This window comes from Pseudomonas sp. (assembly GCF_051660785.1).
Lineage (GTDB): Bacteria > Pseudomonadota > Gammaproteobacteria > Pseudomonadales > Pseudomonadaceae > Aquipseudomonas.
This window is the reverse complement of sequence record NZ_JBOFQE010000089.1, coordinates 224,195-280,289: the sequence shown is the minus strand read 5'-3', so window position 1 is coordinate 280,289 and position 56,095 is coordinate 224,195. Positions and strand designations below refer to the sequence as shown.

Annotated in this window: 52 protein-coding genes (1 of these 52 only partly in view); 34 read left to right on the top strand and 18 right to left on the bottom strand. The window is 57.5% G+C overall.

From position 1 onward, the window contains the following. The first annotated feature begins 61 nt into the window (after nucleotides 1-61). From fadB to ACRC4F_RS25990, 6 genes are all read left to right on the top strand, one after another. A complete protein-coding gene (fadB, locus tag ACRC4F_RS26015) occupies nucleotides 62-2,209 on the top strand; it encodes a fatty acid oxidation complex subunit alpha FadB (protein ID WP_123403386.1) in 2,148 nt (715 codons plus the stop codon). Between the two features lie 32 nt (nucleotides 2,210-2,241). Further along, nucleotides 2,242-3,417 (top strand): acetyl-CoA C-acyltransferase FadA, encoded by a 1,176-nt coding sequence (gene fadA / locus ACRC4F_RS26010; protein ID WP_008028488.1) that lies wholly within the window; start codon nucleotides 2,242-2,244, stop codon nucleotides 3,415-3,417. Between the two features lie 99 nt (nucleotides 3,418-3,516). Further along, nucleotides 3,517-3,753 (top strand): DUF1653 domain-containing protein, encoded by a 237-nt coding sequence (locus ACRC4F_RS26005; RefSeq protein WP_046047845.1) that lies wholly within the window; start codon nucleotides 3,517-3,519, stop codon nucleotides 3,751-3,753. 114 nt (nucleotides 3,754-3,867) lie between these two features. Then, nucleotides 3,868-6,495: a type I DNA topoisomerase gene (gene topA, locus ACRC4F_RS26000; protein ID WP_438661921.1), complete on the top strand. Its 2,628-nt coding sequence runs from the start codon at nucleotides 3,868-3,870 to the stop codon at nucleotides 6,493-6,495. A gap of 141 nt (nucleotides 6,496-6,636) precedes the next feature. Further along, complete coding sequence (locus ACRC4F_RS25995; protein WP_438661920.1) at nucleotides 6,637-7,161, top strand: DUF6586 family protein; 525 nt, start codon at nucleotides 6,637-6,639, stop codon at nucleotides 7,159-7,161. A 106-nt stretch (nucleotides 7,162-7,267) separates the two neighbouring features. Then, on the top strand, nucleotides 7,268-7,501 hold the full coding sequence (locus ACRC4F_RS25990) for a hypothetical protein (RefSeq protein WP_010456352.1): 234 nt from the start codon (nucleotides 7,268-7,270) through the stop codon (nucleotides 7,499-7,501). A 93-nt stretch (nucleotides 7,502-7,594) separates the two neighbouring features. Here ACRC4F_RS25990 and sulA read toward each other — a convergent pair whose 3' ends face one another. Beyond that, nucleotides 7,595-8,068, bottom strand: coding sequence for an SOS-induced cell division inhibitor SulA (gene sulA, locus ACRC4F_RS25985; RefSeq protein ID WP_438661919.1), 474 nt, complete (start codon nucleotides 8,066-8,068; stop codon nucleotides 7,595-7,597). Between the two features lie 10 nt (nucleotides 8,069-8,078). Further along, nucleotides 8,079-8,687 carry a transcriptional repressor LexA gene (gene lexA / locus ACRC4F_RS25980; protein WP_438661918.1) on the bottom strand — a complete coding sequence of 203 codons (609 nt, stop codon included), beginning with the start codon at nucleotides 8,685-8,687 and terminating at the stop codon, nucleotides 8,079-8,081. Nucleotides 8,688-8,916: 229 nt separating this feature from the next. On the opposite strand from lexA, the gene ACRC4F_RS25975 reads away from it, so the two are divergent. The 3 genes from ACRC4F_RS25975 to ACRC4F_RS25965 all read left to right on the top strand — a co-directional run bounded on the left by ACRC4F_RS25975 (nucleotide 8,917) and on the right by ACRC4F_RS25965 (nucleotide 11,543). After that, nucleotides 8,917-9,624 (top strand): TetR family transcriptional regulator, encoded by a 708-nt coding sequence (locus tag ACRC4F_RS25975; protein ID WP_438661917.1) that lies wholly within the window; start codon nucleotides 8,917-8,919, stop codon nucleotides 9,622-9,624. A gap of 170 nt (nucleotides 9,625-9,794) precedes the next feature. Further along, complete coding sequence (gene nagZ / locus ACRC4F_RS25970; RefSeq protein WP_438661939.1) at nucleotides 9,795-10,793, top strand: beta-N-acetylhexosaminidase; 999 nt, start codon at nucleotides 9,795-9,797, stop codon at nucleotides 10,791-10,793. Nucleotides 10,794-10,805: 12 nt separating this feature from the next. Continuing rightward, nucleotides 10,806-11,543, top strand: coding sequence for an S-methyl-5'-thioinosine phosphorylase (locus ACRC4F_RS25965; RefSeq protein WP_438661916.1), 738 nt, complete (start codon nucleotides 10,806-10,808; stop codon nucleotides 11,541-11,543). Between the two features lie 115 nt (nucleotides 11,544-11,658). Here the strand turns inward: ACRC4F_RS25965 and ACRC4F_RS25960 are convergent, their stop codons facing one another. Genes ACRC4F_RS25960 through mfd form a run of 3 tightly spaced genes read right to left on the bottom strand, consistent with a single transcriptional unit; the run spans nucleotide 11,659 to nucleotide 18,389 of the window. Next, nucleotides 11,659-14,352: an SNF2-related protein gene (locus ACRC4F_RS25960; RefSeq protein ID WP_438661915.1), complete on the bottom strand. Its 2,694-nt coding sequence runs from the start codon at nucleotides 14,350-14,352 to the stop codon at nucleotides 11,659-11,661. A 10-nt stretch (nucleotides 14,353-14,362) separates the two neighbouring features. Continuing rightward, a complete protein-coding gene (locus ACRC4F_RS25955) occupies nucleotides 14,363-14,929 on the bottom strand; it encodes a CsiV family protein (RefSeq protein ID WP_438661914.1) in 567 nt (188 codons plus the stop codon). 10 nt (nucleotides 14,930-14,939) lie between these two features. Next, nucleotides 14,940-18,389, bottom strand: coding sequence for a transcription-repair coupling factor (mfd, locus tag ACRC4F_RS25950; protein WP_438661913.1), 3,450 nt, complete (start codon nucleotides 18,387-18,389; stop codon nucleotides 14,940-14,942). A 363-nt stretch (nucleotides 18,390-18,752) separates the two neighbouring features. Here mfd and ACRC4F_RS25945 point away from each other — a divergent pair, with 363 nt between their 5' ends. After that, entirely contained in the window at nucleotides 18,753-20,216 is a 1,464-nt protein-coding gene (locus ACRC4F_RS25945; RefSeq protein WP_438661912.1) for a glyceraldehyde-3-phosphate dehydrogenase, read from the top strand. A 170-nt stretch (nucleotides 20,217-20,386) separates the two neighbouring features. Here the strand turns inward: ACRC4F_RS25945 and ACRC4F_RS25940 are convergent, their stop codons facing one another. Continuing rightward, nucleotides 20,387-21,685 carry an MFS transporter gene (locus tag ACRC4F_RS25940; RefSeq protein WP_438661911.1) on the bottom strand — a complete coding sequence of 433 codons (1,299 nt, stop codon included), beginning with the start codon at nucleotides 21,683-21,685 and terminating at the stop codon, nucleotides 20,387-20,389. A gap of 134 nt (nucleotides 21,686-21,819) precedes the next feature. Here ACRC4F_RS25940 and ACRC4F_RS25935 point away from each other — a divergent pair, with 134 nt between their 5' ends. Together ACRC4F_RS25935 and sthA are read left to right on the top strand one after the other, a co-directional pair. Then, nucleotides 21,820-22,869, top strand: a complete 1,050-nt coding sequence (locus tag ACRC4F_RS25935) for an FAD:protein FMN transferase (RefSeq protein ID WP_438661910.1) — start codon at nucleotides 21,820-21,822, stop codon at nucleotides 22,867-22,869. A 207-nt stretch (nucleotides 22,870-23,076) separates the two neighbouring features. Next, nucleotides 23,077-24,471, top strand: a complete 1,395-nt coding sequence (gene sthA, locus ACRC4F_RS25930; protein WP_007907752.1) for a Si-specific NAD(P)(+) transhydrogenase — start codon at nucleotides 23,077-23,079, stop codon at nucleotides 24,469-24,471. A gap of 42 nt (nucleotides 24,472-24,513) precedes the next feature. Here the strand turns inward: sthA and ACRC4F_RS25925 are convergent, their stop codons facing one another. Both ACRC4F_RS25925 and ACRC4F_RS25920 read right to left on the bottom strand, forming a co-directional pair. Then, the gene (locus tag ACRC4F_RS25925) at nucleotides 24,514-25,236 is read right to left on the bottom strand and encodes a glycerophosphodiester phosphodiesterase (protein WP_438661909.1); all 723 of its coding nucleotides are present in this window, start codon (nucleotides 25,234-25,236) and stop codon (nucleotides 24,514-24,516) included. A 14-nt stretch (nucleotides 25,237-25,250) separates the two neighbouring features. Beyond that, entirely contained in the window at nucleotides 25,251-25,829 is a 579-nt protein-coding gene (locus tag ACRC4F_RS25920; protein WP_438661908.1) for a PilZ domain-containing protein, read from the bottom strand. Between the two features lie 94 nt (nucleotides 25,830-25,923). Here ACRC4F_RS25920 and ACRC4F_RS25915 point away from each other — a divergent pair, with 94 nt between their 5' ends. The 3 genes from ACRC4F_RS25915 (at nucleotide 25,924) to ACRC4F_RS25905 (ending at nucleotide 29,175) form a co-directional block, all read left to right on the top strand. Beyond that, nucleotides 25,924-27,174, top strand: coding sequence for a lipoprotein-releasing ABC transporter permease subunit (locus ACRC4F_RS25915; RefSeq protein ID WP_109629005.1), 1,251 nt, complete (start codon nucleotides 25,924-25,926; stop codon nucleotides 27,172-27,174). Nucleotides 27,175-27,181: 7 nt separating this feature from the next. Continuing rightward, complete coding sequence (gene lolD / locus ACRC4F_RS25910) at nucleotides 27,182-27,865, top strand: lipoprotein-releasing ABC transporter ATP-binding protein LolD (RefSeq protein WP_178082290.1); 684 nt, start codon at nucleotides 27,182-27,184, stop codon at nucleotides 27,863-27,865. 65 nt (nucleotides 27,866-27,930) lie between these two features. Further along, on the top strand, nucleotides 27,931-29,175 hold the full coding sequence (locus ACRC4F_RS25905) for a lipoprotein-releasing ABC transporter permease subunit (RefSeq protein WP_438661907.1): 1,245 nt from the start codon (nucleotides 27,931-27,933) through the stop codon (nucleotides 29,173-29,175). 134 nt (nucleotides 29,176-29,309) lie between these two features. On the opposite strand, the gene ACRC4F_RS25900 is transcribed toward ACRC4F_RS25905, so the two are convergent. From ACRC4F_RS25900 to ACRC4F_RS25890, 3 genes are all read right to left on the bottom strand, one after another. Continuing rightward, nucleotides 29,310-29,771 carry a hypothetical protein gene (locus tag ACRC4F_RS25900; protein WP_438661906.1) on the bottom strand — a complete coding sequence of 154 codons (462 nt, stop codon included), beginning with the start codon at nucleotides 29,769-29,771 and terminating at the stop codon, nucleotides 29,310-29,312. Between the two features lie 136 nt (nucleotides 29,772-29,907). After that, a complete protein-coding gene (locus ACRC4F_RS25895) occupies nucleotides 29,908-31,251 on the bottom strand; it encodes a heavy metal sensor histidine kinase (protein ID WP_438661905.1) in 1,344 nt (447 codons plus the stop codon). Then, nucleotides 31,251-31,931 (bottom strand): heavy metal response regulator transcription factor, encoded by a 681-nt coding sequence (locus tag ACRC4F_RS25890; RefSeq protein WP_438661904.1) that lies wholly within the window; start codon nucleotides 31,929-31,931, stop codon nucleotides 31,251-31,253. Before ACRC4F_RS25890 ends, ACRC4F_RS25895 begins: the two co-directional genes overlap by 1 nt. A gap of 155 nt (nucleotides 31,932-32,086) precedes the next feature. Here ACRC4F_RS25890 and copI point away from each other — a divergent pair, with 155 nt between their 5' ends. Together copI and queF are read left to right on the top strand one after the other, a co-directional pair. Then, nucleotides 32,087-32,611, top strand: coding sequence for a copper-resistant cuproprotein CopI (gene copI, locus ACRC4F_RS25885; protein ID WP_438661903.1), 525 nt, complete (start codon nucleotides 32,087-32,089; stop codon nucleotides 32,609-32,611). A gap of 61 nt (nucleotides 32,612-32,672) precedes the next feature. Further along, nucleotides 32,673-33,503, top strand: coding sequence for an NADPH-dependent 7-cyano-7-deazaguanine reductase QueF (gene queF, locus ACRC4F_RS25880; protein ID WP_438661902.1), 831 nt, complete (start codon nucleotides 32,673-32,675; stop codon nucleotides 33,501-33,503). Nucleotides 33,504-33,679: 176 nt separating this feature from the next. Here the strand turns inward: queF and ACRC4F_RS25875 are convergent, their stop codons facing one another. Both ACRC4F_RS25875 and ACRC4F_RS25870 read right to left on the bottom strand, forming a co-directional pair. After that, nucleotides 33,680-33,943, bottom strand: a complete 264-nt coding sequence (locus ACRC4F_RS25875) for a DUF4404 family protein (RefSeq protein ID WP_438661901.1) — start codon at nucleotides 33,941-33,943, stop codon at nucleotides 33,680-33,682. Between the two features lie 109 nt (nucleotides 33,944-34,052). Next, nucleotides 34,053-34,673, bottom strand: coding sequence for an HAD family phosphatase (locus tag ACRC4F_RS25870; RefSeq protein WP_438661900.1), 621 nt, complete (start codon nucleotides 34,671-34,673; stop codon nucleotides 34,053-34,055). 199 nt (nucleotides 34,674-34,872) lie between these two features. Here ACRC4F_RS25870 and ACRC4F_RS25865 point away from each other — a divergent pair, with 199 nt between their 5' ends. Continuing rightward, nucleotides 34,873-35,562: an MlaA family lipoprotein gene (locus ACRC4F_RS25865; RefSeq protein ID WP_438661899.1), complete on the top strand. Its 690-nt coding sequence runs from the start codon at nucleotides 34,873-34,875 to the stop codon at nucleotides 35,560-35,562. A 61-nt stretch (nucleotides 35,563-35,623) separates the two neighbouring features. Here the strand turns inward: ACRC4F_RS25865 and ACRC4F_RS25860 are convergent, their stop codons facing one another. Then, nucleotides 35,624-35,923 (bottom strand): PilZ domain-containing protein, encoded by a 300-nt coding sequence (locus tag ACRC4F_RS25860; RefSeq protein ID WP_438661898.1) that lies wholly within the window; start codon nucleotides 35,921-35,923, stop codon nucleotides 35,624-35,626. A gap of 276 nt (nucleotides 35,924-36,199) precedes the next feature. Here ACRC4F_RS25860 and rssB point away from each other — a divergent pair, with 276 nt between their 5' ends. Together rssB and rssC are read left to right on the top strand one after the other, a co-directional pair. Next, complete coding sequence (gene rssB / locus ACRC4F_RS25855; RefSeq protein ID WP_223431966.1) at nucleotides 36,200-37,381, top strand: two-component system response regulator RssB; 1,182 nt, start codon at nucleotides 36,200-36,202, stop codon at nucleotides 37,379-37,381. Beyond that, nucleotides 37,381-37,863 carry an anti-sigma factor antagonist RssC gene (rssC, locus tag ACRC4F_RS25850; protein WP_007935262.1) on the top strand — a complete coding sequence of 161 codons (483 nt, stop codon included), beginning with the start codon at nucleotides 37,381-37,383 and terminating at the stop codon, nucleotides 37,861-37,863. Before rssB ends, rssC begins: the two co-directional genes overlap by 1 nt. Before the next feature lie 115 nt (nucleotides 37,864-37,978). Here rssC and tal read toward each other — a convergent pair whose 3' ends face one another. Next, nucleotides 37,979-38,905, bottom strand: coding sequence for a transaldolase (gene tal / locus ACRC4F_RS25845; RefSeq protein WP_438661897.1), 927 nt, complete (start codon nucleotides 38,903-38,905; stop codon nucleotides 37,979-37,981). 339 nt (nucleotides 38,906-39,244) lie between these two features. Between tal and ACRC4F_RS25840 the strand changes: the two genes are divergently transcribed. Continuing rightward, entirely contained in the window at nucleotides 39,245-39,628 is a 384-nt protein-coding gene (locus ACRC4F_RS25840) for a hypothetical protein (RefSeq protein ID WP_438661896.1), read from the top strand. 24 nt (nucleotides 39,629-39,652) lie between these two features. Here the strand turns inward: ACRC4F_RS25840 and ACRC4F_RS25835 are convergent, their stop codons facing one another. Beyond that, nucleotides 39,653-40,609, bottom strand: a complete 957-nt coding sequence (locus ACRC4F_RS25835; RefSeq protein WP_438661895.1) for a glycosyl hydrolase family 5 — start codon at nucleotides 40,607-40,609, stop codon at nucleotides 39,653-39,655. A gap of 317 nt (nucleotides 40,610-40,926) precedes the next feature. Here ACRC4F_RS25835 and ACRC4F_RS25830 point away from each other — a divergent pair, with 317 nt between their 5' ends. From ACRC4F_RS25830 to ACRC4F_RS25795, 8 genes are all read left to right on the top strand, one after another. Continuing rightward, nucleotides 40,927-41,367 (top strand): low molecular weight protein-tyrosine-phosphatase, encoded by a 441-nt coding sequence (locus tag ACRC4F_RS25830; RefSeq protein ID WP_438661894.1) that lies wholly within the window; start codon nucleotides 40,927-40,929, stop codon nucleotides 41,365-41,367. 41 nt (nucleotides 41,368-41,408) lie between these two features. Beyond that, the gene (locus tag ACRC4F_RS25825; protein ID WP_438661893.1) at nucleotides 41,409-43,637 is read left to right on the top strand and encodes a polysaccharide biosynthesis tyrosine autokinase; all 2,229 of its coding nucleotides are present in this window, start codon (nucleotides 41,409-41,411) and stop codon (nucleotides 43,635-43,637) included. A 105-nt stretch (nucleotides 43,638-43,742) separates the two neighbouring features. Beyond that, on the top strand, nucleotides 43,743-44,825 hold the full coding sequence (locus ACRC4F_RS25820; RefSeq protein WP_438661892.1) for a glycosyltransferase: 1,083 nt from the start codon (nucleotides 43,743-43,745) through the stop codon (nucleotides 44,823-44,825). A 15-nt stretch (nucleotides 44,826-44,840) separates the two neighbouring features. Further along, nucleotides 44,841-45,953 carry a polysaccharide pyruvyl transferase family protein gene (locus ACRC4F_RS25815; RefSeq protein ID WP_438661938.1) on the top strand — a complete coding sequence of 371 codons (1,113 nt, stop codon included), beginning with the start codon at nucleotides 44,841-44,843 and terminating at the stop codon, nucleotides 45,951-45,953. Beyond that, on the top strand, nucleotides 45,950-47,170 hold the full coding sequence (locus ACRC4F_RS25810) for a phosphoribosylaminoimidazole carboxylase (protein ID WP_438661891.1): 1,221 nt from the start codon (nucleotides 45,950-45,952) through the stop codon (nucleotides 47,168-47,170). The genes ACRC4F_RS25815 and ACRC4F_RS25810 overlap by 4 nt, the downstream gene beginning before the upstream one ends. Then, nucleotides 47,170-48,273, top strand: a complete 1,104-nt coding sequence (locus ACRC4F_RS25805) for a hypothetical protein (protein WP_438661890.1) — start codon at nucleotides 47,170-47,172, stop codon at nucleotides 48,271-48,273. Before ACRC4F_RS25810 ends, ACRC4F_RS25805 begins: the two co-directional genes overlap by 1 nt. Before the next feature lie 12 nt (nucleotides 48,274-48,285). Further along, nucleotides 48,286-49,323 carry an acyltransferase family protein gene (locus tag ACRC4F_RS25800; RefSeq protein WP_438661889.1) on the top strand — a complete coding sequence of 346 codons (1,038 nt, stop codon included), beginning with the start codon at nucleotides 48,286-48,288 and terminating at the stop codon, nucleotides 49,321-49,323. Between the two features lie 43 nt (nucleotides 49,324-49,366). Further along, entirely contained in the window at nucleotides 49,367-50,506 is a 1,140-nt protein-coding gene (locus tag ACRC4F_RS25795) for an SGNH/GDSL hydrolase family protein (protein ID WP_438661888.1), read from the top strand. A gap of 4 nt (nucleotides 50,507-50,510) precedes the next feature. Here the strand turns inward: ACRC4F_RS25795 and ACRC4F_RS25790 are convergent, their stop codons facing one another. Next, a complete protein-coding gene (locus ACRC4F_RS25790; RefSeq protein ID WP_438661887.1) occupies nucleotides 50,511-50,918 on the bottom strand; it encodes a mannose-1-phosphate guanylyltransferase in 408 nt (135 codons plus the stop codon). A 28-nt stretch (nucleotides 50,919-50,946) separates the two neighbouring features. Beyond that, nucleotides 50,947-51,780: a UTP--glucose-1-phosphate uridylyltransferase GalU gene (gene galU / locus ACRC4F_RS25785; RefSeq protein WP_438661886.1), complete on the bottom strand. Its 834-nt coding sequence runs from the start codon at nucleotides 51,778-51,780 to the stop codon at nucleotides 50,947-50,949. A gap of 298 nt (nucleotides 51,781-52,078) precedes the next feature. Between galU and galE the strand changes: the two genes are divergently transcribed. The 5 genes from galE to ACRC4F_RS25760 all read left to right on the top strand — a co-directional run. Further along, nucleotides 52,079-53,095: a UDP-glucose 4-epimerase GalE gene (gene galE / locus ACRC4F_RS25780; RefSeq protein WP_438661885.1), complete on the top strand. Its 1,017-nt coding sequence runs from the start codon at nucleotides 52,079-52,081 to the stop codon at nucleotides 53,093-53,095. Nucleotides 53,096-53,237: 142 nt separating this feature from the next. Next, nucleotides 53,238-53,480: a hypothetical protein gene (locus ACRC4F_RS25775; RefSeq protein WP_438661884.1), complete on the top strand. Its 243-nt coding sequence runs from the start codon at nucleotides 53,238-53,240 to the stop codon at nucleotides 53,478-53,480. A 140-nt stretch (nucleotides 53,481-53,620) separates the two neighbouring features. Next, entirely contained in the window at nucleotides 53,621-54,676 is a 1,056-nt protein-coding gene (locus ACRC4F_RS25770) for a polysaccharide biosynthesis/export family protein (RefSeq protein ID WP_438661883.1), read from the top strand. Between the two features lie 14 nt (nucleotides 54,677-54,690). Continuing rightward, nucleotides 54,691-55,356, top strand: a complete 666-nt coding sequence (locus ACRC4F_RS25765) for a YjbF family lipoprotein (RefSeq protein WP_438661882.1) — start codon at nucleotides 54,691-54,693, stop codon at nucleotides 55,354-55,356. Continuing rightward, a protein-coding gene (locus ACRC4F_RS25760; RefSeq protein WP_438661881.1) for a capsule biosynthesis GfcC family protein crosses the window boundary here: on the top strand, nucleotides 55,353-56,095 show its 5' portion. Its footprint extends 19 nt past the window's final position; the window shows 743 of its 762 coding nt (coding positions 1-743); its start codon is at nucleotides 55,353-55,355; its stop codon lies off the right edge, out of view. Before ACRC4F_RS25765 ends, ACRC4F_RS25760 begins: the two co-directional genes overlap by 4 nt.

The window sequence follows — 56,095 nt, the reverse complement described above, 5'->3', positions numbered from 1 at the left end:
CCGAGCCATTCGCCTGCGTCCGACGTGTACTGTTCAGCTTCCATATCGTGGAGATCAGTTGATGATTTACGAAGGTAAAGCCATCACGGTTAAGGCTCTTGAAAGTGGCATCGTCGAATTGAAATTCGACCTCAAGGGTGAGTCCGTCAACAAGTTCAACCGTCTAACCCTGAACGAACTGCGTCAGGCCGTAGACACCATCAAGGCAGATGCTTCGATCAAGGGTGTGATCGTCAGCAGTGGCAAGGACGTGTTCATCGTCGGCGCCGACATCACCGAATTTGTCGAGAACTTCAAGCTGCCGGATGCAGAGCTTGTTGCTGGCAACCTGGAAGCCAACAAGATTTTCAGCGATTTCGAAGACCTCAACGTCCCGACTGTCGCCGCGATCAACGGCATCGCGCTGGGTGGCGGTCTGGAAATGTGCCTCGCGGCCGACTACCGCGTCATGTCCACCAAGGCCAAGATTGGTCTGCCGGAAGTCAAACTGGGCATCTACCCGGGCTTCGGCGGCACCGTGCGTCTGCCGCGCCTGATCGGTGCAGACAACGCCATCGAGTGGATTGCCGCCGGCAAGGAAAACCGTCCTGAAGACGCGCTGAAAGTGGGCGCAGTCGATGCAGTGGTTGCACCTGAGAAACTGCAGGAAGCGGCCCTGGAGCTGATCAAGCGCGCCATCTCCGGCGAGTTTGACTACAAGGCCAAGCGTCAGCCGAAGCTGGAAAAGCTGAAACTGAATGCTATCGAACAAATGATGGCTTTCGAAACCGCCAAAGGTTTCGTGGCAGGTCAAGCGGGGCCGAACTACCCGGCACCGGTTGAAGCAATCAAGACCATCCAGAAAGCCGCGAACTTCGGTCGTGACAAGGCACTGGAGGTCGAAGCTGCCGGTTTCGTCAAACTGGCCAAGACCTCTGCCGCGCAGAGCTTGATCGGTCTGTTCCTGAACGACCAGGAACTGAAGAAAAAGGCCAAGGCCTACGACGAAATCGCCAAAGACGTGAAGCAGGCTGCCGTATTGGGCGCCGGCATCATGGGTGGCGGTATCGCTTATCAGTCGGCTTCCAAAGGCACGCCGATCCTGATGAAGGACATCAACGAACACGGCATCGAGCAAGGTCTGGCTGAAGCCGCCAAGCTGCTGGTCGGCCGCGTTGATAAAGGTCGCATGACCCCGGCGAAAATGGCTGAAGTGCTTAACGGCATTCGTCCGACCCTGTCCTACGGTGATTTCGGTCACGTTGACCTGGTCGTAGAAGCAGTCGTCGAGAACCCGAAGGTCAAGCAAGCCGTTCTGGCCGAAGTCGAAGACAAGGTCAAAGAGGACACCATCCTCGCGTCTAACACCTCGACCATTTCCATCACCTTGCTGGCCAAAGCCCTCAAGCGTCCGGAAAACTTCGTCGGCATGCACTTCTTCAACCCGGTGCACATGATGCCGCTGGTTGAAGTGATTCGTGGCGAGAAGTCCAGCGAGCTGGCCGTTGCCACCACCGTTGCCTACGCCAAGAAAATGGGCAAGAACCCGATCGTCGTCAACGACTGCCCGGGCTTCCTGGTCAACCGCGTCCTGTTCCCGTACTTCGGCGGTTTCGCCAAGCTGGTCAGCGCCGGCGTGGACTTCGTCCGTATCGACAAGGTCATGGAAAAATTCGGCTGGCCAATGGGCCCGGCGTACCTGATGGACGTGGTCGGCATCGACACCGGTCACCACGGTCGTGACGTGATGGCTGAAGGTTTCCCGGACCGCATGAAAGACGATCGCCGTTCGGCTATCGACGTGCTCTACGAAGCCAAGCGCCTGGGCCAGAAGAACGGCAAGGGTTTCTACGCCTACGAGACCGACAAGAAGGGCAAGCAGAAGAAAGTGGCCGATCCGTCGGTACTGGAAGTGCTCAAGCCAATCGTTTACGAGCAGCGCGAAGTCACTGACGAAGACATCATCAACTGGATGATGATCCCGCTGTGCCTGGAAACCGTACGTTGCCTGGAAGACGGTATTGTTGAAACCGCCGCCGAAGCCGACATGGGTCTGGTCTACGGTATTGGTTTCCCTCCATTCCGTGGCGGTGCGCTGCGCTACATCGATTCGATCGGTGTTGCCGAGTTCGTTGCCCTGGCTGACCAGTACGCTGATTTGGGCGCGCTGTACCACCCGACCGCAAAACTGCGTGAAATGGCCAAAACCGGCCAACGGTTCTTCGGTTAAGCGTCCCAACTTTTGAGCGAGAGTGAAATTTTATGAGCTTGAATCCAAGAGACGTCGTGATTGTCGACTTCGGTCGTACTCCGATGGGCCGCTCCAAGGGCGGCATGCACCGCAACACCCGCGCCGAAGATATGTCGGCGCACCTGATCAGCAAATTGCTGGAACGCAACGTCAAGGTTGATCCGAACGAAGTCGAAGACGTGATCTGGGGCTGTGTAAACCAGACCCTGGAGCAGGGCTGGAACATCGCCCGCATGGCGTCCCTGATGACGCAGATCCCGCACACTGCTGCCGGCCAGACCGTCAGCCGTCTGTGTGGTTCCTCGATGAGCGCGCTGCACACTGCCGCACAAGCGATCATGACCGGCAACGGTGACGTGTTCGTCGTCGGCGGCGTCGAGCACATGGGCCACGTGAGCATGATGCACGGTGTCGATCCGAACCCGCACATGTCGCTGTACGCGGCGAAAGCCTCGGGCATGATGGGCCTGACCGCTGAAATGCTGGGCAAAATGCACGGCATCACTCGCGAACAACAGGACGCTTTCGGCGTGCGCTCCCACCAGCTCGCTCACAAGGCGACTGTTGAAGGCAAGTTCAAAGACGAAATCATCCCGATGCAGGGCTACGACGAGAACGGTTTCCTGAAACTGTTCGACTACGACGAAACCATTCGTCCGGAAACCACCCTGGAAAGCCTGGCGGCTCTGAAGCCAGCGTTTAACCCGAAAGGTGGCACCGTAACGGCCGGTACTTCGTCGCAGATCACCGACGGTGCTTCGTGCATGATCGTGATGTCGGCACAGCGTGCGCAGGACCTGGGCATCCAGCCGCTGGCGGTTATCCGCTCGATGGCGGTGGCAGGTGTGGACCCGGCCATCATGGGCTATGGTCCAGTACCGGCCACGCAAAAAGCACTGAAGCGTGCGGGCCTTGGCATTAACGATATCGACTTCTTCGAGCTCAACGAAGCTTTCGCCGCACAGGCCTTGCCAGTGTTGAAAGATCTGAAAGTGCTCGACAAGATGAACGAGAAGGTTAACCTGCACGGCGGCGCGATCGCCCTGGGTCACCCGTTCGGTTGCTCCGGTGCGCGTATCTCCGGCACTTTGCTGAACGTGATGAAGCAGAATGGCGGCACCTTCGGGGTAGCCACCATGTGCATTGGTCTCGGCCAAGGCATCTCCACCGTCTTCGAACGCGTTTAAGCGTTTCGTTGAAGGAAGCCGGGGCCAAGTGCCCCGGTTTTTGTTTTTCCGGATTTATTTTTGTTTTTATTTTGAAAAGATTTCAGTGAGGGCCAAACCATGCCGATACAACCTGGGCTCTACCAACATTACAAAGGTCCGCAGTACCGTGTATTCAGTATTGCGCGGCATTCGGAAACCGAAGAAGAAGTGGTCTTCTACCAAGCCCTGTATGGCGATTACGGCTTTTGGGTGCGTCCCTTGAGCATGTTCCTGGAGTCGGTCGAAGTTGACGGCGAACAGGTGCCACGCTTTGCTTTGGTGCAAGCCGAACCGAGCCTTTTTTCCAAGCCATAAGCTGAGTGCGCGCAAGACCATGCGCTTGACCTCACCTTGTAGCCACTATATATAGCGGTGCCGCGTCAGGCGCCAACCGCCTTTCACTTCTAGAATTCAGGAATTTTCTGATCCATGGGCAAATCGCTGGTCATTGTGGAATCCCCGGCTAAGGCCAAGACCATCAACAAGTATCTGGGTAACCAATACGTGGTGAAGTCGAGTATCGGCCATATCCGAGACCTGCCCACCAGCGGTTCGGCTAGCGCCAGCAAAGAGCCAGCCGCCAAGCGCGGTAAGGCCGCAGCGGGTGAAGGTCCGGTGCTCACGCCGAAAGAGAAGGCGCGCAAGCAGCTGGTCTCGCGCATGGGTGTCGATCCCGATCATGGCTGGAAAGCCAAGTACGAGATCCTCCCGGGCAAGGAAAAGGTCATCGAAGAGCTGCGCCGGCTTGCCAAAGATGCTGACACCATCTATCTCGCAACCGACTTGGATCGCGAGGGGGAAGCCATTGCCTGGCACCTGCGCGAAGCCATCGGTGGTGACGACAGCCGCTACAAGCGCGTGGTGTTCAACGAAATCACCAAGAAAGCGATCCAGGAAGCCTTCTCCAAGCCGGGCGAGCTGGACATCGACCGTGTCAACGCCCAGCAGGCGCGTCGTTTCCTCGACCGCGTGGTGGGCTACATGGTTTCGCCGCTGCTGTGGGCCAAGGTTGCCCGTGGCTTGTCCGCCGGTCGCGTGCAATCGGTTGCCGTGAAGCTGGTGGTCGAGCGCGAACGTGAAATTCGTGCGTTCAACCCGGAAGAGTACTGGGAAGTTCACGCCGACCTGGGCACCGCCAAGGGCGCAACCGTGCGCTTCGACGTGGCTCGCGAGAAAGGCGAAGCCTTCAAGCCGCTCAACGAAGCCCAGGCCATGGCCGCGCTGGAGAAGCTCAAGGCTTCCAGCTACAGCATCGTCAAGCGCGAAGACAAACCGACCAGCAGCAAGCCGTCGGCACCGTTCATCACGTCCACCCTGCAACAGGCTGCCAGTAACCGCCTGGGCTTCGGCGTGAAGAAAACCATGATGATGGCCCAGCGTTTGTACGAAGCCGGCTACATCACGTATATGCGTACCGACTCCACCAACCTCTCAGCTGATGCCGTGACGATGGCGCGCACTTATATTGAAGGCGAGTTCGGCAAGAAGTACCTGCCGGAAAACCCGAATGTCTACAGCAGCAAGGAAGGCGCACAAGAGGCTCACGAAGCGATTCGTCCGTCTGACGCCAACACCGAGCCAAGCAAGCTGTCGGGCATGGAACGTGATGCAGAGCGGCTCTACGAGCTGATCTGGCGCCAGTTCCTCGCTTGCCAGATGCTGCCGGCGCAATACCTGTCGACCACGGTCACCGTCGGTGCTGGCGATTTCGAGCTGCGCGCCAAGGGCCGCATCCTGAAGTTCGACGGCTACACCCGCGTCATGCCGCAAATTGCCAAGCCTGGCGATGACGACGTGTTGCCGGACATGGCTCAGGGCGACGCGATGAAGCTGATCAAGCTTGATCCGACCCAGCACTTCACCAAGCCACCGGCGCGTTACTCGGAAGCTAGCCTGGTAAAAGAAATGGAAAAACGCGGCATCGGTCGTCCTTCGACCTACGCAGCGATCATTTCGACCATTCAGGACCGTGGCTACGTAGCGCTGCACAACCGTCGTTTCTACTCGGAAAAGATGGGCGACATCGTGACCGAGCGTCTGGCCGAGAGCTTCTCCAATCTCATGGACTACGGCTTCACCGCCGGCATGGAAGAGAACCTCGATGACGTGGCCCAGGGCGAGCGCGATTGGAAAAACGTGCTCGACGAGTTCTACGGCGACTTCAAGAAGAAACTCGAAGTAGCTGAAAGCGCCGAAGGCGGCATGCGCGCGAACCAGCCGGTGATGACTGATATTCCGTGCGTGTTGTGCGGTCGTCCGATGCAGATTCGTACCGCATCGACTGGCGTGTTCCTCGGTTGCTCGGGTTACAGCCTGCCGCCGAAAGAGCGCTGCAAGGCCACCGTCAATCTGGTGCCGGGCGATGAAATCGCTGCGGACGACGAGGGTGAATCGGAATCCCTGGTACTGCGCGGCAAGCACCGCTGCCCGATTTGCAGCACGGCGATGGACGCTTACCTGCTGGATGAAAAGCGCAAGCTGCACATCTGCGGTAACAACCCGGATTGCTCAGGCTATGAAATCGAAGAGGGCACCTATCGCATCAAGGGCTACGAAGGTCCGAGTCTGGAATGCGACAAGTGCGGTAGCGAGATGCAGCTCAAGACCGGCCGTTTCGGCAAGTTCTTCGGTTGCACCAACGCGACCTGCAAGAACACCCGCAAGCTGCTGAAAAGCGGTGACGCGGCGCCGCCGAAGATGGACCCGGTGAAGATGCCTGAGCTGAAGTGCGAAAAGGTCAACGACACCTATATCCTGCGCGACGGTGCCTCCGGCCTGTTCCTGGCGGCCAGCCAATTCCCGAAAAACCGTGAGACCCGTGCTCCGCTGGTCATGGAAATTGTGCCGCACAAGGATGAGATCGATCCGAAGTACCACTTCCTCTGCGAAGCACCGAAGAAAGATCCGGACGGCCTGCCTGCTGTGATTCGTTACAGCCGCAAGACCAAAGAGCAGTACGTGCAGACTGAAGTCGACGGTAAGCCGACTGGCTGGAAGGCGTACTACGACGGCGGCAAGTGGACGGTTGAAGACAAGCGTCCGGCAGCCAAAGTGTAAAAGACGCTGTACACAAAAGGCCGCATGACAACCCTCGGGTTTTCATGCGGCCTTTTTGTTTTGTGCTTGCGGTCAGATCGGCTGATCCACGACACTGTCTGACCTGCGTGAAGCAATTATTTCGTTGTGGAGGCTGCCGTCATGGCCCACGAACTCTATACCCGTACCAACCAGAAGATTTATTTCGCCGGCCTGTCACTGGAAGCGCTCGCCAGAGCCGAAGAGGGGCGGGCGATGAATTCCCTGGCGCTGATCCAGGCCGGGCGTGAGTCGGCGTTGTTTCACTTGTACGGCGCGTTGCTGGGGCTGTGCCATGAAATTGCCGGCTTCTATCGCCTGCCTCAGGCCAATGCGCCTCGGGCGGAAATGCTGCTGACTCGCGAAGTGCTGGAAACGATCGCCATTCCCGAGATGGCTGAGATGGTCGAACTGGCCCAGAATCCGGAAACCTGGCTGGCCAAGTTGCTGGCGGCTCATGCGGCGATGTTCCAGCCGCCTCGCGCTCCGCATAAGCCCAAGGGTGACGTGACTCAGCCGCTCATCCTGGCGGTTAACCTGGATGAAGAAGAGTCGCCTGATGAGTTGAGTCGAGAAGAGCTGGAGAGCTGGCGCCAGAATCTGAAAGGGTTGGCGATCCGTTTTCGCGAAGGCTTGAACGAGTGCTGATCAGCTGGGTGCCGGCGGTGCGATTAAAAGCGCTGCTGGTCAAGTTACCGAGCGAAGCCTGACCGATGCCTATATAATCCCCGCCTTTCGTGGAGAACAGACCTTTATGCCAACGTCCTTTCTAGAAATTGTCGAGTTACCAGACGGCCGAATCGAGCTGCGCAGGGCCGAGGACGAGGGTTCTCTGGTTACTTTGGATTTCTCCGAGGATGCCAAGGCTTTCCTGCAGGGCCAGCACGTAGAAGTCGCCAAGGCGATGTTGAGCGTCGGTGTTCAGATGGCGGGGCGTTTGGTTGAAGGCGAATTCAATACCGATGAGAGTTCGCGGGTCCTTCATTGATCCCATTCGTCGCTTTCTGCTGATTCGGCTACGCACCGGCTTCTCTATCCTTTGAGAAGCCCCGCGCTATTCATTGCGCGCATTGTTTAAACGTTAACCCAAGCGAATGTTCAGGCTTTGTGCATCCCCGGTTCGGGCTGCGCTGATCAACTGCGACCGTGAGTTTGTGCTCAAAGGGTTGAGCCAGCTGACAACCGTGTGGCTGCGGCCCAGGCGCAGGGCTTCGCAGGTCAACTGCTGGGCACTCTGGGTGCCGCGAGGTTGCAGCAGCAGAATGCGTTCGCGGTTAAGTCCGGCGTCCCGCAGCCACGCCTGAGTCAGGCTGGCGGGCGGGGCGATCAGAGTCAGCCATCGCGCGTCCTGATCCTGGCTCAGTTCCCGGAGAATCGGCGCCAGAAGGTTCAGGCAGTTCCCGGCCGCACCACGCAGTGAAAGCTCGCTGAAGACTTCGGGTTCGGCGCTCCACGGCGACTCGACCACGTCTTTCAGGATTGGCGCCAACGGTTGCACCATGAATGCCTCGAACAACGGCAGTTGGGCTTGCTGTGAGGTGTGTGGGAACTGCATAAAGCCTCCTTTAGCGGCGAATGACGCCGACACTCAAGCCTTCGATCACCAGTTCCTGATCTTTCAGGTTGACTTCGATTGGGGCGAATTCAGGGTTTTCGGCAAGCAACCAGACCTTGCTGCCATCGCGCTTGAAGCGCTTGACGGTCACTTCGTCACCGATCCGCGCCACAACGATCTGGCCATTGCGGGCTTCCCGGGTGGTGTGGACGGCCAACAGGTCACCGTCGAAAATGCCGACATCCTTCATGCTCATGCCATGAACCCGCAGCAGATAATCAGCGCGCGGATGGAAGAAGGCGGGATTGATGTTGCAGGACTCTTCGATGTGCTGCTGGGCCAGAATCGGCGCCCCTGCAGCCACTCGGCCAATGATCGGCAAAGTAGAATCGTCGGCCTTGGCTTCGAAGCCCGGGATGCGAATGCCGCGGGAAGCGCCCGGGGTCATCTCGATCGCACCTTTGCGGGCCAGCGCCTTAAGATGTTCTTCCGCCGCGTTGGGCGACTTGAAACCCAGTTCCTGAGCGATTTCCGCGCGGGTCGGCGGGTAGCCGTTGTCTTCTAGGCAGCGTTTGATGAAGGCCAGAATCTCTGCTTGGCGTGGCGTCAGCTTTAGCATATTGATCGCTCTGTCTTTTTATACAGTGACTGGGATTATATACAGTGAAACGGTCTTGGCAATGCCCCTTTTTTGGCCGGCCGCTGGACGGTCGATCAGCCTGCTGATTAAAGCCTCGCTGATGTATGGTTAAATAGCTGACCGACCATTCCCAAAACGAACCGGCAGGCTTGACAACGCACAGGCTGAAACGTATGTTTCAAACAAGTGTTTGTCAGGCGGAGTAGCCATGGCCCAGTCGGAAACCGTTGAACGCATTCTTGATGCTGCCGAGCAGTTGTTCGCGGAAAAAGGTTTCGCTGAAACCTCGTTGCGTCTGATTACCAGCAAGGCCGGTGTCAATCTGGCGGCGGTCAACTATCACTTCGGTTCGAAAAAGGCGCTGATCCAGGCGGTCTTCTCGCGCTTTCTCGGTCCGTTTTGCCTGAGCCTCGATAAAGAGCTGGAACGGCGCCAGTCCAAGCCTGACAACAAGCCGACTCTTGAAGAGCTGCTCGAAATTCTTGTCGAGCAGGCGCTCGTCGTGCAGCCACGCAGTGGCAACGATCTGTCTATCTTCATGCGGTTGCTGGGGCTGGCGTTCAGCCAGAGCCAAGGCCACTTGCGTCGTTATCTGGAAGACATGTACGGCAAGGTGTTCCGCCGCTATATGATGCTGGTCAACGAAGCCGCGCCGCGCATTCCGCCGATCGAACTGTTCTGGCGCGTGCACTTCATGCTCGGCGCCGCGGCGTTCAGCATGTCGGGGATCAAGGCTTTGCGGGCGATTGCCGAGACCGATTTCGGTGTCAACACCTCTATTGAGCAGGTGATGCGCTTGATGGTGCCGTTCCTGGCCGCCGGCATGCGTGCCGAAACCGGCGTCACCGACGCAGCCATGGCCACCGCGCAATTGCGTCCGCGCAGCAAGTCGGCCCCGGCCGCCGCCAAGGTTTAACCGCACATGGGTGGGCGCGGCAGCTGACATCCGCTAAGCTAGCCGCCCATGCCGACTCTCGTTCTGAACCCGCTCCCCATTGATATCGCCGACCTGCCGGGCACAGCCCACGGCGGCGAATTCTCGCGAGCCGGGTTTTTCGTTATCAAGGAATCTCTATGACTGCTGGCCTGCAAGGCTCGTTGATGGTGGACGTCGCCGGTACCTGGCTGACGGCCGAAGATCGCCAATTGTTGCGTCAGCCCGAAGTGGGCGGCCTGATCATTTTCGCGCGCAACATCGAAAGCCCGCGCCAGGTGCGTGAGCTCAGCGCCGCGATTCGCTCCATTCGTCCCGATCTGTTGCTGGCGGTGGACCAGGAGGGCGGTCGCGTTCAGCGCCTGCGCCAAGGCTTCGTCCGGCTGCCGGCCATGCGCGCCATCGCCGACAATCCGAACGCCGAGTACCTGGCCGAGCAGTGCGGCTGGATCATGGCCACCGAAGTGCTGGCCGTCGGTCTCGACTTGAGTTTCGCCCCGGTGCTGGACCTGGATTACCAGCGCAGCGCCGTCGTCGGCACCCGTTCCTTCGAGGGCGACCCTGAGCGCGCAGCATTGCTGGCGGGTGCATTCATCCGCGGCATGAACAGCGCCGGCATGGCTGCCACCGGCAAGCATTTCCCCGGTCACGGTTGGGCCGAGGCGGATTCCCACGTGGCGATCCCGAACGACGAACGCAGCCTCGACGAAATCCGCGCCAACGACCTGGTGCCGTTCGCCAAACTGAGCAAACAACTGGCCGCCGTCATGCCGGCCCACGTTATTTATCCACAAGTCGATTCCCAGCCCGCCGGCTTCTCCCGCCGCTGGTTGCAGGAGATCCTGCGTGGCGAGTTGCAATTCGACGGCGTGATCTTCAGCGATGACCTGTCCATGGCCGGCGCCCACGTGGTTGGCGATGCCGCCAGCCGTATCGAAGCCGCGCTGACCGCAGGTTGCGACATGGGGCTAGTGTGCAACGACCGTGCTGCTGCGGAGCTGGCCTTGAGCGCCGCCCAGCGCTTAAAGGTCAAGCCGTCCGAGCGCATTGCGCGGATGCGTGGCCAGTCGTACGCCAACACTGAATACCGTCAGAACCCGCGCTGGCTGACCGCCATCGGCGCGCTCAAAGAAGCTCAACTGATTGAATAAGGACTTTTCGTTATGACGGTTTACGCGATTATCGGTGGCACCGGCCTGACTCAACTCGAAGGCCTGAACATTCGTCAGTCACTGGCGGTAGATACACCCTATGGCGCACCTTCGGCCGACGTGCAGATTGGTGAATACGCCGGGAAGGAAGTGCTGTTCCTTGCGCGTCACGGTCATCCGCACCGGCTCCCGCCCCATCAGGTGAACTATCGCGCCAACCTCTGGGCGCTGAAACAGGCCGGCGCTGAAGCGATCCTCGCGGTCAACGCCGTGGGCGGAATTCATGCCGCGATGGGCACCGGGCATTTCTGCGTGCCACATCAATTGATCGACTACACCAGCGGGCGCGAGCACACCTATTTCGCCGATAACCTGGAACACGTCACCCACATCGACTTCAGCTATCCCTACAGTGAGACATTGCGCCAGCAGTTGATCGCGGCGTTGGCGGCTGAAGGTCTCGATTACAGCAGTCAGGGCGTGTATGCCTGCACTCAGGGCCCACGTCTTGAAACCGTCGCTGAAATCGCGCGACTGGAACGTGATGGTTGCGACATTGTCGGCATGACTGGTATGCCGGAAGCAGCATTAGCGCGTGAGCTGGAACTGGATTATGCGTGTCTGGCGCTGGTGGTGAACCCGGCAGCGGGCAAGTCCGCGGCGGTGATCACCATGGCCGAGATCGAGCAGGCGTTGCAGGACGGGATAGGGAAGGTCAAGTCGACGTTGGCGCGGGTGCTTAAGGGCTGATCAGGCTCTATACCTAGTCGACCCCATCGCGGGCAAGCCACGCTCCCACAGGTACAGTGATCACCCTGTGGGAGCGGGCTTGCCCGCGATAGCAATCTATCTGGCGCCGCCGCTCTCAGCGCTTTTCCAACTTGTCCGGCAACGGCGCAAACAACGCTTCAATATCATCGCTCTGCAACTTCCAGTCGCCAGTCTTGCGCCCATCCAGCACGCCCGCCGCGAGGTCGGATTTTTCCTTTTGCAGGTGTTGAATCTTCTCTTCCACCGTGCCACGGGCAATCATCTTGTAGACGAACACCGGCTTCTCCTGGCCGATGCGATACGCCCGGTCAGTCGCCTGGTTTTCCGTCGCCGGGTTCCACCACGGATCATAGTGAATCACCGTATCCGCCTCGGTCAGGTTCAAACCAACACCGCCGGCCTTCAAGCTGATCAGAAAGATCTGACGTTTGCCGCTCTGGAAGTCCTTCACCGGCGCTCGTCGGTCGCGGGTCTGTCCCGTCAGCAACGCGTACTCAACGCCGCGTTTCTTCAGTTCGACCTCGATCAACGCCAGCATCGATGTGAACTGTGAAAACAGCAGAATCCGCCGACCTTCCTCAAACAACTCATCGAGCATTTCCATCAGGCTGTCGAGCTTGCCCGAGGTGCTGCCGCGCGTCGGCAGTGCGGCATCGTTGACCAGGCGCAGATCGCAGCACACCTGGCGCAGCTTCAGCAGCGCTTCAAGAATGATGATCTGGCTGCGCGCCACGCCTTTGCGAGTGATCTCGTCGCGGACTTTCTTGTCCATCGCCAGACGCATGGTTTCGTACACATCGCGCTGGGCTTCGTTGAGTTCGACCCAATGGATGATTTCGGTCTTCGGCGGCAGTTCCGTAGCCACCTGTTCCTTGGTCCTGCGCAGCAGGAACGGTTTGATCCGACCGTTGAGGTGCTGAAGTCTGACTTCACTGGCGCGCTTTTCGATCGGCACGCGGTAATCGCGGTTGAAGCTTTTAACGTCGCCGAGCCAGCCGGGCAGCAGGAAATGAAACAGCGACCACAGTTCACCCAAGTGGTTTTCCAGTGGCGTGCCACTCAGGCACAGACGCTGACGCGCATTCAGCTCACGGGCCGCCTGGGCTGCCTTGCTGTTGGGGTTTTTGATGTACTGCGCTTCGTCCAGCACCAGCACGTGCAGTGGCTGAGCCGCCAGACGTTCGACGTCCTTGGGCAGCAACGCATAGGTGGTCAGGATCAGGTCGTAATCGGCCAGGCTGTCGAAATGCTTTTTGCGACTGGCACCGTACAGCGCCAGCACATTGAGTTGCGGCGTGAAGTGCGCGGCTTCGTCGAGCCAGTTAGGGATCAGGCTGGTGGGCATCACCACCATGCACGGACGGTCGAGGCGTCCGGCGTTTTTCTCGCTGAGCATATGCGCCAGCGTCTGTAGGGTTTTACCCAAGCCCATGTCGTCCGCAAGAATTCCGCCGACTTCCAGCTGCCGCAACGACTGCATCCAGCTCAAGCCTTCCAGCTGATACGGGCGCAAGGTTGCGTTCAAACCTTCCGGCGCAATCGCGGTGTAGTCCTTGATGTCGCGTAAACGCTGGGCAAAGGTGCGGATCTGCTCGCCGCCTTCCCACAGCAGCGGCATGTCTTCCAGCGGATTCAGGCGTATGGCGTCGGCTTTACTCAGGCGCAGCGTGGTTTCGCCGGGCTCTTGCAGGTAGAACTCGCCAAGGGTCGCCAGCACCGGTTTCAACCGGCCGAAGGGCAGGGCGACCTGCAAGGGGCCGTGCTCGGAATTCGGGCGGTTGGGGATGTTCACCAGAATCAGTTCGTCGTCGCGCCGGCGGGCGAGGCGTTCCGGATTGAGGATTTCGGTGTGGGAGCGCATCAGGTTCAACAGGATCGGCAGCAAACTCAGGCGCTCGCCGTTGACGATGATCCCCAGTTCCAGATCAAACCAGTCGCGTTCCGGTGCCTGCTCGACGGTGGCGTACCAGTCGTCCACGGCGGTCAGGTCGAAACCGAAATCCTCGTCGATCTGAAGCTCCCAGCCCTGGCTGCGCAACTTCGGCAGCTCGTTGAGGGTGAAGGTCAGCCAGGCGCTGTCGTTGACCATTTCATAGAGTTCGCCGGCGCTCTCCGGTAAGGCTTTGCTTTGGCGGGTGGCGACTTTGAAGCCGAGGATTCGCAGCTGTTCCCTGTAGGTCTGTTCGACTTCCGGGTGGCGTTTTATCCGCAGCGTCTGGGTTTCCTGACGAATCAGCACGTCGGCGTTCTTCTGCCCGGAAACGTATTCATCGAGGTAACTGAAAGACAGCGCCGCGCGATGCTGGATGTAGCGTTGCATCTTGCCATTGCGCGGTTCGAAGGCGCTGAACTCGATGCTCGCCAGCCACAGGCGCGGCACCGGTTGCACGTTATCCACAAGCACTTGAGGCGGAGCCTTCGGGCTGCGGTTTTCCAGCACGGCTTGAAGTTTTTCCAGCAGTTCGGCGTCTTGTGCGGCGGCGGGATAGGCCAGGGTTTCCTGCACCTTCAGCAACACCGCTGCGCAATGCTTGCAGTTGGCGTGAACCGGGCACGTGCATGTGGCGTCGACCATCAGCAGCGTCGCTTTGGCTGACTCGCGCAGGCGAATGGTCTGACGGTAAACGTTACCGCCAGAGCCTTCGCAAGCGGCAATGATTGTAGAATCGCCGGCCTCGACGATCCTGACGCGGTTCTCCAGCGCGTAGCGACGGCCACGCTCCAGGCTCTGTTCCTTGAATCGGCTGACCCATGAAGGTGCCAGGGGTTTGCTCAGGGTCGCTGACATAAGGACTCAATCAGTCCGGAATTTCATCGGGGACTGGCCGAGGTGTCGGGGCGGTCAGCGAGGTGATCTTGATCAGCAGGGCCAGGTGACCGTTGTCGAGGAAGTTCAGCTGGCCGTTCTTGGTGTGGCTTTCCTGCTTCAGGCGTTCGCTGGCGGTGACCATGCCGTTGGCATCGATCTGGTTGACCCAGAAATCAGCGTCGACGTCGGTGAAGCGTCCGAGTTTCAAGCTCAGTGTGCCCTCGATCGGGAACTGGCCGAACTGTTCGGTGCCTTCGCTGATCGCGACTTTAGTGGGTTCTTCACCGAGCGGTTGCTGCCACGCCTTGTGCAGCAACACCGAGTACTCATTGCTGGCGGTGAGCTTTTCCACTTCAGGATTCAGGCTCGGTGTGCGGAAGCTGTCGGGACTGATGCGCTGGGCACCGGCCGCCCAGTCTTCCGGTGCGGCCTTGCTGACAATGGCAGGCACGGCGTTCTGCCGCACCAGGATCATTTCGACCTGGTAGAGGTCATCGGCAAACGCCGTCGGGGCGACCAGGGTGGTCAGCAAGGTCAGTAAACGAAACAGGCGCATGCGGCGTCCTTCAAGCAGTTTTTGGAATGAGGCACTCAAGCAGCGCCTCTACAGTATTAAAGCGCTCTTCCGGGCGCTCCATCGGGACCATGAATTTAAACATCGTGGCACCTTCGAATTTGTAGCGTTTTGGCTGGCCCTGGATCAGTTTGATCAGGGTCAGCGGATCGACCGGCGTCTGCGCCGCGAACTCGATCCGGCCGCCTTGCGGCCCGCCGTCGACTTTCTTGATGCCCAGCAGTTCGGCTTGCAGCTTCAATGCCGTGATGCGCATCAGGTTTTTGGTCGGTTCCGGCAGCAGGCCGAAACGGTCGATCATCTCCACTTGCAGGTCCTTGAGGCCTTCCTCATCGGTGGCCGAGGCAATGCGTTTGTAGAGAATCAGTCGGGCATGTACGTCCGGCAAGTAGGCTTCGGGAATCAGCGCCGGTACGCGCAGATTGACTTCCGGACCACCGCCCAGCGGCTGGTCGAGGTTCGGTTGTTCGCCCTTGCGGATCGATTTCACCGCGCGCTCGAGCATTTCCATATACAGGGTGAAACCGACGGCCTGGATCTGCCCGCTCTGACCGTCGCCTAGCAATTCGCCGGCGCCGCGGATTTCCAGGTCGTTGGTGGCGAGCACGAAGCCCGCGCCGAGGTCCTGGGTGTTGGCGATCGCTTCCAGACGCTTTTCCGCGTCTGGCGTGATCTGCTGACGCGGCGGCGTCAGCAAATAAGCGTAAGCCTGGTGGTGACTGCGACCAACCCGGCCACGCAACTGGTGCAGCTGCGCCAGGCCGAATTTGTCGGCACGCTCGATGATGATGGTGTTGGCGCTCGGCACGTCGATGCCGGTCTCGATGATGGTCGAGGCGATCAGCACGTTGAAGCGCTTGTGGTAGAAGTCGCTCATCACCTGTTCGAGTTCGCGTTCACGCATCTGCCCGTGGCCGATGCCGATCCGCGCTTCCGGCACCAGTTCGGCGAGGTCGGCGGCGCATTTCTCGATGGTCTTCACGTCGTTGTGCAGGTAGTAGACCTGACCGCCGCGCAGCAACTCACGCAGCAGGGCCTCTTTGACCGTGCTCTTGTTCTGCTCCATGACGAAGGTCCGCACGGACAGGCGACGGGCCGGCGGCGTGGCAATGATCGACAGGTCGCGCATGCCCGACACCGCCATGTTCAGCGTGCGTGGAATCGGCGTGGCGGTCAGGGTGAGGATGTCGACTTCACTGCGCAGGGCCTTGAGCTGTTCTTTTTGACGAACACCAAAACGGTGTTCTTCGTCGATGATCACCAGCCCGAGGTTTTTGATCTTCACGTCGTCCTGCAGCAGCTTGTGCGTGCCGATGACGATGTCGATCTTGCCTTCGGCGAGATCGGCGACTGCGGCATTCACTTCCTTGGTCGACTTGAAACGGCTCATCACTTCCACGCTCACCGGCCAGTCGGCGAAGCGGTCGCGGAAACTGTTGTAATGCTGTTGGGCGAGCAGGGTGGTCGGCACCAGGATCGCCACCTGACGACCGCCATGCACCGCAATGAAGGCCGCGCGCATCGCCACTTCGGTCTTGCCGAAGCCGACGTCGCCGCAGACCAGGCGGTCCATCGGTTTTGGCGCGAGCATGTCGGCGCGCACGGCATCGATGGTGGTTTGCTGGTCCGGGGTTTCTTCGAACGGGAAGCCGGCGCTGAACGTCGCGTAATCGGCTTTAGGGTCTTCGAAGGCGTAACCTTCGCGAGCGGCGCGACGGGCATAGATGTCGAGCAATTCCGCCGCCACGTCGCGCACCTGTTCGGCCGCTTTGCGTTTGGCTTTCTGCCAGGTTTCGGAGCCGAGACGATGCAGCGGGGCCAAGGCATCGTCGCTACCAGTGTAACGGGCGATCAGGTGCAGGTTGGCCACGGGCACGTAAAGCTTGGCGCCTTCGGCGTATTGCAGGGTCAGGAACTCGGCAGCCTGATCGTCGATTTCCAGGGTCGCCAGCCCGAGGTAGCGACCGACGCCGTGATCGATGTGCACCACCGGCGCACCTTCGCGCAGCTCGGTAAGGTTCTTGATCACTGCGTCGTTGTTGGCGTCGGCGCGTTTTTCGCGGCGACGGCGCTGCATCACGCGCTGACCGAACAACGGACTTTCGGCCACCAGGGCCAGGGCCGGGTTGTCGAGCACCAGGCCTTCGTCGAGCGGCGCAATGGTGATCGCCAGGCGTTCCTTGCTCGCGACGAAATCCGGCCAGCTGTCGACGGTTTTAGGTCGCAGCTTCAGACGTTCGAGCAATTCCAGCAGCACTTCACGACGGCCTGCGGACTCGGCGGTAAACAACACGCGTCCGGGGAAATCGTCGAGGAAACCGGCCAGCGCTGCCAATGGCTGGGTGGCCTTGGCTTCGATGGCCAGGTTCGGCAGTTCACGCGCCGGGAAGCGCTCGCGGCCAACGCCGGTTTCCACGTCTTGCTGACTGGCCACCACGCGCGGCCAGTTCTTCAGGCGGGCGAAGCAGTCTTCCACGGGCAGGAACAACTCGGCCGGTGGCAATAAAGGACGGGACGGATCGACGCGACGCTCTTCGTAGCGATTGCGCACGTCGTTCCAGAAGTTCTCTGCGGCCTGTTCGATGCCCGGCAGGGAGAACACTTGCGTGTCCTGGGGCAGGTAATCGAACAGTGTCGAGGTTTCGTCGAAAAACAGTGGCAGGTAGTATTCGATACCGGCCGGTGTAATCCCGCTGCTCAAATCCTGAAAGATCGGGCAGCGGCGGAAGTCGACATCAAAACGCTCACGGAAGCGCGCCTTGAAGCGGGTCACCGCGTCTTTCTGCAGCGGGAATTCCCGCGCAGGCAGAAGACGAACGGTGTCGACCTTGTCGATTGAACGCTGGTTTTCCGGATCGAAGGTACGCAGCGTCTCGATTTCGTCGTCGAACAAGTCGATACGGAAGGGCAGTTTACTGCCCATCGGGAACAGATCGATCAACGATCCACGGACGGTAAATTCGCCGTGCTCGTACACCGTGTCGACGTAGCGATAGCCACTGGCTTCAAGTCGGGTGCGCATCTGCTCGACGTCGAGCTTCTGGCCAACATCCAGCACCAGGCTGCTGCCGAGCAGGAATTTGGTCGGCGCGAGGCGATGCAGCGCCGTGGTGATCGGCACGACCAATACGCCATGACTCAGCTCCGGCAACCTGTACAAGGCGGCGATACGCTGGGAAATGATGTCCTGGTGGGGCGAAAACAGATCGTAGGGCAGGGTTTCCCAGTCCGGGAAATGCAGCACGGGCAAATCCGGGGCGAAGAAACTCAGCTCCTGTTCCAGCCGTTCGGCACTTTGGCTGTCGGCAGTCAGCAGCAGGGTAAAGCGCTTGGCAGCGCTGGCAGCCTCGGCGATGGCCAGGCTCAGGGCGGCACCGGGCAGATTGCCCCAGTGCTGTTTACCTGCCGCAGCAGGGAGAAGCGGTAGACGCAGAACGGGCACGGAAGGTTGAGCTCCAAGCGTTGCGACAAAGTCGGTAATTGTAGCGGCCCCGGGTGCCGCCTGTCAGTTGCTGACTGTGTCTATTACGCAGGTTTGGCGAAATGTAGTGGTAAAGACAAAATCTGCCGGTTTTTTGCTGGAAATTGATGATTATGTAGTGGCAAAACGACCGAGTGTTACGGAGGGTTACGGATAAGACAGCGGTGTCTCCAAAAAATTGACTGCGCTGAAACCCGCGGTTTTACTGGGCTCGAGCGGTGCGTGATTTTTTTGAACAGAAAATTGTTACCGGTCGCACGACAGGCGCGCATTGCTACGGGAGGCACTCGGCGGCATAATGTAGCCCCTTTTTTCTGCCCCTACATGTGGAAGGTTCCCGTGACTCAGAAGCCCGACCAGTGTCTTGGTGAATGGATCGACCGTGAAGCACTCGCAGAAGCGATGATTCCGCTTATCGGTCAGCTCTACCGCAACAACAACGTGGTGAGCTCGATCTATGGCCGCAGCCTGATCAACCAGTCTGTCATCGCGATTCTCAAAGCTCACCGCTTTGCTCGCCATCGTTCTTCCGACGATAGCGAACTCTCCGTCCACGAAACATTCCCTCTGCTGAAAGCCATGAGCGAGCTCAAGCTCGGCGCTGCTTCGGTAGACCTGGGCAAGTTGGCGTACAAATTCCGCGTCGAAGGCAATGGTCGCACTGCCGAGCAGTTCGTCCGTGAAGAAATGGCTGACGTGGTTGGTCAGCAAAACGCTTCCGCTCGCAAAGGCACCGATGTCGTGCTGTACGGCTTCGGTCGTATCGGCCGTCTGCTGGCGCGCATCCTGATCGAGAAAACCGGTGGTGGCGACGGTCTGCGTCTGCGTGCCATCGTGGTGCGCAAGGGCGCCGAAAACGACCTGACCAAGCGTGCCAGCCTGCTGCGCCGCGATTCGGTACATGGTTCGTTCAACGGCACCATCACCATCGACGAAGAAAACAACACCATTACCGCCAACGGCAACCTGATCCAGGTTATCTACGCGAAAAACCCGACTGAAGTGGATTACACCCAGTACGGCATCAAAGACGCGCTGCTGGTGGACAACACCGGCGTATGGCGTGACGCCGATGGCCTGGGTCAGCACCTGGCGTGCCCGGGTATCGACCGCGTTGTTCTGACCGCACCTGGCAAAGGCAAGCTGAAGAACATCGTTCACGGCATCAACCACAGTGAAATCACCGCTGAAGACAAGATCGTGTCCGCCGCCTCTTGCACCACCAACGCCATCGTGCCGGTGCTCAAGGCTGTGAATGACAAGTTCGGCATCATCAACGGTCACGTCGAAACCGTTCACTCGTACACCAACGACCAGAACCTGATCGACAACTTCCACAAAGGCGATCGCCGTGGCCGCAGCGCCGCGCTGAACATGGTGATCACCGAGACCGGTGCTGCTACCGCTGCTGCCAAGGCCCTGCCTGAGCTGGCCGGCAAGCTGACCGGTAACGCGATCCGCGTTCCGACGCCAAACGTGTCGATGGCCATTCTCAACCTGAACCTTGAGAAAGCCGCCACCCGTGAAGAGATGAACGAGTACCTGCGCTACATGGCGCTGCACTCCGATCTGCATAAGCAAATCGACTTCGTCAATTCGCAGGAAGTGGTTTCCACCGACTTCGTTGGCTCGCGCCACGCAGGCGTTGTGGATGCTGAAGCAACCATCACCCAAGACAACCGCGTTGTTCTGTACGTTTGGTACGACAACGAATTCGGTTACAGCTGCCAGGTGGTTCGCGTGATGGAAGACATGGCCGGTGTAAACCCGCCAGCATTCCCGCGCTAAGCTTTAGCTGCACATGAAAACGCCCCGACATATGTCGGGGCGTTTTTGTTTGTGCAGGCTTTTTTCCGCGTCTTCAGGTCGGGCCTCATCGCTAGCAGGCTAGCTCCCACACTGAATCTGTGGCGTCACAAGCTCCCTGTGGGAGCTAGCCTGCTAGCGATGGCGTCCTGTCAGGCGCCGCCAGCCACAGCAGCCTGCGCCGTCCGCAATTCATGCCGATTGCCTTTGAACAACACCAGCGTCGCAATCAACCCCAACACCGCCGCGCCACTGAGCCAGATCCCCGGTGCAGCCTTGTTATCCAGCACATGAATCAGGTACGTACACGCCGCCGGCGTAAACCCGCCGAACGTTGCAGTCGCCAGACTGTAGGCCAACGAGAAACCGGTGGTACGAACTTCCACTGGCATGATTTCGGTCAGCGCCACGACCATCGCCCCGTTGTACGAGCCATACAGGAACGACAGCCACAACTCGACGATCAGCAAATGGCTGAAACTCGGGTTCGCCACCAGCCACGACAGGGCAGGATAGGCCGTCAGGATCGCCAGAATCGTCGCCGCCAGAAGTAGGGGTTTACGCCCGATCTTGTCGGACACAGCGCCCATCACCGGCAGCCAGAAGAAGTTCGACAACCCGATGCACACCGTCACCAGCAACGCATCCAGGTCGGACAGGTGCAGTTCGGCTTTGCCGAAGGTCGGGGTGTAGGCGGTAATCAGGTAGAACGACACCGTGGTCATCACCACCAGCGCCATGCCGGCGATGACGATGCCAAAGTTCTGGCTGATCGAGCGGACGACTTCCCGCAGGGTTGGGCGGTGCTTGCGCGCCTGGAACTCCGGCGTTTCTTCCAGCGAACGACGAATCACGAAGATCACCGGCACAATCATGCAGCCGATCAGGAACGGTACGCGCCAGCCCCAGTCACCCATTTCTTCGGGGCTGAGCCAGTGGTTCAAACCGACGCCCAACAGCCCGGCAAATACCACCGCGGCCTGCTGACTGGCGGACTGCCAACTGACAAAGAAGCCCTTGCGGCCAGGTGTGGAGATCTCCGCCAGGTAAACCGACACACCGCCCAATTCCACGCCGGCCGAGAAGCCTTGCAGCAGTCGGCCGAATAGAACGAGCAGCGGTGCGGCGACGCCGAGGGTGGCGTAACCCGGCACGCACGCGATCAGCACCGTACCGGCCGCCATCATCGCCAGGGTGATGATCAGGCCTTTGCGGCGACCATGACGGTCGATATAGGCGCCGAGGAAAATCGCCCCCAAAGGGCGCATCAGGAAGCCGGCACCGAACGTGGCCAGCGACAACATCAGGGAAGCGAAAGCGCTGTCGGCGGGGAAGAAGGTTTTGGCGATGGCCGTGGCGTAAAAGCCGTAGACCATAAAGTCGAACATTTCGAGAAAGTTACCGCTGACAACGCGAAAAATCGCTTTGCCTTTGCTCGTATTGGAAGACATGTGCAGGTACTCACGCTGGTAAATCTTGTTTGAAACGCCGGACCTGAGGGCGCGAGACCGGCTTGCTCCCTCAGGTTTTGCGCCTTGCTGACAGGCACTGGCAGACCTCGCGCCCATGCGCTCTGAGGCCCATAATGGCGGGCGCGGTTTTGAGGGGAGATGAAGATTTGTTAACTGGACGGTGGAGTGGACTTGTGGTGCTGGCCGGCGTTTTGTCCGGTTGTGGCAGCGGCGAAAGCCTGGAGCGCTTCGACGGCCCGACCATGGGCAGTCGTTATTCCATTCAATACGTAAGACATTCCGCCACGCCCGGGCCGAAAGCGGTGCAGGCCGAAGTGGAAAAAATCCTCGCCGACGTCGATCAGCAAATGTCCACCTACCGCAGCGACTCAGACATCGAACGTTTCAACGATCTCCCGGCCCATCGCTGTCAGAAAATGCCCGCGTCGATCCTCAAGCTGATCCGTGTCGGCGAGCAACTCTCGGAACAAAGTGAAGGCTCCTACGACCTGACGGTTGAACCGCTGCTCAACCTCTGGGGTTTCGGTCCGCAGGCCCGTGAGGAAAAAGTCCCCGCTGCCCAGGCGCTCGCCGAAGTCAGGCAGCGCGTCGGCTACCAACACCTGCGCATCGACCGCGACCAGCTGTGCAAGGATGCCGCCGTCGAAGTCGACTTCAACAGCATCGCAGCCGGGTACGCCGTCGACACCATTGCCGGAAAACTCGAAGCGTTGGGTATCCATAATTACCTGGCCGAAGTCACCGGCGAGCTCAAGGCTGCGGGCAAAAAACTCGATGGATCGGCCTGGAAAATCGCGCTGGAAGAGCCCCGCGACGATCAGCAAGTCGCGCAAAAAATCCTCGCGGTCGACGGCTACGGCCTGTCCACCTCCGGCGACTACCGCAATTATTTTCAGCAGGACGGCAAGCGTTATTCCCACACCTTCGATGCCCGCACCGGTGCGCCGGTCTCACACACCCTGGCGTCAGTCACGGTAATTAATCCTTCAGCGCTGATGGCCGATGGCTTATCGACGCTGTTGCTGATTCTTGGCCCGGAGCGCGGTTGGGACTACGCAGAAAAACACGATATCGGCGCATTTTTTGTGATCCGTGCCGATACAGGTTTCGTCACACGCACCAATCAGGCTTTTGAGCGCCTCAGTGGCGGCAAAACCGAATGATTGCGATGGTTCGCGCATTGAAGACTGGCGTTGTAGTGCAGGCAAAACTAGCCTACGACGCGACCAAGGGTTAATGTGCCCGGCGTTGACGCTTCTATAGACTGTGTCCGGGTTCTGCATTGGCCCCAAATTGTTCCTTCACGCCACAGATCGGCGTGATTTAGCCGCAGGTGCCGAGGGCGCCGCGGCCTGTTCTGAGGAGTACGCATGGCTGTCTACAACTACGACGTGGTGGTACTGGGTTCCGGCCCGGCGGGAGAAGGCGCGGCAATGAACGCCGCCAAGGCAGGGCGCAAGGTGGCGATGGTCGATAGCCGTCGCCAGGTCGGCGGCAACTGCACCCACCTGGGTACCATCCCGTCCAAGGCACTGCGTCACTCGGTCCGGCAGATCATGCAGTTCAACACCAACCCGATGTTCCGGGCCATTGGTGAGCCGCGCTGGTTCTCGTTCCCGGACGTGCTGAAAAGCGCCGAAAAAGTCATTTCCAAACAAGTCGCTTCGCGCACCGGCTACTACGCCCGTAACCGCGTCGACGTGTTCTTCGGCACCGGCAGCTTCGCCGACGAGCAAACCATCGAAGTGGTCTGCGCCAACGGCGTGGTCGAAAAACTGGTGGCCAAGCACATCATCATCGCCACCGGCTCGCGTCCTTATCGCCCGGCGGACATCGATTTCCATCACCCGCGTATCTACGATAGCGACACGATCCTCAGCCTCGGCCACACCCCGCGCAAACTCATCGTTTACGGCGCCGGCGTGATCGGTTGCGAGTACGCCTCGATCTTCAGTGGCCTGGGTGTACTGGTTGAGCTGGTGGACAACCGCGGTCAGTTGCTGAGCTTCCTCGACTCTGAAATTTCCCAGGCCCTGAGCTATCACTTCAGCAACAACAACATCACGGTTCGCCACAACGAAGACTACGACCGCGTCGAAGGCGTGGACAACGGCGTGATCCTCCACCTCAAGTCCGGCAAGAAAATCAAGGCCGACGCCTTGCTCTGGTGCAACGGCCGTACCGGCAACACCGATCAGCTGGGTCTGGAAAACATCGGCGTGAAGGTCAACAGCCGTGGCCAGATCGAAGTCGACGAAGCCTATCGCACCTGCGTACCGAACATTTACGGTGCCGGTGACGTGATCGGCTGGCCGAGCCTGGCCAGTGCCGCGCATGACCAGGGTCGTTCGGCCGCTGGCAGCATCGTCGATAACAACAGCTGGCGCTTCGTGAATGACGTGCCGACCGGCATCTACACCATTCCGGAGATCAGCTCGATCGGCAAGAACGAGCAGGAGCTGACCCAGGCCAAGGTGCCGTACGAAGTGGGCAAGGCGTTCTTCAAGAGCATGGCGCGTGCACAGATTGCCGGCGAGCCTCAGGGCATGCTGAAAATCCTGTTCCACCGCGAGACCCTGGAAGTGCTGGGCGTTCACTGCTTCGGTTATCAGGCGTCGGAGATCGTGCACATCGGTCAGGCGATCATGAGCCAGCCGGGCGAACTGAACACGCTGAAGTATTTCGTCAACACGACGTTCAACTACCCGACCATGGCCGAAGCCTATCGGGTAGCGGCATACGATGGCCTCAACCGGCTTTTTTGAGCGGCTCCGGCCGGTGGCCTGAGCCGGCCGGGGAGACCGATTTCAGCAATTCTCGAGGGTGGCGCTGGCCAAACCGGGAAAGTCTGTAATCAGGCTGTCAACGCCGAAGTCGGCGAGTCTGCGCATCAGCGCGGGCTCGTTGACTGTCCATACCGACACATGCAGCCCCTGACGCTGCGCCTTCTGCAGGCGTTCCGGCGTACACAGGGTCCAGTTCAGCGCCAGAATCTCACAGCCATAACTTTGCGCGACCTTCAACGGGTCGAGCCACGCATACTCGGCCACCAGGCCGCGGGACACGTCCGGCACCAGGTCAAGTGCGGCTTTCAATACTTCACGTGAACTCGACGTGATCGTGACCTTGTCGAGCAGGCCGAAACGCTGGGCCATTTCGCGAATCGCCAGCACGGTCGTCGCGGCGCGGGTGCGTGAGGCGCTTTTGACTTCCAGCTGCCAGTGCTCGAAATCGCATTTCTCGAACAGTTCTTCCAGTGTCGGAATCGGACAGGGCTTGACCCAGCCCGGGCCTCCCTTGCGTGCGTCGTAGGTCACCAGATCGGCCGCCGTGTGCTCGACGACCTTGCCGCGCCGGTCGGTGGTGCGCTTGAGCGTCGGGTCGTGGATGACCATCAACTCGTTGTCCATGGACAGGTGCAGGTCCAGTTCGCAGCGGCGAACGCCGTGCTTGAGGCATTGCTGAAAACTGGTCAGCGTGTTTTCCGGTGCTTCGCCCTTGGCGCCGCGATGGCCGTAGATGAGGGTCACGGTTCTTCCTTAATTTAAATGCCTGATTCGTTTTCGCGGGCCAGACGTCGTTCCTGGGCCTGCTTCTGCAAAATGTAGCGGGCGAGCAATTGGCGCTGGGCGTCGGTCGGATATTCGAACTCGGTGCCGACATCGTAGGCGCCAGCCTTGCGATCGCAATGCGTGACCTTGGCCCGCAGCAACAGGCCGAGGGCTTGCGGCATCAATACCAGTTTGACCGACAGGTGCGCGCCCACGGCGATGGGCGTCGGGTACTGAAATTCGATGCCGCCTTCGGAAATGATCACCGGCTGCGGCTCGCCGATCTGCCCGAGCACGGTGATGGCGATCACCTGGCTCAGCAGATCGATGCGTTTGTTCTGGGATTTCAGGAATGCCGCGAGGTTGCGGTCGCGCTCGCTGATCTGGCGCAGCAGGTGTTGCGACTCGAATTCGCTCAGGTGCAGCTCGCTGAGCAAGTTGAACAGTGGGGAAGCATCCTGCAACACTTCCTGGCCTGCGGCTTCGGGAGCGGACAGGGGCCGAATTTCCAGTGCGATCGTGTCCTCGATACGGTAGTATTCGCGGCGATCTTCTTCATCTAATGTCGACATGGCGAACCCATGGTAGCGGCGGTGGTCTGAGTGTAAAGCTGGTTATCGACCCCCGCCACAAGGACGTTCCTTTTCCCTCCGAACAAGCCCCGACATGTTCAGACCTCTCTTCGTATTTATTGGCACGCGTTATACCCGTGCAAAGCGTCGCAATCATTTTGTGTCATTCATTTCCCTGACCTCGATGATCGGACTCGCCCTCGGCGTGGTCGTGATGATCGTCGTGCTGTCGGTCATGAACGGCTTCGATCATGAGATGCGCACCCGCGTGCTGGGCATGGTGCCCCACGCGACCATCGAGTCCGGTGAACCGATCAGCGACTGGCAAAGCCTGGCCGCCAAGGTCAAGCAGAACCCGCAAGTGACGGCCGTTGCGCCGTTTACCCAGATGCAGGGTTTGCTGACCAACAACGGCAAGGTCTCCAAAGTCCTGCTCAATGCCATCGACCCTGCGCTGGAACGCCAGGTCTCGATCATTGATAACTTCATGCAGCAGGGCAAACTCGACGACCTCACGCCGGGCAGTTTCGGCATCGTCATCGGCGACAAGGCGGCCGCCAAGCTCGGCGCGGCCATCGGCGACAAGCTGACCTTCGTCGCGCCGGAAGTCACCGTGACCCCGGCCGGGATGTTCCCGCGCATGAAGCGCTTTACCGTGGTCGGCATCTTCCATGTCGGCGCCGGTGAGATCGACGGGTATCTGGGCGTGACCAACCTGCAGGATCTGGCAAAGCTGCACCGCTGGAAGCCGGATCAGGTCCAGGGCATCCGCCTGAAGTTCGACGACCTGTTCCAGGCGCCGCGCACCGCGTGGAATATTGCCCAGCAACTCGGCGAAGACCATTTCTATGCCCGCGACTGGACGCGCACTCACGGCAACCTGTATCAGGCGATTCGCATGGAAAAAGCCATGATCGGCCTGTTGCTGCTGCTGATCGTCGCCGTCGCCGCGTTCAACATCATTTCCACGCTGGTGATGGTGGTGAACGACAAGAAGGGCGACATCGCGATTCTGCGCACCCTGGGCTCCACGCCAGGGCAGATCATGGCCATCTTCATGGTCCAGGGCACGGTCATTGGTGTGATTGGTACGCTGATCGGCGCGGTGGTCGGGATCTTCGCCGCGCTGAACGTCAGCGCCGCGATCTCGGCCCTCGAAGGGTTGATCGGCCACAAGTTCCTCAACGCCGACGTGTACTTCATCGATTACCTGCCGTCGCAAGTGCAGAGCCAGGATGTATTGATGGTCTGCGCCGCCGCGTTGGTCCTGAGTTTCCTCGCCACCCTGTATCCAGCCTGGCGTGCCGCGCGCACCCAGCCTGCGGAGGCGCTACGTTATGAGTGAGTTGGGTATGAGTGATAAAGCAATCTTGAGCTGCCGCGACCTGGGCAAATCCTATGAGGAAGGCCCGGAATCGGTAGAAGTGTTGGCCGGCCTGCAGCTGGAGTTGCATCCGGGTGAGCGCGTGGCGATTGTTGGCACCTCGGGATCGGGCAAAAGTACCTTGCTCAACTTGTTGGGCGGTCTCGACACGCCGACCAAGGGCAGCGTCTGGCTCGACGGCGAAGAGCTGTCGGCCCTGAGCGAGAAGAATCGCGGTCTGTTGCGCAACCGGTCGCTGGGTTTCGTGTACCAGTTCCACCATTTGCTGCCTGAGTTCACTGCGCTGGAAAACGTCTGCATGCCGCTGCTGATCGGCAAGACCGCAATCCCCGAAGCGCGTCAGCGTGCAACGGCGTTGCTGGAGCGGGTTGGACTGGGCCATCGCCTGGAACACAAACCGGCGGAATTGTCCGGTGGCGAACGCCAACGCGTGGCCATCGCCCGCGCCCTGGTGAACAAGCCAGGCCTGGTGATGCTCGACGAGCCGACCGGCAACCTCGACTCCCACACCGCCCAAGGCATTCAGGATTTGATGCTGGAACTCAGCACCTCGATGCGTACGGCGTTCCTGGTGGTGACTCACGACATGAACCTGGCTCGCCAGATGGATCGCGTCCTGCATTTGCAGGAAGGTTGCCTTACGCCCATCTGATTGGCCGAAACCCGGCGTGCTGAACAGTGCGTCGGGTCTTTTATTTTTATACGGTGCCCCAGCGAATGTTCAGACCGTTATCGATCTTTATCGGCACGCGCTATACCCGCGCCAAGCGCCGCAATCGCTTTGTTTCCTTCATCTCGATGACTTCGATGATCGGCCTCGCCCTGGGCGTGCTGGCGATGATCGTGGTGCTGTCGGTGATGAACGGCTTCCAGCGCGAAATGAGCTCGCGCATCCTCGGCATGGTGCCGCACGCGACCATCGTCGGCGTGAAACCGATCGACGACTGGCAGCCCGTGGCCGCCGCCGCGATGAAAAATCCGGAAGTCACTGCCGCCGTACCGTTCACCGAGATGGAAGGCATGCTCTCCTACAAAGGCACGATGCAGCCAATTCAGGTCAGCGGTGTTGATCCGGCGTTGGAAGGCAAGGTCTCGATCGTCGCGCAGCACATCGTTCAGGGCCGTCTCGATGCGTTGAAACCGGGCGAGTTCGGCGTGGTGATCGGCGAGATCACCGCGCGGCGTTTCCGCCTGAATGTCGGCGACAAGATCACCCTGATCGTGCCGGAAGTCAGTAACGCACCGGGGGGGATTACCCCGCGCATGCAGCGGCTGAACGTAGTCGGCGTGTTCAAGGTCGGCGCCGAGCTGGATGGCTCGATGGCGCTGATCCACGTCGCCGATGCCGCGCAGATGCAGCACTGGGAACCGAACCAGGTCCAGAGCGTGCGTTTGGCGGTGAAGGATTTGTACGCGGCGCCGAAGGTCTCCAGTGATGTTGCCGGCGCGCTGGGCACTGCCTACAGGGCTGACGACTGGACTCACACGCAGGGCAGTCTGTTCAGCGCGATGAAGATGGAAAAAACCATGATCGGCCTGCTGTTGCTGATGATCGTTGCTGTGGCGGCGTTCAATATCATCGCAACATTGATCATGGTGGTGAACGACAAGGGCGCGGACATCGCGATCCTGCGTACCATCGGCGCTACACCGCGACAGATCATGGCGATCTTCATGGTCCAGGGCACAGTGATCGGGGTGGTCGGCACTTTGATCGGGGGCGTGCTCGGCGTGATTGCGGCGCTGAACGTCAGTGAGCTGGTGGGCTGGATGGAGCGGGTCAGTGGCCAGCACATCTTCAGTTCCGATGTGTATTTCGTCAGTAACTTGCCGTCGGAGTTGCAAGGCGGGGATGTGTTGTTGATCTGCTCGGCAGGGTTCGTCTTGAGCTTCCTGGCCACGGTTTACCCGGCGTGGCGGGCGGCGAAGATTGAGCCGGCTCACGCGTTGCGTTATTCGTAAGCCCTGATACCGCCTTCGTCGGATCGCCGCCCGGAGCAGGCTCGTTCCCACATCTGATCTGATGTCAATATCGGACAGGTGTGGAAGCGAGCTTGCTGGCGATGGGGGGTACTTTTAACGCGATTCTTAGTTGATCAAATTGCAGTTGGCCAACTGTTGTAAGCGACATTCATTTCAGCCGATCCAGTTAGCGTTACATTTTCCTTGTTCTTGAGCGTAAAAGTACACGTTGCTTTAAAGCGTTTGTTTGCCGGGTCCAATTCCAGTTTCATTGTCCCGCTAGTTGCGTTGAACAAAGTCCACTGATCCCCTTCGATGATTCCCTCGTCTCTTTCCTGGTAAACCAGATTTTTAATCATCGGCCCGGGAATAGTGTGTGTGCCGGTGCGAATGGCTGGATCCAGACCAATGTAGAACATTTGATCGTGGGGCGCTTGGCGGTTGCGTTGTGAGGCTGTGAGGGCTAATCCGCCTCCGGCAAGGACAGCGATGCGAGGCTGATCGTCCAGAAATGCTCCGCGCTTTTCCAGCGTTGATTTAAAAGTGCTTTGGGTAGATGTTTTAATTTCCGATGTAGCGAGTGTTGTGTCTTCCATGATCTTCTTCTTGAGGTAAGTTGTTAGTTGTCCCTTGTCAGGGGGGGGTAACTATATGTCAGCGAAGATGGGTTGGGTGCTTGAAGTTGGGTGATGTTTGTAATTTTATGTTTTGTTGCTGCTTGGTAATTAGTTATTACTTATCGAATCGTATTGTGAATGAAGTCCACTGCGAGTCGGAGGTACAGGTAATATCGCCGCCATGAGCGCGGACGATGGAACGTGTTATTGCCAGTCCCAGGCCGGCGTGTTCACTGCTGCCTTCCCGCCGTGCCGGGTCGGCGCGATAGAAACGATCAAACAGTCGTGGTAGCTGTGTTTGGGGAATACCGATACCGGTGTTTTCTATGTCCATCCTCAGGCTTTGCGCGTTTTCAACGATTCGAACCCGAACGTGCCCTTCCTGCGGCGTAAACCGCAACGCGTTATCCAGCAAATTGGACAGCGCCCGACGCAACATGCTGCGGTCACCCTCCATCTGCGCGTTGCCCTCGCGGCTCATCGTCACCCGGGAGTCTTCAGCCAGCGGCGCAAAAAATTCCAGCAACACATCCACTTCTTCCGCCAGCTCCAACGATTCCCGCTTGGGCGTCAGCAACCCATGGTCAGCCTTGGCCAGGTACAGCATGTCGTTGACCAGTTGTGCCATCCATTGCAGTTCTTCGAGATTGCTGTGCAGCGCTTCGCGGTAGTCCTCGATAGGTCGAGGACGGGTGAGGGTGACCTGCGTATGGGTCAGCAGATTCGACAGTGGCGTGCGCAGTTCATGGGCGATGTCGGCAGAGAAGGCCGAGAGTCGCTGGAAAGAGTCGTCCAGGCGTCCGAGCATGGCGTTGAAGCTGTGGGCCAATTCCGTGAGTTCCGACGGCATATTCTCTTCGGGCAGTCGGGCATTGAGCGATTGCGCCGATACGCTGCTGGCAATCGCACTCATGCTCCGCAACGGACGCAAGCCACTGCGCGCCGCCCATGCACCGAGTAACGCGGTGGCCAGGGCGGACAAACCGACGGTCAGCCAGATCAGGTGCTGCATGCGTTGCAGAAAGTGTTGGTGATGGGTGATGTCCAGGAGCAGGGTCAGTTGCGGTGAGTCGGGACGGTCGACAAACAACGGCGCATTCAGCACCCGATAATCGGTGCCGCCGTCGTTCAGCGTGGACAACCCCGGTATGTGTGGCAGCTTTTCCGGAAGGCGCGCCGAGCTGTCATACCAGCGCTGGCCATCGCTGCCGGTGATTCGCAGCGACAGATCCGCTTGTTGGCTCAGCTCATCCGCCAGTCTGACCTCGCTTTCACTCGACTGAACGTCGTGCAGCGCACGGCGCAAACCAATCAACTTGCCGTCCAGCAGTTGCTGGTCCAGTTCGATGAAATGCGCCTCGCTGGCGCGACTGAATAACACCCCGGCAAACAATGAAACCACAGCGGTACAGGCCGCAAATAGCAGCGCCAGACGACTGCTCAGCGAAAGTCGACGCATCAGGCGGGGCGCTCTTCAAGGACATAACCCATGCCGCGTACGGTATGAATCAGCTTGTTGGGGAATTCATCGTCGATCTTCAGCCGTAAACGGCGAATCGCGACCTCGATGACATTGGTGTCGCTGTCGAAATTCATGTCCCAGACCTGGGAGGCGATCAGCGATTTGGGCAGGACTTCGCCCTGGCGTCGCAGGAGCATTTCCAGCAGGGCGAACTCCTTGGCAGTCAGGTCGATGCGCTGACCACTGCGTTCGACCCGACGACGGATCAGGTCCAGTCGAAGATCGGCCAATTGCAGGCTGGTTTCCTGAGGCGAAGCGCTGCCGCGTCGTAACAGGCTGCGGACCCGCGCCAGTAACTCGGAGAAGGCGAATGGTTTGACCAGGTAATCGTCGGCACCCAGTTCGAGGCCGTGAACTCTGTCCTCCACCGCATCCCGCGCCGTCAGAAAAAGTACCGGCGTATCCAGACCGGCACCGCGCACCGCTTGCAGAATTTGCCAGCCATCGCGGCCGGGTAGCATCACATCAAGGATCAACAGCGCGTAATCGCCACTCAAGGCCAGTTGTTGCCCTGTGTTGCCGTCGGCCGCCAGCTCGGTGTTGAACCCGGCCTCGGTCAGGCCCTGGCGCAGGTAATGGCCGGTTTTCGGTTGGTCTTCGACGATCAGCAGCTTCATGGGCAACTCGGGGCAAATGGAACGAACGCTTTATACCGTGGGCAGCATTGATACAGGCCAACCTGACAAAGTTGTAATCTGGCTGTCAGGTTGCGGGCAGTGGCGACAGTTTAAAGTTTTCCACAGGCTGAACCTTATCTTGTTGGAGTACGACTATGTTTTTGCGCAAACCTCTGGTGCTGGCCGCGTGTTTGTTGGCCCTGAGTTCGCCGGTGTGGGCTTCGCCGGCGCATACCTACGATTTCGGTCAGCCGGCCCCGGCGGCCAAGGCGACCCGCAGTGTCGAGGTGGTGATGGGCGACATGTCGTTCACCCCCAAGGCAATCGATATCAAGGCCGGTGAGACGGTGCGTTTTGTGCTGGTGAATAAAGGTCAGTTGCTGCACGAATTCAACCTCGGCGATGCGGCGATGCATGCCCGGCATCAGCAGGAAATGTTGAAGATGCAGCAGAGCGGCATGCTCACGCCTACAGGCATGAACGAAATGGACCACGGTTCGATGGCGGGTATGGATCACGGCATGATGAAGCACGACGACCCGAACAGCGTGCTCGTCGAACCAGGAAAAACCGCGGAGCTGACCTGGACCTTCACCAAGTCCACCAACCTGGAATTTGCCTGCAATATTCCCGGCCATTATCAGGCGGGCATGGTCGGCAAACTGACTGTCAGTCAGTAAGCACTCAAAGGCGGGCCCAAAGGCTGGTAGAATCCGCTGATTCTTCAGTCAGGTTTCCGCCATGCATCCCGCAGCCGAACACTCGCCGCTGGGCAAGTCCAGCGAATACATCGCCAACTATACGCCGTCCTTGCTGTTCCCGATCCCGCGCACCGCGAAATGGGCCGAACTGGGCCTGACGGCGCAAACCCTGCCTTATAAGGGTGTGGACTTCTGGAATTGCTTCGAGCTGTCGTGGCTGTTGCCGTCCGGCAAGCCGGTGGTGGCGATTGGCGAATTCAGCATCCCGGCGGATTCGCCGAACATCATCGAGTCGAAGTCGTTCAAGCTGTACCTGAACTCGTTGAATCAGACGCCGTTTGCCGACACCGCAATCCTTGAAGCGACGCTGGTGAAAGACCTGTCGGCCGCTGCCGGTAAACCGGTTGGCGTACGGATTCGCAGCCTCAATGATGTCGAAGCTGAAGGTGTCGTGGCGTTGCCGGGCGTGTGCATCGATGATCTGGAGATCAGCGTCAGCAACTACGAGCATCCGCGCCCGGAGCTGCTGCGTTGCGACAATTCGCGCATTGTCGAAGAGAGCGTGCACAGCCATTTGCTCAAGTCCAACTGCCCGGTCACCAGCCAGCCGGACTGGGGCAGCGTGGCGGTGGAATACCGTGGCGCGGCGCTGGATCACGCGAGTCTGCTGGAATACATCGTGAGTTTTCGCCAGCACTCGGACTTTCACGAGCAATGTGTAGAGCGGATTTTCCTCGACCTGCAGCGATTGCTGAAACCGGAGAAATTGACGGTCTATGCACGGTATGTGCGGCGTGGTGGGCTGGACATCAACCCGTATCGCAGCACTGAAAGCGTGCAACTGCCGAACCACCGCCTGGTCCGCCAATAAAGTACCCAACCTGTGGGAGCGAGCCTGCTCGCGATGAGGCCAGCACATCCAATACTGATGTTGACTGACACTCATCCATCGCGAGCAGGCTCGCTCCCACAGGGGATTGCATTCGCAAATCCCGGATATGAAAAAGCCCCGCTAGCGATAGCAGGGCTTTTTTGCATCCGGCGGGTTCAGATCCCCATGTTGCCCAGGGCCTGCACGATGTTGCGCAAGGTGCCGGCGAGGGTAGGGTGCTCAATTTCGAAGCGCTCGACGGCCAGGTTCACGTTGTCGGAGAGGCTGGAGTCCTGGGTTTTGGTTTCGAGCTCAAGCTCAAGTTCGATCTGTTGCATCAGCGCGTGCAGGTCTTCGCGCTCGGCTTCGGTCAGCGGTGGATTCTGTTCCAATTGCTCGCGCAGAGTATTGAGCTGTTGTTGCAGTTCGCGGGCAGGCATGGCGTTCTTCCTTTTATCGATAGGCACTGGCATAGACCGCAGCAGCGCGCCAAAGGTCTATGGCTTGCCTTTAGATTAATCCACTCGCGGCCAACCTGCATGATCTTGGTCAGGGCTTTTCGCCCTTGAACCGGCGCAGGCTGATGTCGGCCAGGCAGGTATCCAGTTCGCCCAGATGATCGATTACCGAATGCACACCCAGGCTGAACAACTGCACGGTTGCTTTGCCGCGCAAGTGTTCACGTTCCTTTTGACTCAAGGCCTGCCATTCGCTGGGCGCCAACCCGCAAAGCGAGCCGCAGGACGCCAGACCGATCGTCCACAACCCGGCATTCAGGCCCGATTGCAGCAAGCGCGGTTCGCCGCTGACAAGCACGCAGCCATCGAGTTGTTCGACATTCAACGCCATCAAGGCTTGCCAGCAAGCGTGCGGAGCCGGCCATGGATTGAGTGTTGCGGCGTGTTGCGAAGGTTTGATCCACGCGGGCAGGGCACTGGCCAGGGAATGGCTAAGGGCGGGGGGCAACTCGTCGAGCCAGGCACAGGGAATCTGCTGGCGCTGCAAGCTGCTCAGACTGTCCAGCGCGCCGGGTGTGACCTCGGCGTGCTCGGCCGTGTGAGTGTCGTGCTGGCGCATCCGGGCACCGAAATCCACCAGGCAACCACTGAGCCCGAACAATACGGCGGTCAGGCTGGGTGCAGCGAGGGGCAAGGCTTCGGCGTGCGGCATATAACGTCCCTGAAATAGCGACAAGGCTATGCGCTGCCGGTGACAGTTGAGTGACACTGATGTGAAGCGCTCGCAGTCAGGGCGAATGTTCCGTAGGCCATCGCGCGCGAGGCTGCCCTAAATCGGCTTTTCCGTCTTATACTAGCCAGCTTATCGCCTGGGCCAAGCGCCCATGCCAGTACAACCCAAGGAGTTTTCTATGCGCTGGAGCAATCGTCTAGCTCAGCTTTGTGTGTGTGCCAGCGTCTCGCTGGTTCCGTTCGCAGCCCAGGCTGCCACGGAAGAAGACCCTTGGGAAAGCGTCAACCGTCCTATCTTCCAGTTCAACGATTTCGTCGACACTTACGCGCTGAAGCCAATCGCTCAGGGTTATGAGTTCGTGACGCCGCAGTTTCTGGAAGACGGCATTCACAACATGTTCCGCAACGTCGGTGATGTCACCAACCTTGCCAACAACGTCTTGCAGGTCAAACCCGCCGCGGCTGGCGTCGACACGGCGCGTCTGATCTTCAACACCACCTTCGGCCTGCTGGGCTTCTTCGACGTCGGCACTAAGATGGGCCTGAATCGTAGCGACGAAGACTTCGGCCAGACGCTCGGATACTGGGGCGTGGGCAGCGGCCCGTACGTCATGCTGCCGCTGTTGGGCCCAAGCACGTTGCGTGACGCGCCCTCCAAGTACGTCGACGGCTACACCGGCCCGTACCGCTACATCCACGATGTGCCAGTGCGTAACTCGATCTTCGGCCTGAATATCGTCGACACCCGTGCCAGCTTGTTGTCGAGCGAGAAGTTGATCAGCGGCGACAAGTACACCTTCATCCGCAATGCGTACTTGCAGAACCGCGAATTCAAGGTCAAGGACGGCCAGGTCGAAGACGATTTTTGATCTCGGCCAGTAAAATGAAGAAGGCGGCCAATGGGCCGCCTTCTTTCGTTTTGGTCAGGGCTTATTTCATTTTCAAGATTGTAAGCCCGAGTTTCTGACTGCCACCGTCCTGCTCCTTCACCCAGACCACTTCGGTGTCGGCTTCAAGCCCTTTGAGCGCTGCGTGATCGGAATCGATGCGCACGCTGATCCGGTCACCGACCTTGAACAGGCGGGGTGCCTCGACCTGCATGCCGCTGCTGGAAAGGTCGATGCAGACAGCTGGCACCTCATCGCCTTCGTGAATCAGCGACACATCGGCATCAACCCGCATGCGGATGAAATCGCGCTTTTCGCTGTAGTCCCGATCGGTTTGGCTCATGGGCTTCATCCTTCCATTGGGTTACGGATTTGCCTGTTCTTATAACTCCCGGTGATTTGACAAGTAAAGACGTCAAGCGACCATCGGCGTGAGCTTGAAACGCCCCGCGGATGGGAGTACCGTCTGCGCCTTAGAAGGGCACCTCTGGTGAACCTGTGTGTAGGGCGAATGCCCGATAACGGTGCGACAGAGAGGCTAGAAAGCGAATCCAGTAGTGAGAGCCGGGATAAACCCCGTGCCTGCTACGCCAACCTAATTCTGGCGCCGTTTGCCCACATGCCAAAAACCAGTGCCACGCTGCTGATAATCGATGATGACGAAGTAGTGCGCGCGAGCCTCGCGGCCTACTTGGAAGACAGTGGTTTCAGTGTCCTGCAGGCCAGCAATGGCCAACAGGGTCTTCAGGTATTCGAGCAAGACAAGCCCGACTTGGTCATCTGCGATCTGCGCATGCCGCAGATGGGCGGACTCGAACTCATTCGCCAGGTCACCGAGCTGTCGCCGCAAACCCCGGTGATAGTGGTTTCGGGCGCCGGCGTGATGAACGACGCGGTCGAGGCATTGCGCCTGGGCGCGGCGGATTACCTGATCAAGCCTCTCGAAGATCTGGCTGTGCTCGAGCACTCTGTGCGCCGGGCCCTGGATCGCGCGCGCCTGCTGCTGGAAAACCAGCGCTACCGCGAGAAGCTGGAAAAGGCCAACCGCGAGCTCGCCGCCAGCCTGAACCTGCTCCAGGAAGACCAGAACGCTGGTCGCCAGGTGCAGATGAACATGCTGCCGGTCAGCCCCTGGAGCATTGATGAGTTCCAGTTTGCTCACCAGATCATCCCGTCGCTGTACCTGTCGGGTGATTTCGTTGACTACTTTCGAGTCGACGAGCGTCGGGTAGCCTTCTACCTGGCGGACGTTTCCGGTCATGGCGCCTCTTCAGCCTTCGTTACCGTGCTGCTGAAGTTCATGACCACGCGCTTGCTGTTCGAATCCAAGCGCAGCGGCACATTGCCGGAATTCAAGCCTTCAGAGGTCCTTGGTCATATCAACCGGGGCCTGATCAGTTGTAAGCTGGGTAAACACGTCACAATGGTCGGTGGAGTCATCGACGAGGAGACAGGTTTGTTGACCTATAGCATCGGTGGTCATTTACCGTTGCCTGTGTTGTACACGCCAGACAGTGTTCGTTATCTGGAAGGGCGCGGTCTGCCGGTGGGCCTCTTCAATGAAGCCACCTATGAAGACCACGTGCTGGAGCTGCCGCCGACGTTCAGCCTGACGCTGATGTCCGATGGCATTCTGGACCTTTTGCCAGAACCTACACTCAAAGAAAAAGAAGCGGCTTTGCCCCAACGGGTCAAGGCAGCGGGCGGCAGCCTGGATGGTCTGCGGCAGGTTTTTGGATTGGCCACGCTAGGGGAGATGCCGGATGATATCGCCCTGTTGGTGTTGAGCAGGAATCTTTGATGAGTACCGGTAGAATCCAGTTCGCCGAGCAGGATGGCACCTTCGTCCTGAAGTTCGTCGGTGAAGTTCGCCTGACACTGTGTTCGGCGTTGGATGCGACTATTGAGCGGATCTTCACCGCGTTGAACTTCAACGCGATCGTGATTGACCTGACCGAAACCCGCAGCATCGACAGCACCACCCTTGGCCTGCTGGCCAAACTGTCGATCCTGTCGCGGCAAAAAGTCGGCCTGCTGCCGACCGTCGTCACCACCCACGAAGACATTACCCGTCTGCTGCAGTCCATGGGTTTCGAGCAAGTGTTCAACATCGTTGACCGGCCGATCCCATGCCCTGAATGCCTGACCGACCTGCCAGACCAGGATCAGTCCGAAGAAGTGGTGCGGATCAAAGTGCTCGAAGCACATAAAATCCTGATGGGCCTGAATGACTCCAATCGTGAAGCTTTTCATGATTTGGTGAATGCGTTGGAGCGTCACTGACTCTATGTGGCGAGGGAGCTTGCTCCCGCTGGCTTCGAAGCAGAGCCAAAATCCAGGCAACAAAAAAAGGCCCGTATCTCACGATACGGGCCTTTTTGCATTGCGCTGAACTAGATCACAGCTTGGCTTGCAGCAGTGCTTCGAGTTTTTCCTGGTCGCGAGCGAACTGACGAATACCCTCGGCCAGTTTCTCGGTCGCCATCGCATCTTCGTTGGACAACCAACGGAACTGCGCTTCATTCAGGCTCAAGCGCGCCTCACCGGCATGACCCGGAGCTAGCTTACGCTCCAGCTTGCCAGTGTCCGCCGCCAGTTTTTCCAGCAGCTCCGGGCTGATGGTCAGGCGATCACAGCCGGCCAACTGCTCGATCTGATTCAGATTACGGAAGCTCGCACCCATGACCACGGTCTTGTAGTCATTGGCCTTGTAGTAGTTGTAGATACGCGTCACCGATTGCACGCCCGGATCATCCGCGCCGGTGTAGTCGTTGCCGTTGGCTTTCTTGTACCAGTCGTAGATGCGTCCTACGAACGGTGAAATCAGGAACACCCCGGCGTCCGCACACGCCGCAGCCTGTGCAAACGAGAACAGCAGTGTCAGGTTGGTTTGAATGCCTTCTTTTTCCAGCTTCTCGGCGGCGCGAATGCCTTCCCAGGTGGAGGCGATCTTGATCAGCACGCGGTCACGGCCAATGCCTGCCTTGTCATACAGCTCAATCAGACGGTGCGCACGCTTCAATACGGCGTCAGTGTCGAACGAAAGACGGGCATCCACTTCAGTGGAAATTCGGCCCGGTACAACTTTCAGAATCTCTTGGCCTACCGCCACGCCAAAACGGTCGCTGGCCAGGCCCACATCGCCCTTGCAGTCGTGAACGCAAGCGTTCAGCAACTCGGCATAACCGGTGATGGCCGCGGCTTTCAGCAGCAGGGAAGGGTTGGTGGTGGCGTCGACGGGTTTAACGCGAGCGATAGCTTCGAAGTCGCCGGTGTCGGCAACCACGGTGGTCATTTGCTTGAGTTGTTCCAGCTTGGAAGTCATGGGCGTGCTCTGTCCTATGGGTCTGATGACATTACCCGAGCGCTGACAGCCACTCAAGGGCGCATGTACGTATCGGTGGCCCCGGTGGCAACAACCGGAAAACGGATGTTTGAAAGGCGGGGCGCGGGTATCGGTAGATACGATGCCAAAAGGCGGCGCAGGTTCAAAGCAACTGATCGTTGACGCCCCACTGGTGACTCCAATGCCTGATCTGCCATGCCGGAATTCGTGGGTGCCGGTTGTTAGAAATGGTCAAGTTCTGCCGTTATAAGATGTCAAATAGTGCGACTTGGATGGCGTGTAATGTGGTGCCGATAAATGTAGGTAGTGGATGGAAAGATGACTTCACAGGAGGAACGGGTTTGCGGAATGGTGGAGGCCTTCGATGATTTTATTCTCGGCTATGTCTTGAAGAAATTGACCGAAGTGTTTGAAGAACTATTGGCCGCGTCAAGGAAAAATCATCCGGACAATATGAAGGGTCTGGTTGGGATGTGCAGGGTGAAAGCCACAAAGAAAATCCCCGGCTGGCTGAAACGAGTCAAATACAGCACGCCCAATCAAGTCACGGGTGTGTTGTTGAAGCAAATGAATGAGTCGAAGACGTTCAAACATGACCTGCGCTTTGAAGCGCAAGCCGTATTGTTCGAGGTGCTGGTGGAGGAGTCACTGGCAATGGACGCCGCGAGTTACGCGCGGTGGATGAATAAAAGTCCCTGTTAACGGAGCGCGCGGTCATTCATAGCGTTACTTTAATAACATTTTGATGGCCGCTTCTGCAGGTTTTGACTTTCCGTCAGATGAAAGTATTCCGAAACTTCGCTCGCGATCATTACTGCCTGAGTCGCTGTTTTTCCATTCGTAGAGGGACGTCAACGGTATATTCAGTTTTTTGACGTCCGAGATAAATCTTGTGATGCGTGATGCTTGTCCGGCGGTGCCCCCGATGGAACTGAGCGATGGCACTCCCCACTCGGTAATAACCCCCGGCACGTGAAAGTTATCAAGGATAAACGCTTGAGTATTGCTGATCTCGGTGCCCGACATGCCGTAAGGGTGGTAGGAGATTGCGCTGAGGCACTGCGGATAATTCCTGATGATTTCAGTCAGTGCGACGCTCGCCCTGGAGTCTTTGGTTGGCGCCTTTGCGAACCCAAACCCGATCAGTGGTGTTGAGAGATCGCGCTTTTGCAGCGCGTTGCACACTGCACTCATGAACGGGACGAAAGTTACTTCAAATTCCTGGGTCGGCCAGTATTTCGGCAAGTCCGGTTCATTCCAGATTTCAATGGCGACAAGCTGTGAGCCGAACGTGGTTTCCAGGCCAATGACCGCGTTCGCGAAAGAATCTCCCGCAGCGGCAAGATCACTGCCACTGCTTTGCGTTTTGTGGGTTAACGCCTTGGTTGAGCGTACGGTCATCAAGACCGGCAGGCTGGCGGACTTGGCAGCGGCGAAGGCTGCATTGATCTGTCTTTGATAAGACGGGTTTTCCAGGCTGTTGGTCCACACGCCAAAGCGCACGAAGCCGAATCCTGAGGCTTTTATCTGCCGGGCGTCGGAGGCTGAGAAATTTTGGATCTTCACCTGAACGCCTATGGTCTTGTTGTCTTGCGCCAGTGCGGAAAAAGTCTGGCTTGCGTAAACGGGGCTAAAGGTGCCAAGTATCAATAGCGTTGAAGTGGCAAACAGTCGAAAACGCATATCGGTATTTCCTGTTGAGTCAGTATGTCGTCCCGGGCATGGGCCTGGGTGAATCCAGCGTTAGCCAGTTAATACAGCGATATCATCAAACCTCTATTCCAGCGCTCCATTGTTAATATTTGTCGAGTAAATAAACATTTGGATCGACAGTGTTATTTTTGGTCCGGCTTTCAAGTTGGGCGTTCTTTGTGTGGCGTGGTATTTAATACAAAGTATTTTCATGACGGATCCATATCTGAGTGCGGGACCGATTTTATTGGTTCACTCATCTCCTCGCTATACGTTCGCCGATTCGACACTACACGGGAAGAGTAGCCTTGTTCAGAAAGATTCTTGTGGTCTGCGTCGGCAATATTTGCCGAAGCCCTACCGCTGAACTGTTGCTTCGCCATGCGCTGCAACCTTCGGGTATCTCCGTGGCCTCCGCGGGATTGAACGCGCGGGTGGGTGAGTCTATGGAGCCTGACGCACTTCTGATTCTTGAAGAGCAGGGCCACGAGTTTAAGGGGTTTAAAGCGCGGCAGATTACTCCGGCCCTTGTTGATGAATCTGACCTTGTTCTCGTCATGGAAAAAGAGCATGTACAGGGCGTACTAAGGATTGCCTCTCACGCCAGGGGAAAAGTGTTTCTTCTGGGTAAGTGGCAGAGTGAGCGCGAAATAAAGGACCCGTATCGTCAAGGAAAAGCTGCCTTTGTCCATGCCCATGCATTGATTGAAGATGCCGTTTGCTCATGGACGCAGCGCCTCGGACGTTGATGGATTTTCGGATTAGTAATAATGGTAAAAGAATAGACCTTATGCAGTTACCGTCAGTAATCAGCACCCGGGACAAAGATCGAGACGAGATTGATCTGCTCGGTTTATTAGGCACATTGATTGACCATAAATGGTTAATAGGTGCCATCACCGGTGCGTTCATGGTGACCGGTGCCGCGTATTCGATTTTATCGCCGCCCGTGTACCTGGCGAACGCGCTGGTCCAGGTCGAGCCGAAAAAGAACGACATGCTGGGGTTCTCGGATATCAGCAGCATGCTCGGCGGGCAATCACCGGCGGCTACCGAGATCGGCATTATCAAGTCCCGTGCGGTTATCGGTAAAACTGTCGACGACCTGCGTCTTGATATTGTCATAACGCCCAACACCTTTCCCGTTGTCGGCGGCTTTCTCGCGCGGAGATACAAAAGCAGCCCTACGGAAAGTGTTTCGCCGCCACGTTTTGGCATGAACAGTTATGCATGGGGCGGCGAGCGCCTTGATATCGAAAAGCTCGACTTGCCGAATGAACTGTTGGGCAAGAAGCTGATGCTTGTTGCCGAAGAGCACAATCGATTCAAGCTCTACGATGACAATGGTGGTTTGTTGACCGCCGGTGCAACAGGCGAAGCCATAGCGCAGGGTGGTGTCGAGGTGCTCGTCGCGAGCATGGCCGCGAATCCAGGCACTAAATTTGAAGTCGTGCGCAATCCACGCATTGTCACCATTCAGAATTACCAGGACGCTCTCGAAGTCTCCGAGCAAGGTAAAGAGTCGGGCATTATAAGTCTGGCGCTGGCCAGCACCGACTACGCCCTGGCGGTGAAGATTCTCAACAAGATCTCAAGACTTTATGTGCAGCAGAATGTGCAGCGCACCTCTGCCGAGGCGGCCCAGAGCCTGGAGTTCCTGCAGGCGCAACTCCCACAAGTCAAAGATGATCTGGCCAAAGCCAGCAATGCGCTGAACAGCTATCAAACCCGCGGAAATACAGTAAACATCTCGCTCGAAACCAAGTCTGTCCTGGAACAGATTGTGATGCTGGATACGCGCATCTCTGATCTGAAACTCCAGCAAGCGGACATGGACCGAAAGTTCACCAGAGAGCACCCGGCTTACCGCGCCTTGATGGCACAGATGGGTGATTTGAACAAACAGCGACAAGGGCTGGAGAAAAAGGTCCAGGGGCTTCCGGCGACACAGCAGGAACTGTTGAACCTGACCCGTGACGTGGAAGTGGCGACGCAGATCTATACCCAGCTTCTGAACAAATCCCAGGAGCTGGACATCGTCAGGGCGGGCGCGGTCGGCAATGCGCGGTTGATCGATACGGCGGATGTCGACATCACCACTCCGGTCAAACCCCGTAAAGCCCTGATCGTAGTGATTGCGACTTTCCTGGGTGGGTTTGTCGGTGTTGCCTTGGTGTTAGTGCGTAAATCGCTGAGCAGAGGACTTGAGGGGCCAGAAGCCATCGAGCAACTTGGACTGCCTGTCTATGCCTCCATTCCTTACAGCGCCCTGCAACAGGAAGAGGACACCAAAAATATCCGGCTGGGCGATAGTGCCAGCCGCCAGGGGTTTCTGTTAGCGCTGAGTAACCCCACAGACTTGTCCATCGAATCGATACGCAGCCTGCGAACCTGTCTGCATTTTGCCGGGCTGGATGCAACCAACAACCGGATCATGATTTCCGGTCCGAGCCCCCAGGTAGGCAAGACGTTTGTCTCCTCTAACCTGGCGGCGGTCATTGCTCAAAGCGGGCAGCGCGTCGTGCTGATTGATGCCGATATGCGCAAGGGCCATCTGCACAAGACGCTGGCGACTCCGATCAGCAATGGCTTGTCCGATCTGTTGACCAAACGCTGCAGTATCGAGCAAGCCATCAATAAACTCGATGTTGATAACCTGCATTTCATCAGTCGTGGACAGGTACCGCCCAACCCTTCAGAGCTGCTGATGCATGCCAACTTCAGAGAGCTTCTGGCACAACTAAGCGAACGTTACGACGTGGTGATCATTGACACGCCACCTCTTCTGGCCGTGACAGATGCCGCCATTGTCGGGCGCGAGGCCGCGATTAACCTGATCGTGACTCGTTTCGGTGTAAATCCTGCCAAAGAGATCGAATTGACTATTCGTCGGTTCGCGCAAAACGGTATCGAACTGAAAGGCGCGATCTTCAACGGCGTCGAGAAGCGCGCGTCCAGTTACTACGGTAATGGCAGTTATGGCTATTACAACTATGAGTACGCCTCTGACAAGTCGTGATGCGAGTTCTATCTGCCAAGTCATTGGATTCCGAGTCGGTTGACGATCGTTAACCACTCTGCGGTCTCGTTTGCCTGCGAATACGTTCATGGAATGGGGTGAATTTTGAAAAAAATACTACACGTGGCGGAAACGATTAAAGGTGGCGTAGCAACGGTCATCCGGACGATATCGACTCCTCCTGATGGCCACGTCCAGCAGTATGAACTGGTCTATTTGATACCGTTCGACCAGAAGAAAGAACTGCATGGCATTGATGAAAAGGACATCAGGACTTTCTCCAGAAACAAGAGAGATGTTGTCTCCCTTCTGCGGTTTGCCTGGCAACTTGTCCGGGTGATCTTCAAGGAAAAACCTGATGTCGTGCACTTGCACAGCACGTTCTCCGGCGTCATTGGCCGATGTGTCTGCCTGGTCATGCGTCCTTGGCGGTCACCGAAGATTATCTACTGCCCGCACGCGTTTTCATTTTTGATGGAAAGCTCTCCGGCCAAACAGAAAGTGTATTCGCTTATTGAACGGCTCTTGCAGAAAGTGACGGATGTCATTGTTTGTGTCAGCCAGTACGAGTTGGATAAAGCGGCTTCGTTTGGTATTGATCGCCACCGTATGAAGCTGATCTACAACGGTATTCACTATAAAAACGATGAGAGCCTGTCCAGCCAGCGTACGGATATTCAGCTTTTATTTGTGGGCCGACTGGACTACCAGAAAGGGTTTGATGTGTTGCTCAAGGCCTTCACTGAAGTCGAGCGCACCGACTTGAAACTGACGGTTGTCGGCAGTGCGGTGAATGAGGAGCCGGTAGAGTGCCCCGTCATTGATGGCGTTGAATACCTGCCTTGGGTAACCCCGGCCGAAGTGAATGCCCTCTACAAAACGGCAGACGCCCTGATTGTCCCCAGTCGCTGGGAAGGGTTTGCCATGGTGCCTCTTGAGGGGATGGCGATGGGCGTGCCCGTTATTGCCAGTGACTGTACATCGCTCCCTGAACTGGTCACGCACAACGTCACGGGCTACATATTCTCGACCGGCGATTATCAGGCGCTTGCCAACATATTAGTGAACATCAAGAAGCAGAAGCTGCTGAAACTCGGATCTGAAAGCCGCAAGCGGGTGCGCGAACGGTTCAGCGCAACGTTGATGATCCAGCAGACCTATGACGTGTATTCCGCTCAAACTTATTAAGTAGATATCAAGATGATGAACGTAACTATTTTGCATGGCTACAGCGCGTCAAATTCGGGTGATGGGCTTCTCGTGGATTTGGCAATAGCCTTGGTACTGCGAAACTTTGGGGCTGACACGTTAATCAATGTCGTTGCGTCAGACCCCAAGTCATTTAGTTATCTTCCCTATAAACGGTACGACGCACCGGTCATGGCGGCTAAAGGATTGGGACGCGTGAAGGAAGCTGTTTTCCTTAAACAGGCTTACGCGCCACTCGCCGACCTCTTGAGCACCACGGATCTGATCGTCGGCGTGGGCGGCGGGTACATGCGGTCAAAAAGCGCCTTTGAACACATCAAGTTGAAACTGGGTCATGCCAAGCAACTCGAAACGGCGATTTTGAGCAAGGTGCCGTCCGTTTACCTGCCGCAAAGTATCGGCCCGTTCCATGGTGAGAGCAGCGCGATCGTAGAACACTACGCCCGTGCCGATGCAGTATTTGTCCGGGACAACAGGTCGTCGGCTATTTTCGAATCCAACGAAAATGTCTATCGCGCGCCAGACCTTGCGGTCCAGGCGTTGGCCAAAAAGATACTGATGCAACCCAAGTTCACCCGTTGTGCGGCATCGCCGGCTGTGGTCTGTGTCGTCTTACGCAAGCCGCCGGAATGGAGCAAGGAGAAGAAAGTTGCCTACGTTGCCAACTTGAAGCTTCTGTTAAAGCGACTGAGGGCAAAGAGCAAAGTGGTCTGCGCTGTCCAGAGCGCTGTCCGTGGCAACGATGACGGGGCGTTTTATCGGGAGCTGGGCATTACCGAAGACCTCTTGCCCTTGAAGGCGACACTGTCCAGGTTTCAGCCTGATCTGGTCATTTCCGTAAGGCTGCACGGAGCCATTGAGTCGCTCCTCGCCGGTGTGCCCGCATTCCATATCAGCTATGAACGAAAAGGCTTCGGCGCTTATCAGGATATGGGCGTGGAAGACTGGGTGATCAACGGTGGAGATATCAATGTCGACACCATCATCGACACCGTTTACGCCCCGAATGCCTTGTCCGCATTCGGTAAAAAACTGACGGACACTTGCAAGGAAATCGAAGCCAAGACGGAGATGATGGACACTATCATCAAAGGGATTGTTCGATGATATTTCGCTTGTTGCTGCGGGGAGGGGCATTAGGCGCGAAGTTTCTGCTGGTGTTGGCCATCACTCATTACCTGGGTTATGACGCCTTGGGTTTCTACGGTGTGGTGGTGGCCGCCTCCTTGATCGCTTCGAAGTTTTACAGTGTCGGGTTCAGCTCTGAAATCAATCGGCTGATCAGCGTGAGAGGCAGTACAAGGCACGTCGTTGATAAGGTTCTGATTCTGTACCTGGCCGTTGGTTTGTTGTTATCGGTAGTCACGGTCGCACTCTATTCACTGTTCAGCGATGTCGAGGCGAGTGCCGCGTTGATCGCGTGCGTCACGCTGTTGCTGCTCACCGAGCATCTTTCCTTCGAAATTAACTCGTTTGTCTTTTCCGCGCAGAAAGCCAACTGGGGCGCGTTGTTGTTTTTCATCAAGACCGGCCTCTGGGCGCTCGTTGCCGTGGCTGGACTGATGGCGGGCGTAGTGTCCACTATCGCCAGCGTCCTTTGGTTATGGGTGGCGACCAACCTTATGGTGATCGTGGTCGGTTACTTGATCGTGGTGAGCGTTCACAAGGGGCGGGACATCAATGCCGTCACCACGGTTTCCGTCTGGCGGGCAGGGTTGCCGTTTTATCTGGGTGGCGGGTTAATCGCATTAAGTCAGTACGCTGAGCGTTTTCTGATTCTCGACATGGAACCGTATGCCAGTCTCGGCAAGTACGTGTATTCCTGGTCCGCCGCAAACACGTTGCAAGCGCTGTCCTACGCCGTTGTCGCAGTGGTGGGCATTCCCGTGCTCGCCAAGCGTTATAAAGACACTCAGCAGGCACTGACGGTCCGGCAGTTATTCGTGAATCAATGGGTGCTGCGTTCCCTCATTGTTTCCGGCGCGGTGGCTGTGCTGATTTATGCTTTTTTTAACATCCTGCTCGATTATGTCGCCGCAGAAGTTCCGCGTCCGGATAACCGTATTCTGGCGATCCTGATTTTCTCTTTTGCCCTGCGAGCCGTTGGCGACATTGTATGGGGCGGCCTTATTGCCTCCAGAAACAGTCGTGTTTCATTAGCCAGTGCGGCGATCTGCCTGGTGATTTCGCTGCCCGTCAGCTATGTGCTCATCAAGCACTATTCAATTTATGGCGCGGCGTGGGGCAATGTTTTTTCGATCATGGTGCAGTTGTTAGTCATCGCTTTGCTGACCAGGTTTGCCCGGGCGAAGGGGGCTTTGTAATGGCTATCACTTTACCGTCCATAGAGTTTCGCGGAAGAAAGCTCGACTCGCCCATTTCATTCCTGATCCTGCTGTGTGGTCTTTTTCTGTCTATTGCGATGCCGTTATTGATGCACCGCGATCCGGGTCCTGATGCAATGACCTTATGGACGTCTTACGTTCGTTCAGACAACTGCAATTTCTGGAATCCGTTTTCACCAGACAGGTCCTCTTACGAGTGTTCCGCCTACTTGCTGCGTCCCACCGGTATCAACCTGACCAATGCGTGGGCCTACGGGATGCTGTGCAATCTGTTCCTGACCTCTATCCCGGTTTTTATCTTCAAGAGAATACCGATAACCCTGTTTCTGACCTTGTGCCTGTGGGGCGTAGTCAGGTCGTTTTTTCTCGATAACCTGACCAAGGAGATCATTGTTTCGGTGGCGGTGATCGCCATTCTTTTTTTCTCCTTTTCGAAACGATACCGAGCGGGCTTTTTCCTTTCTGCGCTGTTTTACGGCGTGCTGATCCGGCCTTACTGGATATTGTTTTCTCTTGTCTGGGTCGGTGTGTGCGTCATGAAGAAGCATGTATCGCGATTCAGCTTTTTCGTGATGTTGTTCGCGTTCTATCTGGTGATCGCAACGGCGATCCAGTTGCTGGTCGGCTATTCCGTCTCGTCCATTCGCGCCAGTAACAACGAACAGCGGACCCTGGGTGAAGAGGGGTCAAAGTCATTGATCGTGTCGTGGCTCAGCGGCGGTGATTTCGTGTCGCAGGCTGTGGACTCGATGAGCATTTTTTTCAGGCTGTCGTTCCCGGTGGAGCTGATTCTGCTATCCGGTCTGGGCCAGATCATATTCGTCGTCCTGATGATGATGACCTCGTTGTTGATGTTCAAAATGATGACGTCGAGTCATTACAAGGGCGCAACCATTGCGCCGAAAGTCAAAGAGCTGATTGCGATCCCACTGTCCTTTCTATTGGTGCAGGGGTTGTTCGAGCCTGACTTCGGCTCGTTTGCCCGACATTTTTCCATGGTGGTTCCGGTGCTGTTTCTGGGGCTGGGATTGCAGTTGCGCTCAAGAAAACCTGAGTCGGTTGAATCAAGCGTTTTGAGCTGAGGTTTGTGGTCTATGCAAAGCAAGAAAAAATCGTTGGAAATAGAAACGCTCAGAGGCCTGGCGTGTCTGCTGCTGGTGCTCTATCACGTGATAGGGCCGCTGGGCGGTGGACTGAAAATTGACTTGGGGTCAGCTTTCCGGGTCTTGGCGGATTCGATGGTGTACGTCAGGATGCCGCTGTTCACCTTTATATCGGGCTATATCTATTCGATTTATAAAATCCGGGGCGATGACTTTTCCGCTTACTGCGTTGGCAAGGTAAGACGGTTGATCGTTCCTCTGTTTTTTGTCGGCATTCCGTTTTCAGTGCTGCAAGTTGTCGGGCCGGGGGTAAACAAGGACGTCGGTTTAACACAGGCCTTATTGTCGTTTTACGTGCCGGTTAACCATTTCTGGTTTTTGCAGGCGGTTTTTATCATCTTTATGTTCGTCGGTTTTCTGCAGTGGAGGGGACTGTTGCAGACGGCGACGCGACTGTATCTGCTGTTTTTGTTTTCGGCGGTGGTGTTCTTGCTGCCGACCTTTCCTGTCGATGCGTTTGGCATCAATGGCGCCGTCTATTTGCTGCCATTCTTCGTGACGGGGATGATTTGCCACGAAAGGGTCGGTGCTTTAAAGCAGTCGCTGAAAGTGATCGGGCCGGTCGTGTTCGTTTTGATATCGCTTGCGTTGCTTTACATCGCCGCCGTGGATCGCGAACTCATTGTCGATCGCAGAAGCCTTGTCGGTTTGCTCGTTGGCTGTACATCCTGCGTCGCGTTACTGTCGAGTGACATGCGTTCGAAAGCACTGATCTGGCTCGGCGGCTACTCTTACGCCATCTTCCTCTTTCACGTGCTGTTCGCCGCCAGTTCACGGTTCGTCCTGGGTCGACTGGGCGTTACGGACGAAAGCGTCCTGGTCGTTGGCGGTGTGCTGTTCGGGTTGTTGGGGCCCGTCCTGCTGTCGAATGTTTTCAGCCATTTCGCCCTGACTTCTGTGCTGTTTTTGGGCGAGCGTGCAACCAGCAAAAAGACTCCAGTTTCAGGGTTTAAGGTGTCTCAGTCCTGAGCTCCGATTCAGTCTACTTGCTGATAGATAAAAGGATGAGCCAATGGACTATGTCGAAGATGTGCGACCCGTTTCGGCTCCGGTGATCGAATCAAGAAGTTCGCGCGAGCGGCTTGCCGCGATGGCCAAGGGTAAAGCGGGTGAGGTGCTGGCCATTTCGGTGATTGGCGACAGCTATAGCGCCGGGCAGGATTTTTATCTCAACGACCTCACTCAGCACCTGGCGAAAGAGTTTGGTTTCGCCGGGCCTGGCTATGTCGGGTTCAATCACGGCGCCGCGCTCGGCGGTACGAATTTCAAATACACCCGCAGCAACAAGAAGTATTTCGGTGGGGATTGGGATGTTTCCAGTCTTGGCCAGGCAAGTCCGGACAGTCGCACGGTTTCCGGTCAGCCGGGTGCTTATCTTGAAGTGGATTCCAACGCAACGGCGGTCATCAATACGTCAATTGCCCAAGCCAGATTGCTTTACCTGGGCGATGGCAAAACCAGTGTGATGCGCTATCGGTGGACGCCTTCGGACAGCTGGAAGTCTTTGACGTTGGCAGGTTCAGGGGTTCAAGAAGTACAACTAAGCGTTCCCGACAATGCTGAATGGGCGTTAAGGCTCGAAGTGGTGAAAGGTGCGCCGACGTTGTTTGGTCTGTGGCTGGCCAGTCATCATGGAGGCGTCAGGGTCTCCAAACTTGCCGCTTCCGGCGCCGCTTCAGGTGACTTTTATAAAAGCGACCCCCAGTGGCAAACCCAATGGAAGGCCGTTGTTTCAAAGATACCGACGGACATTTACCTGATCATGTTAGGCGGTAACGATCAGGGGTTTGGCGTCAAGCCCAAGGACTATCTCGAGAACATGAGAGGGCTGGTGCGCATGGTTCGCGAAGTTCATCCGGCGGCGAGTATCAACGTGGTCCTGCGTCAGGACACAACACGTTCCAGCGTCTATCCGATGACGGAATATGCCCAGGTGCTTGAACCTTGGGCGCGTTCGGAAAACATCGCGTATTCGAGTTTGCAGTGCACGTTCGGTCCCGATTTCAAACGCTACGCCAATGATGGGCCGACGCCCATGATCGGCCCGGACAACATACACCCCATCCCGGGTTCGGGCGGTCGGCTTATCGCGGATTATGTCTATCGGCTGATTGTTGGTGGAGTCAGTGAGTGCGGTTCCGCGTTGAAGTAGTCATTCACTGTTCGAAGCGTTCCAGATGGCTCAGCAGCTCTGCGGTTTTCACCGGCATCAAGTCAGGATCGCGTCGGGACTCAACATTGATGATGACTGCCGGATCGCAATAACGGATGCGAATCCGGAATCGCCACTCGTTGAAAATCACTTTAAGCCCATCGCGTTCATCGACATCCAGAGCCTGGTGGACGTACAGGCATTTCAGATGATCCAGAAGTGCAAAGGGGTCGCTGACCGGGCGATAGATATCGCCCGAAGTAGGGAACACGCCGATACGCTCAACCAGCAGGGGCGAGGCCAACCAGGTCGCGGAGGTGGGGGATGGCGACGGATCTTTTGACAGCCAGGCCATCACCCCGAAGTTGCTCGCTTTCAGCTCGATGTCTACCGAGTGTTTTGCAGTGGTCATAATGGCCTGCCTGGAGGGATTGGTTTGTTTATAGACCGTTGAGATACAGCTGCTCATAGCAAAAGTTGGTGGCGTCGATATAGCCTTCTGCACCACCGCAATCAAAGCGCAGGCCTTCGAACTTGTAGGCCAGCACGCAGCCATTTTGCGCCTGCTTCATCAGCGCGTCGGTGATCTGGATTTCGCCGCCCTTGCCGGGTTGGGTATCGGCGATCAGATCAAAAATGTCGGGTGTCAAAATGTAGCGGCCAATGATTGCCAGGTTGGACGGCGCATCCTCGGGCGCTGGCTTCTCGACCATGCTGTTGACCCGGTAGATCCCTTCGGAAATCATCTCGCCGGCGATCACGCCGTACTTGTGGGTCTGATCACGGGGGACTTCTTGAATGGCCACGATCGAGCAGCGGAATTTTTTGTAGAGCTTGATCATCTGCGCCAGTACGCCGTCACCTTGCAGGTTCAGGCACAAGTCATCGGCCAGCACCACGGCAAAAGGTTCGTCGCCGATCAAGGGACGACCGCTGAGAATCGCATGCCCCAGGCCTTTCATTTCGACCTGGCGGGTGTAGGCGAACGTGCAGGTTTCAATCAGCTCCCGCGTGCCGGCCAGAAACTTTTCCTTCTCGGTGCCGCGAATCTGATGTTCCAGTTCATAACTGATATCGAAGTGGTCTTCCAGTGCACGTTTACCCCGGCCCGTCACAATCGCCATGTGCTGCAGGCCGGCGTCCCGTGCTTCTTCAACGGCGTACTGAATCAAAGGCTTGTTGACGATCGGCAGCATTTCCTTCGGCATGGCTTTTGTAGCAGGCAAGAAACGTGTGCCATAGCCGGCGGCGGGGAACAAGCATTTACGAATCATAGATATATCCTGGGAAGTCATAATTCACGGCCACACCGAAGACAGGGCTCGTGAGTGTCGATGTATTACAGCGGGTGTACTTTAATACCTGAGTCATGAATGATTGGCAATTAATAGCAAGTGCAGTGCGGGGTGAATGTTATTAGTTGTCGGGGCAGTGGAGTTAGTTAGTTTTAGTCGGTATCTATCATTAGTGTCGGTTGTCCTGAAGTGCTAATAAGTTGGGTTCAATGGGTGCTGTGTGCGTTTGAACATTGCACACCATTGAGCACTTCAATACCCCACTATGGACCGCTCTATGAAGATTCTGGTAACGGGTGGAACCGGTTATATCGGTTCTCACACCACACTTGCGCTGCTTGAAGCGGGCTTCGACGTGGTTGTGCTGGACAACCTTTGCAACAGCTCTGAGGCGTCCCTGCACGCGATTGAATCCATTTGCGGTAAATCTGCGTCAATGATTCGCGGGGATGTGTGTGACCGAGCCTTGCTGGACCGGATTTTTCAGGAGCACTCCATCGATGCTGTCCTGCATTTTGCCGGGCTGAAAGCCGTAGGCGAGAGCGTGCGCAAGCCGCTTGAGTATTACGAGTCGAATGTTTGCGGGAGCATTACGCTGTGTCAGGCGATGTCCGCGGCTGGCGTGTTCCGGTTGGTGTTCAGTTCATCGGCCACGGTGTATGGCGCACCTGAGCAGATGCCGATTCGTGAAGATTTTCCAACAGGCACGCCCACCAATCCTTACGGGCAATCCAAGTTGATCATCGAAAACGTGTTGAAGGATCTGTGTTCGGCAGAGCCGCGCTGGAGCATCGCGCTGCTGCGTTATTTCAACCCGATCGGCGCGCACGCCAGTGGGCAAATGGGTGAAGATCCCAGCGGAATTCCCAATAACCTGGTGCCTTACATCAGCCAGGTTGCCGTCGGCAGTCTGCAGGAATTGTCGATATTTGGTGACGATTACCCCACCGTCGATGGCACCGGCGTGCGCGACTATATTCACGTGGTGGATCTGGCGGACGGGCATCTCAAGGCATTGCAGACGATCTCGACGCGCACCGGAATCAATATCTGGAACCTGGGCACGGGCGATGGTTACAGCGTTCTGGAGGTACTGCGGGCTTTCGAACAGGCTTCGGGAAGGCCGGTGCCTTATCGCGTAATGCCACGACGCTCGGGCGACGTTGCCAAGTGTTGGGCCGATCCCTCCAAAGCGGCGAAGGACCTCGGCTGGAAGGCCACGCGCAATTTGCAGGAGATGATGACGGACACCTGGCGTTGGCAATCAAACCATCCCAAGGGTTATCTCGAATAAGACGTGAGGGTGTTCCTTCAGCGTCCGGTTTTTCTGCTGAACTGTTATATCAGGCTGCGATGTTAATTATGGTCGGGAAAATTGACTGGAAACGCATGTCGCAAGTCCGTAGATATAAGGAACACGCAGGAAGGAGTTTGATATGAAAAAGATGATGGTAATTGCGGTGTTGTCCATGATGGGCAGTGGGGCTTTCGCGGTGGAAGAACCACTCACGCTGGATACAAAAGTGCTGGGTGATGTAACGGCGGCACAAGCGGCATTGGCCAGCACCGCGCTGGTTTCGGGTGTAGTGGCTGCCTCCAGCAGCGGTGGAAGTTCCAATGGCGGAACCACCGGAAGTACCGGGACGACTGGCACTACCGGGACCACTGGCACAAACTGAGTAATACCGCAGGTGTCACACAAGATTGCCCGGCTAACACTGGGCGATCTTGTTTTGGGTTTGCCCTTGAATAGCGTAGTGCCATTATGATTCGTAGTGTTCCTTTTTTAATGCTGGCAAGTATTGCTTTGCAAGGTTGTATGTTTTCGCCGGGTCAACATATGAGCACCAGCGATATCACGCGCGAAGGCGCCAGCGAAAATAGTCGGGTTGAACTTATTCCGATTACTCCCAAACTCATCGCCATGGACAGGGCCACTCAGACACGTGAGTCACTGCCCCCGGAATTGCTGACCACGCCCGCCGAATATCGCATTGGCAACAACGATGTCTTGTACATCACGGTTTGGGATCACCCTGAGCTGACCGCACCTTCAGGCGCACAACAGCAGATTGATGCAAACGGCCGTCTGGTTCGTTCCGATGGCACGCTCTATTACCCGTACATCAAAGAGGTCCAGGCCGCCGGAAAGACCATCCAGCAACTGCGCTCCGATATCGCCGAGAAGTTGTCGACGTTCATTTCGGACCCGCAAGTGGATGTCGCCGTGTTGCGCTTTGCCAGTCAGAAAGTGGTGGTGTCGGGTGCCGTATTGAAAGCCGGTCCGCAGGCGATTTCCACCAATCCGCTCAATGTAGTTGAAGCCTTGGGTTCTGCCGGTGTAGACCCTTTGAACGCTGACTTGTCCGGGCTGCTGTTGACGCGAAACGGGCGGGTTTATCCACTCAATCTCGACGCACTCAATCAACAGAATGCCGAGTTGCAGAAGGTCTACCTAAGAGGCGGCGATCAGTTGTACCTGCCGTATAACGACAACAAAAAGATTTATGTGATGGGCGAGGTCAATCAGCCGCGTGCGTTGACGTTCAAGACCCGCACGATGAATCTTTCCGACGTCATTGGCTCGGTCGGCGGATTGAACCAGACCACCTCTAACGGTAACGCCGTGTACGTCATTCGCGGTGTGGAAAACCTCGATGTAGAACCCGCGAAAATCTATCAGCTGCAGGCCGAGTCGCCGTCCGCCATGGCGCTCGCCACTCACTTCGAAGTTCGTCCCCAGGACATCGTTTACGTAGGCCCTGCCAACGTCACGCGCTGGAACCGCTTCATCAGTCAATTGGTGCCATCGGCCTCGATTCTCGGCATGGGCGCGGCGGCACAAAACAACTTAAGTGAAGCCAACAGCAGATAAGGTCTGGTCCCACTGTGAGAACGTTGAACGTTAGCGTCTGCTTGATGGCGGCCTTGCTGTTGTGTGGATGTAATCCTCTGATGAAGGCCACGCTGGCCAACTTCAAAGCCGTGGCCACCGGGCCCGATGACCTGGAGTTGACCCCGGCGCAAGTGGCCGAAGTTCAGTATCCGCAACTCAAACTGTCTACCCCTTCCGGCGAAGGGGTGTTGGCGATGGTGCGTGAGCGAGGCGATTTGCAGTACTGGGTTGCGTCCGGCAAGCAGGTGTTGTTGCTGCGCGACGGCTTAGCGGTTCGCACCGTCGGCATTGGCTTCGAAGGTGACCTGGACGGGACCCGCACTGACGCGCATTCGCCGTTCAAGCAAGGCCTTCACCGGCTGACCGATGGTTACACCAGCGAGCGCTGGATCGATCTCTATCGCGGTTATGAAGTGGGCGTTGCCGTGCGCAGTCGCTTTACCCAAAAACCCATGGAAACCCTCAGGATTCTGGACAAGGAATACGCTGTGCTGCGTGTCGATGAGCATATAGAGGCGCCGGCTATTGGCTTGCGTGCGACCAATCATTATTGGGTCGATCCGGATACCGGTTTCATCCTGCAGAGTGAGCAGCAACTGACGGGGCAACTCAGGGTGAAGATCGTGCAGTTGACCTCTGAGCGCAGGGCTGTCCGTTGAAGTTTTCCAGGGCGTTATGGACGTGCCTGTTGTTGATTTCCAGCGGCGCGAGTGCAGCAGTCACCGTCAGCGGCGATGTGCGCAATCCGGGGTCGATCGAACTGCAACCCGGGGGCCGAGTGCTGGACGTGATGCGTTCGGCGCTACCCAATCCTGAAAGCTACTGGCTGGCAGCCGCCTGGCTGCGACAACCCTTGCTCGAACAGCAGACTCGGCTCAAAACCGGGGTCCTGTTTGATTTGAAGGTGCTGCAACGTACCGCATTGCTCTTCGATCGCCCGAGCCGGGCGGCATTGGCGTTGCAGCTATTCGAGCAAGTCAGCCGCTTACCGGTCACTGGACGTCAGGTGGCCGTGCTGGATCCGGTCGCGGTAGAGGTCGGGTTCGCCCGCAACTTCCGCCTCGATGACGGCGATAGCCTGATTTACCCGATGCGTTCCGATGGGGTTGAAGTGCTGGGCGCTGTTACCGAACCGTGCAGGCTCGCCTATCGCCCGATGCAGGAGGCCCGTGAATACCTGCAAGGGTGTTCACCGCTGGCCGATGCCGACGCCGATTACCTCTGGATCATTCAGCCCGATGGCGTCACCCGCCGGGTCGGCATTGCGCCGTGGAATCGCGAAAGCGGGCAGGTGCCTGCTGCTGGCAGCAAAATTTTGGTCCCTGTCAAAACCGATGATCTTAATCCGCCTATACCTGAACTGAATCAGCAGTTGGCCGAATTTCTTGCCACGCAACT

Excerpts from the sequence above, each read along its gene's own strand:
- ACRC4F_RS25935 (WP_438661910.1), top strand. The coding sequence starts at position 21,820 with ATGGCGGGCGCGGTTTTGAGGGGAGATGAAGATTTGTTAACTGGACGG.
- fadB (WP_123403386.1), top strand. The coding sequence starts at position 62 with ATGATTTACGAAGGTAAAGCCATCACGGTTAAGGCTCTTGAAAGTGGC.
- ACRC4F_RS25795 (WP_438661888.1), top strand. The coding sequence starts at position 49,367 with ATGGACTATGTCGAAGATGTGCGACCCGTTTCGGCTCCGGTGATCGAA.
- ACRC4F_RS25770 (WP_438661883.1), top strand. The coding sequence starts at position 53,621 with ATGTTTTCGCCGGGTCAACATATGAGCACCAGCGATATCACGCGCGAA.
- ACRC4F_RS25870 (WP_438661900.1), bottom strand. The coding sequence starts at position 34,673 with ATGCCGCACGCCGAAGCCTTGCCCCTCGCTGCACCCAGCCTGACCGCC.
- rssB (WP_223431966.1), top strand. The coding sequence starts at position 36,200 with ATGCCAAAAACCAGTGCCACGCTGCTGATAATCGATGATGACGAAGTA.
- galE (WP_438661885.1), top strand. The coding sequence starts at position 52,079 with ATGAAGATTCTGGTAACGGGTGGAACCGGTTATATCGGTTCTCACACC.
- ACRC4F_RS25890 (WP_438661904.1), bottom strand. The coding sequence starts at position 31,931 with ATGAAGCTGCTGATCGTCGAAGACCAACCGAAAACCGGCCATTACCTG.
- ACRC4F_RS25915 (WP_109629005.1), top strand. The coding sequence starts at position 25,924 with ATGTTCAGACCTCTCTTCGTATTTATTGGCACGCGTTATACCCGTGCA.
- ACRC4F_RS25815 (WP_438661938.1), top strand. The coding sequence starts at position 44,841 with ATGAACGTAACTATTTTGCATGGCTACAGCGCGTCAAATTCGGGTGAT.
- ACRC4F_RS25990 (WP_010456352.1), top strand. The coding sequence starts at position 7,268 with ATGCCAACGTCCTTTCTAGAAATTGTCGAGTTACCAGACGGCCGAATC.
- ACRC4F_RS25825 (WP_438661893.1), top strand. The coding sequence starts at position 41,409 with ATGCAGTTACCGTCAGTAATCAGCACCCGGGACAAAGATCGAGACGAG.
- ACRC4F_RS25790 (WP_438661887.1), bottom strand. The coding sequence starts at position 50,918 with ATGACCACTGCAAAACACTCGGTAGACATCGAGCTGAAAGCGAGCAAC.
- ACRC4F_RS26005 (WP_046047845.1), top strand. The coding sequence starts at position 3,517 with ATGCCGATACAACCTGGGCTCTACCAACATTACAAAGGTCCGCAGTAC.
- sthA (WP_007907752.1), top strand. The coding sequence starts at position 23,077 with ATGGCTGTCTACAACTACGACGTGGTGGTACTGGGTTCCGGCCCGGCG.
- topA (WP_438661921.1), top strand. The coding sequence starts at position 3,868 with ATGGGCAAATCGCTGGTCATTGTGGAATCCCCGGCTAAGGCCAAGACC.
- ACRC4F_RS25860 (WP_438661898.1), bottom strand. The coding sequence starts at position 35,923 with ATGAGCCAAACCGATCGGGACTACAGCGAAAAGCGCGATTTCATCCGC.
- fadA (WP_008028488.1), top strand. The coding sequence starts at position 2,242 with ATGAGCTTGAATCCAAGAGACGTCGTGATTGTCGACTTCGGTCGTACT.
- ACRC4F_RS25995 (WP_438661920.1), top strand. The coding sequence starts at position 6,637 with ATGGCCCACGAACTCTATACCCGTACCAACCAGAAGATTTATTTCGCC.
- ACRC4F_RS25895 (WP_438661905.1), bottom strand. The coding sequence starts at position 31,251 with ATGCGTCGACTTTCGCTGAGCAGTCGTCTGGCGCTGCTATTTGCGGCC.
- tal (WP_438661897.1), bottom strand. The coding sequence starts at position 38,905 with ATGACTTCCAAGCTGGAACAACTCAAGCAAATGACCACCGTGGTTGCC.
- ACRC4F_RS25960 (WP_438661915.1), bottom strand. The coding sequence starts at position 14,352 with ATGTCAGCGACCCTGAGCAAACCCCTGGCACCTTCATGGGTCAGCCGA.
- ACRC4F_RS25875 (WP_438661901.1), bottom strand. The coding sequence starts at position 33,943 with ATGCCTGCCCGCGAACTGCAACAACAGCTCAATACTCTGCGCGAGCAA.
- lolD (WP_178082290.1), top strand. The coding sequence starts at position 27,182 with ATGAGTGATAAAGCAATCTTGAGCTGCCGCGACCTGGGCAAATCCTAT.
- lexA (WP_438661918.1), bottom strand. The coding sequence starts at position 8,687 with ATGCTAAAGCTGACGCCACGCCAAGCAGAGATTCTGGCCTTCATCAAA.
- ACRC4F_RS25810 (WP_438661891.1), top strand. The coding sequence starts at position 45,950 with ATGATATTTCGCTTGTTGCTGCGGGGAGGGGCATTAGGCGCGAAGTTT.
- ACRC4F_RS25905 (WP_438661907.1), top strand. The coding sequence starts at position 27,931 with ATGTTCAGACCGTTATCGATCTTTATCGGCACGCGCTATACCCGCGCC.
- galU (WP_438661886.1), bottom strand. The coding sequence starts at position 51,780 with ATGATTCGTAAATGCTTGTTCCCCGCCGCCGGCTATGGCACACGTTTC.
- rssC (WP_007935262.1), top strand. The coding sequence starts at position 37,381 with ATGAGTACCGGTAGAATCCAGTTCGCCGAGCAGGATGGCACCTTCGTC.
- queF (WP_438661902.1), top strand. The coding sequence starts at position 32,673 with ATGCATCCCGCAGCCGAACACTCGCCGCTGGGCAAGTCCAGCGAATAC.
- ACRC4F_RS25775 (WP_438661884.1), top strand. The coding sequence starts at position 53,238 with ATGAAAAAGATGATGGTAATTGCGGTGTTGTCCATGATGGGCAGTGGG.
- ACRC4F_RS25940 (WP_438661911.1), bottom strand. The coding sequence starts at position 21,685 with ATGTCTTCCAATACGAGCAAAGGCAAAGCGATTTTTCGCGTTGTCAGC.
- ACRC4F_RS25840 (WP_438661896.1), top strand. The coding sequence starts at position 39,245 with ATGACTTCACAGGAGGAACGGGTTTGCGGAATGGTGGAGGCCTTCGAT.
- ACRC4F_RS25865 (WP_438661899.1), top strand. The coding sequence starts at position 34,873 with ATGCGCTGGAGCAATCGTCTAGCTCAGCTTTGTGTGTGTGCCAGCGTC.
- ACRC4F_RS25835 (WP_438661895.1), bottom strand. The coding sequence starts at position 40,609 with ATGCGTTTTCGACTGTTTGCCACTTCAACGCTATTGATACTTGGCACC.
- ACRC4F_RS25900 (WP_438661906.1), bottom strand. The coding sequence starts at position 29,771 with ATGGAAGACACAACACTCGCTACATCGGAAATTAAAACATCTACCCAA.
- sulA (WP_438661919.1), bottom strand. The coding sequence starts at position 8,068 with ATGCAGTTCCCACACACCTCACAGCAAGCCCAACTGCCGTTGTTCGAG.
- ACRC4F_RS25800 (WP_438661889.1), top strand. The coding sequence starts at position 48,286 with ATGCAAAGCAAGAAAAAATCGTTGGAAATAGAAACGCTCAGAGGCCTG.
- ACRC4F_RS25975 (WP_438661917.1), top strand. The coding sequence starts at position 8,917 with ATGGCCCAGTCGGAAACCGTTGAACGCATTCTTGATGCTGCCGAGCAG.
- ACRC4F_RS25965 (WP_438661916.1), top strand. The coding sequence starts at position 10,806 with ATGACGGTTTACGCGATTATCGGTGGCACCGGCCTGACTCAACTCGAA.
- ACRC4F_RS25805 (WP_438661890.1), top strand. The coding sequence starts at position 47,170 with ATGGCTATCACTTTACCGTCCATAGAGTTTCGCGGAAGAAAGCTCGAC.
- ACRC4F_RS25945 (WP_438661912.1), top strand. The coding sequence starts at position 18,753 with ATGTGGAAGGTTCCCGTGACTCAGAAGCCCGACCAGTGTCTTGGTGAA.
- ACRC4F_RS25920 (WP_438661908.1), bottom strand. The coding sequence starts at position 25,829 with ATGTCGACATTAGATGAAGAAGATCGCCGCGAATACTACCGTATCGAG.
- copI (WP_438661903.1), top strand. The coding sequence starts at position 32,087 with ATGTTTTTGCGCAAACCTCTGGTGCTGGCCGCGTGTTTGTTGGCCCTG.
- ACRC4F_RS25955 (WP_438661914.1), bottom strand. The coding sequence starts at position 14,929 with ATGCGCCTGTTTCGTTTACTGACCTTGCTGACCACCCTGGTCGCCCCG.